Consider the following 52,090-nt stretch of genomic DNA (forward strand, 5'->3'; position numbering starts at 1 on the left):
TCGCTGTACGCGTACGTGAACGTCCCGACGACGGAGTGGGCGGGCCTCGTGAACGCCTCCAGCCACGGGAGCTACCACTACGACTCCATCCGACTGGAGTACCCCTACGTGGAGATCACGAACTTCCACGACCGACTGCCCGAGGGCCCGGCGCCGGACTCGGAGGACGTCCCGGACGACATTCCTGCATAGGTTTCATCAATGTAAAGACCTCGACCGTCTGGTGCCGACACGGGTCACCACAGTTCACTATTCTGGAGCTGTTCCCAGAGCAAGTTGATTGCTCGCAAGATCTGTTCAAAGGGTATCTCGGAGGATAAGAACTCCCAAATCAGGCGGATTACGATTTGTTGAACCAGATCCTCCAAGGATGGTAATACATCTAAGAATCTGCTAAAGGCATCAGCAGCTTCACTCGGTGTTGATATTCCGTAATTCGACCCGTAGTTCTGCCCATAACCCATATGAAGTGTAGCTATTCTGTAACCACTTAACATATCGCCCAACTGCCGATGATCCAGGGAGCGACCCGACTCCCCTGTGTGAGGTTCGACCGGGCTGAACTGACTTTTCGACCACCATGACGGAAAAAGACATAGCGCGCGGCGAGAAGCGCGGCGTCCTCTCGACCGGTCGAGCCCAAAAGCTCGGGAAGACCAAGGACGCCGACGCAGACGCCGACGACGAAGATGAGGAGGGCTGAAACATGCCCCCCGTGAATAAGTCCGACAAGTCGACCCTCCGGAAGGACGTCGACTTCGTCGCGAAGGACGACCAGGAGCAGATCGCCACCGGAATCGTGATGGTGCCCTGGGCGGTCGACCTCCAGGGCGACTGGGAGCGACCGGAGACGATCGCCCAGTTCGCCGAGCAGTTCGAGAACTTCGAGGCGGTCGGCGAAGCCGGCGGCGGCGTCATGCACGCCGTGTTCCCCGACGAACACGCCTCGCTCGAACGCAACGAGGTCCTCGACGAAGCCACGGACATCGGTGGCACGACCGCCCCCGAAGGTGCGTGGGTTCAGAGTTGGAAGTTCGAGGACGAGGAGCTCTGGAGCCTCGTCGACGACGGCATCCTCGAAGGCTACTCGATCGGCGCCATCAACGTCTCGTGGGATGGCCCGATGGAGCAGGACGAACTCCCCGACGAGGTCTCCCTCCCTGACGACGCTCCCGAGGACGCCCTCGTATGGGAGCTCGTCGACGGCATCATCCGCGAGGTCTCGGCCGTCGACATCCCGGCGGTACCAGACGCTCAGATTCTGGAGACGAAGGCCGACGCCGAGAAGCGACTCGCCGACCACCTCGGCAACCGCGACGGCTTCATCGAGGAAGCCCAGCAGCGCGGTCACTCCGATGACGAGGCCGAGCGCCTCTGGGAGTACCTCAACCGCGCGGTCGACGTCGAGGGCGCGGGCGAGCCCGGCTCGAAGGGCCTGCTCGCGTCTGCAGGAAAGGCGTTCCTCAGAGTACTCTCCGGGACCGATGACGACAAGGCGGTGTCCGAGGCCCCGGACCGCGGTCGCGAGAAAGACGCGGGCGGCTTCGAGGCGGACATCTTCCGCGTTGTCGCCCCAGAGGACAAGGCCGAGAACTACGAGGACGAGGTCCTCGGAATCGGGGTCGACTTCCCGAACAGCGACGTGTACGTCGACTGGCGAAACGAGGTGTTCCCGGACGAGCTGGACGAGCCGCACGTCAGCATCTACGGGAGTACCAGTGACCTCGAACAGGCGACCGGCAACACCACTGAGCAGATGGACACGCTGAACGCGAAGGCAGCGAAGACGCTGTTCGGCGCATCCGGCCTGCAGGTGGACCCGATCGACAAGGAGGGCCGCACGCTCTCGACGGCGAACCGCCACCGCCTGTATGCCACCATCGACGCCAGTCTGGATGTCCTCCAGGACGCCGGCGTCGACCACGGCATGACACGATTCACCGATCGCGAGGACACGACCTTCGATCTCTCCGAGCACAGCGCCCGGACGTGGGCCGACGACGGCGACGAAGACGAGGACGACGAGAACGAGGACGAGGAGGTAGAGAACGACAAGAACGCCGCCGGCGGCGACACGCCGGACGACGAGAGCGGCACGGAGACCGCTGACGACATGACCAACGAGAACGACACCGAGCCCCCCGAGTGGGCCAAGGAACTCCAGGAACAGCTCACCGAACAGTCCAAGCGCATCGACGACCTCGCCGACACCGACGGCGACGAGGGCGAGAAGGATGCCAGCGACGACGTCGACCCGATGGAGGACGCGCCCGAGTGGGCGAAGTCCCTAAAGTCGGACATCGACGAGCAGGCCGAGCGCATCGACACCATCAGCCAGCAGTCCGGCTACAGCGACCAGCTGGAAGCCTCGGCTGAAACGGACGAGAACGACGAAGACGGCCTCACCGCGATCGGGAAGGCGCTGTCCTAACGGAGCGATTTCTACATGGGAACGAACACCACTATCGACGCAGTACGGCAGCAGAACCAGCAGGCGACTCTCTCGCAGAAGGACATCGGGCTGACGGAACTCGACGGCTTCCAGCTTCCGAGCGCAGTCACCGAGGAGTTCCTCGACCGGATGCAGAAGGAGGTCAACATCCTCGGCATGGCGGACACCATGACGCTGGCTCGCCTCGAGCAGGAAGTCCCGCAGTTCGGTGTCCCGCGACTCTCCGGCCACGCTCGTGCCGAGGAGGCCTCTCGGACGACGAACTCCGCGGCGGAGTCGGGCGAAGTCAAGTTCAACGCGACGGACCAGTCGTACTACATCCTCGTCGAGCCCAAGCGCGACGCGCTGAAGAACACGCACTACGGGCCCGACCAGTTCGGCGACTACATCATCGACCAGTTCGTCCAGCGCTGGGGCAACGACATCGGCCTCATCGGCATCCGCGCCGGTGCATCTGGCGGCAACCTCCAGTCCATCGGCGGTGCGGCCGAACTCGACACCACGTGGAACGGCTGGCTCGCCATCGCAGAAGGAAGCGACTCGGCGTCGGACCGCATCGGCCTTGAGGACACGGCCGACGCGGAAACCAGCACGATGCCGCAGGTCGATATGGCTGGCGCGTCGGTCGACACGCAGATGTTCGACGACACAATCACGACGCTCGACTCGCGGTTCCGCGACCCCGACCGTGTCAAGTTCCTCTGCAACCCCGACCAGGTCCAGGCCTACACCATGAGCCTGACCGAGCGCGAAGACCCGCTCGGCTCGGCGGTCATCTTCGGCGACTCCGACATCACGCCGTTCAGCTACGACGTCGTTGGCGTGAACGGCTGGCCGACCAGCTACGCGATGCTCACGGACCCCGAGAACCTTGCGTTCGGGCTCTTCGAGCAGATGGAGCTCGACCAGACGACGGACACCGACAAGGTCCACGAGAACCGGCTGCACTCCCGGAATTGGCTGGAGGGCCAGTTCGACTTCCAGATCAAGCGGATGCAGGCCGGCGTGCTCGTGAAGAACATCGCGGACCCGGCGGCCTAACGGAGTAATCTGAGATGACACTCTACACCGAGACTGACGAGCACGGTACCGAGTACCTTGTCAGCACCAACGGAAACGCCGAGCACCGGCTCCGTCTCGACGACCACGAACGCCAGGAGATCCGTCGAATCGCAGACGACCTCGACGACGACGATGGACCTGAAAAGGGCGACCTCGGGACGTTCGTCGACACAGACGGGGCAGAGCACAATGCAGTCGTGACCAAGGTCTGGGACTCGAACACCGTCAACCTGGCCTACACCGTCGACGGTGGCGGAATGACCGAAGCGACCAGCGTCACGCTCGACTCGGAGACGTACGCGTTCGAACCCGGAGGCTGGTAACCGATGGCTGGACCAACCACCAACGCAGAGATCCGTGAGCGCTACGAGAACGGCAAGCATCTCGCCGATGGTGCGGTGGGCAACGTGGTCACCGACAGTCCGGCGAACGCCGCAGACACGGTGGTCGGCGCCGACACGGACGTTCACGTCGTCACTGCGGACGGGACGAACACGGTCGACCTCAGCGGCGCCGCGGAGGCTGGCCGTGTGGTCACCGTCGTCCACAACGGCGGCGCGGCTACGCCGACGCTGTCGTTCACCGATGCGGACTTCGTCGGGACGGGCCCGGCGAACATCACGAGCGCGGGCGCGACTGCGACCGTCTGCAACGTCGACGGAACCGCCAGCGGCTGGGTCGTCATCGCGACCGGGAGTGCCTGACCATGCCACGAGTTGAGAAAACCGACGGTGGCCTGGTGTACCTCCGGCCGCTCGACCGCCGATTCGAGATCGGAGATCAGGTGGACGTCGACGAGGAGATGGCCGCGTACCTCTGCGAGGAGCGCGGCGACTTCGAGTACGTCCGCGACATCGAGGCACGCGCCGCCGAGGTCAAGGAGTCGCTGGTTGATGAACCAGCGTCCGACGAGGAGGAGACCACCGAAGGCGAAGACGGATCCAACACCTGCGACGTCGTCAAGTCCGACGGAGAGGTGTGTGGTCGAGACCTTCCCTGCGCGTACCACTCCGACGAGGAGGCCTAATCCATGCCGGCGTGGGACGCCAGCACCGTCCTCGCGACCTCGAAGACGTTCGGTGCGTCCGAGACAGTGTCCGCCTCGGTCGACGGCTACCACACGCCCGCGGTCTGCGTCGCGCTGGAGGGACTCAACGGGAACGCCGACGACACGATCACCATCGAGATCGTCGGCGACGCGGGGACGTACGATGTCGACAGTCGGACGCTCAACGCGACCGGGTCCTACGTCGTCGACGTCCCACAAGCCGACACCGTCCAGCTGACGAGTGCGAACGGCACGACCATCAGCGCCGAAGTGCGGAACAACCCGAGGTAGTGAGTCATGCCAACTGGGTACTGTACCGTCGAGGATGTCCGCCGAGCGCTGCGAGAAGCATCACTCCCGGGTGACGTCGAGCAGGACCGCAACATCGTACTCGACGCGATCACGTCGCAGACCGAGTGGCTGGAAAAGACCATCAGCCGGCACTGGTACATCCCAGGTGGTATCAGCGAGGACTCGGACAACCTCATCCCGACAGGCCCGAACTCTCGCGACGACGAGCACGACATCCCCACGCACGGGGCGCTCGTCGACGGTGCGAGCGAGCGCGAACGCTTCCGGTACAGCCGGAACAGCGACGCACTACTCGAAGCCGGCCCTCGCCACGACCGCCAGCGCTGGCAAGACCTCCGCCGCGAGCCGAAACAAGAAATCCGGCTCTCGACCGGCAACATCTACGAGGAGGACATCCCGGCCTACACTCGGATTCGGCTCGCACGGAAGGACGTCAAGGCGATCACCGAACTCTCGGTCGTCAACAAGAAGGGCGGGTACGACGACTGGGTCGCCTCCAGCGACTACACCGGCGGTGTCGGCAACCAGCACCGAGGTAAGGACTACTGGGTGCGCATCAACAACGGCGGCGTCTCCGAGCTCTATCTGAACGTCCACTCGATAGACGACGATATCCCGTCGCTGTCGAACGCCGTGTACGCCGCGCTCGATTACGGCCACGAGGGCATCCCCCGGAACGTCCGGCGAGCGGTCGCATTCTTGGCCGGGTCTGATCTGGTCGAGGAGGCCGTCGTGGAGATTCCGCAGAACGCGACGGTGTACAACATCGAGACGAAGGCTGACGAGATGCGGTCGAAGGCCGAGGAACTGCTCGATGTCTACCACGAAGGCAACCTGGGAATCAACCAATGAAGCTCGACAGTAGCTTCGAGGACGATCTCCGCGAGGCCGTCTTGGACGAGGCTGAACACGAACTCATAGGGAAGCAAGGTAACCTCGTTCACGAAGCCGTCCAGTTCACCCACGACCGCCTCCGCGAGTACGGACGGGAGTTTGACTACCGAGTCGACTCCATCATCGACAGCTTCGGCGGTGTCGAGGTAGATCGGTCCGCCAACCGGCTCACCATTCGGTGGGGCTGGACGCACGAAGCGATGGTCTATCTCGAGTTCGGCACGAGCGACCACACCATCGAGGGTGACCCCGTGCTCTCGTTCGTCTGGGAAGAGCGCCACAATCCACCGGAGTGGGTTCGTGAAGAGTTCGACCAGGAGGGCAACGGCTACCGCGTGTTCCTGCCAGAGGTCGAGGTCGCTGGCGTGAAGGAGACGCGAGCAGCCCGGGACGCATTGAACTGGCTTCGTCGGGAGGTCCAGTCATGAGCGCTCCGGAAGTCGAGTGGGTACTCACCCAACTCGGTTCCGTCGTTGGCTCGCTCACCACGCCCCTGAAGCGAGTCGACCGCGACGAGAGCAAGATCCTCGATGGAAGTATTCGGTCGCGGACGGCCGAGTTGGAGAAGGCGAATTACGTCGGTGCGACGCTCTCGGATGTTACGAGTCAGCCGATCGGGACGGAGTACGACCACTCGCGGGAGGCCGTCGTCGGTGTTCGCATTGAAGGCCTCACGCACCGCGAGTTCGGGTACGTCGACCCGAACGGCAGTAGCGGCATTCCGTTCGACAACGACGGCGGGCTCGTCTCCCGTGTCCGGGATGCACTGCTCGTCGAACGGACGTATCCGAACGCGGGCGGGGCGAACGTGACGTACACCGACTTACGGATTACGAACGAGGCGCCGCAGTCGAGCAACTACGCGGATTACTATCGCACCGACTTCGACGTCGTGTTCAACGGTTACGAAGACCTACCATGACCAGAACCAGCAGTACCCCACCTGACGGAGGCACAGCACGATGACCGGCGCCGGAACCAGCACGGTCGCGTACGGCATCGAATCGAGTTTCATGGGGTCGGTGGTGGACGACGACACCGACTCCTCGCCGGACTACTACCTGCCAGGCAAGAACGTCACCATCGAGGAGATCGAGCTGTCGAACCAGCTCCAGCGCATCCGCGACCCCGATAGCGTCGAGTCGGTCGAGAGCATCGAGGGCAACCTCGAAGGCGCGTTCTCGGCGTCGTGGATCGCGAAACACTGGAACCATCACAACTTCATCTTTAACGACGCCGGAACCGGGTTTGCACCGGGGCTCGCCGCGTCGTCACGGTGGTATCTCGGTATCGACTACCTCACCGGGACCGCGGAGCGCGAACTCATCGGTGTCGTACCCACGCAGTACCAGATTCGGTACGAGCAGGGTGGTCCGGTACGCGTCAGCGTGACCTGCATCTACGCCGACGAGAAGCTCGCGACGAGCATCACCCCGTCGACCATCGAGGACCCCGGAACGGTCTACCAGTGGCACGGCACGTCGCTCGACGTGAATACGACGACGCAGGCGAAGCTTCAGTCCTCGACGCTCCAAATTAGCAATATCGCCCGCTTCCAGCGTGGGTCCGGCCGAAAGCCCATCGACGCGGTCATCGCGGCGCCGGAGGCATCGCTGTCGGCGGACACGACCATGACCGAGACGGACCAACTCGCGCTCGCGTACGGTGCGGCCGGCTCGACCGCGCCCCAGGACTCCGTCGGCGGTGTGTCCGCTTCGTTCGCGGTGACGAACGGCGGCGGGACGACGAAGACGTTCAACCTCTCGGAGGTCACGCCAGACACGTACAACTGGAGCGACCTCGTCAGCGCGGAGAACGACATGAACGAGAATCTCGACTACCAGGTCAACGGGGTGACGGTCGCGTAATGCCGCTTCGAACTGAAACCATCGAGTTCGCCGAGGAGATCCAGCGACTCGAAGACGAACGCGAAGAACTCGCCGAGCAGCTCGCCGACCTCGACGACGACAACCCAGTCGTTCCCGAGCTCGCGCAGCGCGGCCACGAAATCGACACTCACCTGAAGGGGCTTCGATGGGCGCGCGACGAAGCACACACCGACACCGTCATCTCGAACTGGACGACGCCTGCAGAGCACGTGACTCTCGCTGGCCTCACCGGCGGTGAGTTCGGCGCCGTCGAGGACACGCTCGTCTCGGAGGCCGCTGCTCGCGGGCAGAGTAGCCCCGGAGATGGTGCGACGCGCGTCCATCTCGTCGCCAAGGGCACGGTGGACGCCCCATACCTCCCGGACGAGGATGACGAGAAGAAGACGGTCGCGGCGGTTGCGCAACTCCCGATTCCGTTCTTGAAGTGGGCGGAGGCTCGCGTCGACGAGCTCACGTCGGTCGGGGAAGAGGAGGGAAACTCCTTCGGGCGATTAGTAGCGGAGAAGCGAGCGAAGAAGACGTCGACCGACAAGTAGCTCTCGACTACGTGAAGGCGCTGGCCTTTCATCGTGGTCTTGATCCGCGCATCGTCGAGGAGCTTCCGTGGCGAACCATCGAGTGTTACCTCGTCGTCCACGACCTCCTTAACGCTCAGGAGGTGTTCGCGGCGTTCGGAGAGGGTAAATGATTAAACCATCGGGAAATCAAACACGTCCCAATGGATATAGAAACCGCTCGCTCGGTTAAATTAGACCCTCGCGTTTCGAAGGCACTGGAGTACGCATCCTACGGTTTCCTCCTTCTGGCGATTCTTCCAGTTATTGACGGGAACTACGTGAATGCGGCCATGCACGCGGGAGGTGCCCTCTTACTGTACCAGACCAGTCAGTATCGGCTGGTAATCCATACTCTCCAGTCTGAATAGCTCCCCGAACGGTTCGGGTGAAGTAACGGCCGTTTTTCAATCATGACAAGCTTCAGCACTAAGAGCCTCCTGCAAGTCGAGGTAGAGAAATCCTCGCTTCGAGATGCTCGAAAAGAGATTCAGAGCGGAATCGGAGACGTCACCGTCCAGGTGGACGCATCGTCGGCGTCGTCCCAGCTGGCGAACGCGGGCGGCGGTGACGCGGTCGAACGAGCATCCCGGGAGCGAGCGATGTCGCGGCAGTTGCTCGACGCCCAGACGGACGTCCTCTCGGGGCTCCGTGAGGACCTCCAGGAGCGTCCCGTCCTCGACGAATGGGAGATCGAGCATGACCTTAGCCGGACCCGGAACGATCTCCTTCGGGAGCTCCTGGAGGTAACCGAGAAGGGGAACCTTCGCGGTCGTGCTGGGGGTGGAGGTCTTGGCGGGATGCTCGGTGGAACGCTCTCGATTGCGAGCCTGATCGGGAAGGTAGGCGCGTCGGCGCTTATCACTGGCACGGTCGGTATCAGTGGCCTCATCTCGGGAAGCATCGGCGCCTACGAAATCGTCTCTGGGACCGTCAAGTCGGTAGACCTCATTTCAGGGACCGTCAGCGCGACGGACCTTATCACTGGGATCGTTCCTGCAGCGGACATCTTGAACGGGACCGTAGGTATCGCGTCATTCATCACAGGGACTATCACCATCTCCGAGTTCATCAAGAAGGATAGCAACGGAGACGACGGCGGTGATGCGGCCCCACCGCCAACACCGAACGAGTGGCCTGGACCTGGACCCCATCCTGGCCTCGGCCGGCCGGACAGATCCCCGGCGGTCACTCGTCCGAACGATGGCGGGCGCAGTAATCCGAGCCTCGTCGACCAGCTCCTCGGGACAGGGGCAGCGACTGCCTCCGTCTTGTGGAATACTCTTCCTGGAAACAATGCCGTCGAAGGAGCAGGACGGTGGGCAATGGACAATCCAGGGAAGGCAGCAGGCGCCGCCGGCCTGGGACTCGCTGCTGGCGGCCTCGCGCTTGCTGACGGTCCTCTTCCGTTCGGTGAAATGGCCGGAGGAGCTCTCCTCAGAGGTAGCGGTCTCCTCGCCTTGAGCGGCAGTGCAGGCGCGAAGAACGGGAGAGATACGAGAAGAAACAAAGCACGAGAACGGAAGCAGCAGCGCCCGAAGGTCGAATACTCGCCAACCTACAACGTCGACCTCTCGGAGCTGAAGCGGAAGCAGCGGCGGGAGACACGGAAATTGGAGCGCCGTGTGAAGAAGCTCGAAAAGGAGTTCGACGGGAACGGATCCTGGAGGAGATAGCATGGTCGAATCGAACGTAGCTCTCGAAATCGATGCCGACGTCGACGGAGACGGAACGAAAGAAACCGGGAGGTTCGAGTTCAAATCGGTGGACGTCGAGGAGTCCATTCGAACGGGCTACCTGATAGACAGCGCTGGCGATAACCTGTACGCGTTCTTCGTCGGTCTCCTCGACGATGGCGCATCAAAGCGAAAAGGAATCAGTCTCGACCAGGGCGGCGGTCAGCACGTCTTCGAGATCGACTTCATGGGCTGGACCGGTGAAACCGGCCAGTGGGGATCCAGCCCGGACCCCGCTAAGGGGCCGAACAAACGCACGGCAACGGGAGCGGATCGTATCACCCGAATGAACGTGTTCATGAACTACCTCCGGGTCGGCCAGACGGACAGTATCACGCCTGCCCGCTTCGAGTATGGCCAGTACACCCCAAACGGATTTCTCGACGATCATCTCGACGTCGCGGTCGAGAGTCCGAACATGGTCCCTCCAAAAGACGAGTCGAGCATCTTCGATGGAAGCCTCACGGTCGTCGAAATCGCGGACCTGAACGACGTGTTCGACGGAATGCAACAGACCGAATCATAACATGACCGACCTGCTTTTGTACGCGCTCGCTCTCCCAAGGGCGGGCCAAACCCAGACCGAACAGCAGCAGCGCCAGAACCTGAGCAAACACGGCCTCCTCGACAACGACTCCGGCGTGGTCCAGCATGTGAGTTCTGAACCCGGAACGCGGGCGCTGTCCGGCGTCTACCGGGGGAAGTACGCGGAGAAGATGGCGTCGGAACTCGAAGAGCTCGCAACCGCAGCGGGCGACAGCTCACTCCCGCTTGCGGGACGTGGGACGTCGACGCCGATGGACGGCTACTACTCGGTCGAGGAAGCAGACGTCCGACCGGCAGATCCGAAGGCTCAGAACCTCTATCGGTATCGGTTGTCGCTCGCGAAGGACGGGACCCGAGCATCGCGACGGCGCGCGATCTCGACGACGGTGGTTCAGGTCGAGAACGACCTCGGGAACGACCAGACCGCGCTCGTCGGCGTGCCGACCGCAGCGGAGGACGTCCGATGGAGTGACTCGGAGTCCAAGCAGACCGAGGCGGTCGCGGTTGTCGAGACCCGGAGCGCAGAGCTCGGTGATGTAGACGTCGTCGACGCGAAAGCGAGTTCGTTCACGAACCCGACGCTCGTCTACGACGTTGACTACACCGCGGAGGCGGATGTCGACGTTCGGGTCTGGGATACCCAGGGTCACGGCTCGAAACTTGACGGAGACGGCTATCTGCAGTGGAAGAAGGTGTTCTCGACGAGTCACGATTTCTCCGGAAATCCGGTGTGCGATAACGGCCTCGTCCGCCTCACGTTCGACACCGCGGCGAACTCACTCGCGGTCGAGGAGTGGGACTCGTCGACGAGCACCTGGTCGGCGGTCGCGCTCGGCACGTCGAACTGGGAGCTCGCCGGTCTGGACGTCACGGAGATCGGGCTCGCGAGCATCGAGGCGCAGGTCCGATTCGAGGATCCGAGTCAGTCGCCGACCGCAGAGTACTATCTGAACATGAGTCTGAAGCGGGGTTGGGAGTGGCCGCTCTGGACGGTGCCGGAGAACGAGACGCCGCCGACGCCGTCGGGGCTCCAGGATCTCCTCGCGCCGGTCGCGTCCGGTTCGGATTATGATCCGCAGGAGGTTCAGACGCTGGTGGATCGATCGGAGGTGCGAAAGTAGATGGTCGTCATCGACAACTTCGAAGACGGGGACACCTCAGCATACACGCAACACTGGAACGACGAAAAATTCAACGCCAGCACGAGTCGTGTCTACAGCGGGACGTACTCCGGCCACGTAAACGCCGACACAGACGGCGGGGGCATCTACTATTCGTCCAGAGGACTTCCCAATTACCCGCCCAAAGGCTCCACCTTCTCGGGATACTTCAACCACGCCGGGCAATATAACCGCCTGGGGGTACTGTTCGGCGGCTCCTCTGTCAACGGCTGTTACGAGGTCCACGTCACCCCGCAGTATGACAACATCTACATCTTCGACCGCACAGGGAGTTCGGTCAACAGTCGCACCATGCTTGCTTCTGCAAACGCGACCATCCCGGATACGCATGGATGGTTCAAGATAGAAGTCGACTGGCAGGACACGATAACGGCCCGAGTCTACAACCAGTCCGGTGCGCTCGCTGGGGAAGTCTCCGTCACAGACAGCAGGTATTCGACCGGCGGGTTCGGGTTTTACTTCGAAGGAGGGTCCAGCAACGTCAATTTCTATACGGACTACTGGACGTATTCTGCGCCACCGGCCGCACCGTCGAACCTCGCCGCTTCCGCGACCGCGGACGACGTGTCGCTCTCGTGGGACGACAACAGCAACAACGAAGACGGGTTCCGGATAGAGCGTGCCCACGACGGGTCGGGATTCAGCGAAATCGCCACCGTCAACGCGGGGGTGACGACATACGATGATCCGAACGTCCTCGACGGCGAACTGTACACCTACAGAGTCAGGGCGTACAACGCCTCCGGCACCTCATCGTATTCGAACGAGGATTCGGCGACGACCAGTCTGTCCGCTCCGTCCGGGGCGTCCCAGACCGTCGACACCCCGACCGCTATCACGCTCAGCTTCACGGATAACACCGACAACGAAACCAGCTTCCGAGTCGAGAAGTCCGTCGATGGCGGTGCATGGACCCACGTTACGGACCTCTCGGCGAACACGACAAGCCAACAGTTCACCGTCTCGAAGAGCGCAGACACCTTCCAGTGGCGGATTCGTGCGGAAACCGAACACACCACCAGCGGATGGGCGACGACCGGGACGGCCGCGACGGACGGCTCCGGGCTGACCGCGACGGTCGCGAGCGGCACCAAAATCGACCTCGGGTGGGATGCGAAACCCGACGCCGACGAGTACCACCTCTACCGGGCGCAAGCATCCAGTTCGTCTCTCGCTGACTACACCCAGATAGCGACTATTGCGGCTGGAACCACAACACACTCGGATACCGGATTGGAGTCCGGCGAGGAGTACCACTACCGCCTCGCACCGGTCTACGGCACCACGGAAGACAACCCGTCGGTCAACGTCGCTGCGACCACCTCGCTCCCAGCGGCGTCGGGGGTCACGCTCGACACGTCGACCCAGAATGAGATCGGTGTCAGTTGGACGCGGAACGACAACTCCAGCGACGGCGTCTGGGAGATCTATCGGTCGACCGATGGCAGTCTGGGGACGCTCCAGACGACGATCTCGACGCTGAGCACCACCTCGTGGACGGACACTCCCGTCCCCGACGGTGAGAAATACTACTACACGATTCGGCGTGTCACCGACCATGCGTCGGCGGACTCCTCACAGGTATCGGCGACGACCATCCTCCCCGCGCCGGTCATCGACTCACTCACGGTTTCCGGGGACCAGTTCGAAGTCGCATTCCAGGACCGGAGTGACAACGAGGACGAGTTCCGCGTCTACCTCCGACCGACAGGGACGGCCTCGTGGACGTTCGACGGGACGGCCGCAGCAGACGCGACGTCCTACACGACTACGAGCCAGCGCGACGGTGAGGAGTACGAGCTGAAGGTCGCCGCCTATACCGAGGATGCTGAATCGGATTCGGGCGTGGTGACCGCGACGACCGACCTCCCCGACGCCCAGACGCCAAGCCTGGACAACGGGATCGAGGACGAGATCACCGCGACATGGCCGGACGTCATCGACTACGGGAACTATCGGTTGAGGTACCGTCAGACTGACGTGTCGACGTGGACGGACTGGGGGACCGTCGGTGAGGCGATGACGTCGGCGACGATTCGGGGGCTCCCGGACGGCGAAGAGTTTGAGGTCCAGCTTCGGACGGAAACTGAGCACACCCCGGGACGTGGACGGCGAGTGCGACGGTTGTCACGGCATTCCCCACGCCGACGAATCCGGCCGCGACCATCACGGCAGCGCTCACGGCCGAGGTCACCTGGAGCGAACAGTCCGACAACGAGAACGGCTTCCGCATCTACCGAGCTCGAAAGTACGACTACGGCTGGGGGCCGTGGATGGAGGTCGGCGAGGTCGACCCGAACATCACGTCGTTCACCGACGACACGCTAAGTCCAGGGAACGACTACAGGTACAAGATCGAGGCGTTCACCGAGGACGCCACGAACGAGTCGGCGGCGACGAACACGGTTTCGACCGCGTCGAGCGGCGTCCCCCGTGAGCGAACGGGCTCGAAGGGCTATGAGGTGAAGGTCGAGCATCCCTCTGGGCAGGCGCTTCGGCCGCAACTCCTCGACGATCCACAGTTCACGCCGGCGCTCAACGACTACCCCCGCATCGAGATCCCCGTTCCCCGAGACGAGAAGTGGCAAGGCGAGGCGTTCGAGGAAGCTCCGCTGTCGGTCTGGAAGGACGGCAGGATTCTCCCGATCGACCAGCTCATCAACGTCCGGATGGAGCCCGGTCGAACCGTCTTGGAGGGGCGTGGCGGGAAGGAACTCGATGACCGCGTGCAAGCAGAGTTCGACAACCACGAAGCGCATCTGGCGGCGAAGGAGCTCGGCCAGAATAACACGAGCTACGCGATGCATGTCGACGACCCTTCGACGTCGACGCGGTCGGATACGGTGATTCAGGAGGCGTCGACGCAGTCGGAGTTTGAGAACTTCGTCACGATTCCGTCGGACCAGCCGGCCGAAATCGTCGACGGTGGCGTCCAGACGAAGCAAACCGCTTGGCACCTGGAGGCGTGGGGCGACTCGACGGAGTTCGATGGGACCGCGCACACAGACGTCGACTGGAACGTCACCAGCGACCTGTCAGATACGGCCGGCAACGCCATTGAACTCTCCAACGACGGGAATTACGTCGAAGCCCAGTTCACGCCGGCCTACGACATCCCTGCCGGACAGGCCAGCGGATGGGTCCGGTTCGGGAACCCAAACGGGATTAGCAACGGCCCGCCCCTCAAGGCGACCATCAACGGTGAGCAATTCGCTGGCACCTCCGAGGGGTTCAGCATCGGCGAGAACTGGACGAACCAGACCGGGACCATCTCATCGCCACTGAACGCCGGGGAGACATGCACGATTCGCGTCAAGATTGAAGACAGCACGCCGTCAAGCCAAGACTGGAGCGAATCGGCGTTCGTTGATATCTTCGGCGGGTTCGACGGCAGGTACAACTACTTCTTCGACAACGACGCCCTCCCCAACCATAGCCTGAACGGGCCGGAGAGTCATCCAGACGCCCTCCCGATCGAGTTCGAGACGACGACCACCGCGTTCAACGTGACGGGCGGCCGGGTCGAGGTGTCGATGGACGATACCTCGAACGGCCAGGCACTCGCGTTAAGTAACGACGAGGGAACGACCTGGGAGACGGCGAGCAACACATCGAGCTTCGAGACGAGCTTCCCGAACACGGGGACATCGCTGACCTTCCGGGTGACGCTCAGTCGGTACGGCACTCGGAATAGCCCGACGCCGATGGAGGGATTCAACACCCAGCGCATCGAGAGCTTCACCGTCTACGGCGACCTCGAGGATACGCCGATTTTGGACGGCCAGAAGTACGACGACTCGCTGAAGTCGGTGTTCAACCAAATCGCCAACTACGGCAACTTCATCTGGGAGCTTCAGCGCGACCAGAACGGGTGGTCGGTCGAGTGGACCGAACCTGGACTGAGGACTGCCGACAGCGACACCGCGCTCGTCGATTACTCGGTGCAGAAGAACGTCGAGTCGAAGTACCTCAAAGCCGTCATCAAGGGCGCGGCTCGCCCTGTCCGCGGGGATGACTTTACGTCGAGTTATGATAATTGGTTGCCGCTGAACCATTCGAACTTGGTGCCGACCACGGAGATCGTCCGGGACTTCTCCACTGGGGGGACGTTCACCTACGGGACGGACTACGAGCTCGACCGCATCAACGGCCGTATCAAGGTACTGAGTACTGGGAGCATGTCCGACTCGACGGACTACGAGATTGACTACCAGTACAAGGTGGAAGGGTCGTATACGGCGGAGACTGCGGGGAGTGACCCGCCGGAAGTTATCCGGACGATCCCAGAGTTGGCGACGGAGCGGGCGTGCCAGCATGCGGCGCTCTATCTAATTCAGCGAGTTCAGGAGCCGCTCTGGAGTGCGACGGTCACCATCCCGAAGGATGATGCAGGCCTGAGTCTCGTCGACGACCTCTCCCTCGACGGACTGCCTACCCAAGGGGAGCGGATGGTCGTGCGAGAAGTTGAGCAGTCGCCCGAGCAGGTCGTGCTACGGCTTGGTTCGCGGCAGTCGGTCGGCGAGGTCATCAACGATATCCAGTCACGGATTTCGTCGGTGAGCAAGCGGGTGTAGCCCCCGAGGACAACCCCTGCCTCAGGCTTTTGTGATGGATTCGACCGAGGCGTCGTGGGAGACGAGTGTCTCGTACTTCGAAAGTGCCGGCGTGCCGAGACGCTCTTCCAGGGTATCGTACGCACCGACGGTGTACGTCTCAATCCTCGTTGGTGTATCTCCATTCCCCCACTCCCACTCGCCTTTGACCGTCACTCGGACCGCAAAGTCGTTGTCGTTGTTCAGGTCGACACCGTAAATTGTTCCCGGCACGGCTGTGCTCTGAACGACCCAGAAGGAGACTTCGACCTGGCTCTCCGGGTCAGGAGTCGTCGTCGGAGTGGGAGTTGGTTCCTCAGTAGTCGTTTCCGTGGTAGTTGGTTCCGGCGTTGTGGCCGTCTTCTCCGTAGTCGTCTCGGTCGTCGTCGTTGTGGCTTCGGTGGTCGTCTCAGTAGTCGATGTCTCGGTCGTCGAGGTTTCGGTGGTCGTCTCGGTGGACGTCGGCGTGGTCGCGGTCGGTTCTGCTGTCGTCGCTGTCTCCGTCTGTGCAGAGGCGGCTTGCAGGCCACTCTCGCCCGCGATCGTCGTTTGGGGTTGCGATGCAGATTTGGACTGCTGAAAGTACTGGTTACCGACTACGATGCCGCTGCCGCCGAGGGTGCCGGCGGCGAGAGCGGCGATGACGTTCCGTCGATTCTCGTCCATGTTTCATTTCAGAATCCCGTAATTATAATGCTTCCCCCACTATCGAAGGTTGAGAAAAACCGCGTACGAGTTCGTCGCCCCTCCACGTCGCCCTTTCTCTGAGGACTGCTTCACCGACGGGATACGGCGTCACGACGAGAGCGCGCTCCCGTAGGACTTGTGAAGTAGTAGCCCCCCACGGAGTAGCGCTCTCAGCGCTCCCTACGCGGCCACGAACACTATTTCTTTCGCTAGCTTGGGCCGGTTAGTTGTTGATTCGGTGGATGCATTCAGCGAGGAAGGAGTTGAGCTGGCGGGCAACTTCGGGCTCGAGGGTGACGACGATGCCGCGTTCCTGCGTCTGAGGGAAGTGCATCACCATCGCATCGTCGAACGACCGGACGATGCCGTTGAGGCCACCGAAGGGGAAGCTCCGCTGTTCGCGTCCAAGTGATTCTTGGCGGAGTCGATCGACCATTCCGTACGTTGAACCGGTTTCTTGACGAACGTCTTCGTCTGAATTCATCGCTGGCCACCCGTGTTCAGCAACCGCTCTAAATCCCTCTCCAACTGTTCCACCGTATAGCCATCTTGATGGAGGTACCGTGCCCTCGCGTCTTCTACCGACTGCCCTCGTTCGTACCGCGGGTCATAGGGGGTGGTCTTACAGACTTTCGCGCGTTCAGTTCCGTCACTCGTCATCGGTCACACCCCGATAAGCCCCCGCAGGTAGTGAACGAACGAACCGCGAAAAAGCAACTACTCGTCGGCTGTCAGGTCGATGTCGATGTCCGGATCGTCGTAGTCTTCGAGTTCGGGAGCGTGCCGACCGTCGGTTGGTCGGCGTTCGATCAGGCTGCTGAAGTCCTTCCGAACGAGCGCGGTTTGGACTTCCCGGTCTTGAGGCTCTCGTAGTGCTTCGAAGGCCTCTTCTCGGGATTCTGCCTGCACTGTCACCGTCTCGTGAGTGACCTGTTCGACGCTGATCTCGAAGATTTTCTCTTCGCTGTCCGTCTCGTCGCTGCTGTCGGTTTGGCTTGTTGCCATAGTTTCTAATCGTTGTCAAGCAACCTAGTTTTTTCGATAGTTCATTCAGTTTGGAGTGGGTTGGTCGTGGTGGGTCTGTCGTCAGGGAAGATTTATCAATCATTCCGTGCGTTGAACCGGTTTTTTGACGAACGTCGTCGTCCGAATTCATTGTCCATCCTCCGGCTTCAGCGAATAGTCCATCGAGACGAACGCCTCCAGGCACTCCACGGAACAGAACCTCCGGCTTGTGGTGTTCGGATGCTTCCCGCCAGAGTCGGTCACTTCGATGTGGTCGTCATCGTCCGACGCCGGCTTCCACAGGACCATTATCTCTTCATCCCACGGCTGGTAGGCGGAGTTGTGCGGGCGCATTTCGGCACCGCATTTGAAGCACTCTTTCACGCCGACCCACCTCCATCTTTGTGAGGTGGGGTTGCTGGCGCATCGAAATCCAGTTCGGGACTGGCGGGTTCTTCGAAACGCTCGATTGATGTGCTGCCTTTCTCCGCTACTGCCGGCTCCAAGTTCAGCTCGTCAGGATAGTCAAATCGAAGGGGGAAGCCACCCACCTCATTAGCCATCATCGCAAGCGCTTCGCTCATCCCGCTCCCCCTTGCGACGATCACTTCGTCGTTCACAGTCCGATACACTACGGCGGTTTTGGGGCCGTCCTTGTGTACAGACAGTTCCGCTATTCCATTATGGTTTTTAATCATCGGTCAGACACCTCGCTAAGCCGGTCCTCTGCCATTTCCAGCGCAACGAGCGCCTTCAGCACGTCACCCTTCGCTGTCTGTATTTCCTGTTCGGTACACGGCATATCGTGAATCCACGAAGCCGCTGACTCAGACTCGTGCTGTGCGACGGACCACAGATCCTCGATGGACGGCGGCCCCTCACCTTCGAATGCCTCTAATTCTGATCTGATCTGACTTTTCCAGTCACCGTATCGCTCGGATTCTTGTGTCATGCTATCACCTCACCAGTCGCTGAAGTCGTGGAATTCGGGACATTGGACGGGGAAGATTTATCAATCGTTCTCGGACTTTTACGTGTATGACCGGCGACACCCGCGCGGCGGCCGAGCCCGCTCTTGGCGAGCAGGCCATCGCGCAGGCTGTCGCTGACGAACCCGGCCCCCTCACGACGGACCGTGAGGACGGACTCGATGGCGGTGGACGTGAGCACCCGCAGTCCGTCGCTCAGGCCCACATCTACCGGATTCTCACCGGACGCTCGTTCTTCGAACTGGAGCGCCACTTCGACCGCTACCCGACGATTCGGGAGTCGCTCGGCCTCGAAGACAACCTCGACCACTCCTCGTTCTCCTACTCGATGCGCGAGCAGTTCGAGGACATGGACGTCTTCTTCGAGAGCTACGCCGACTACATCCGCGACCGAATCGAAGCCGGGCTCCCGAACAGCCTCACCGAGCCGTACCTCGACACTCCCGACCCCGAGGACGACTCCGAGCCGTTGCCGGAGATCCCCGAAGCTGCGAAGGACGAGAAGATTCGTCACGTCCGGGCGATCATGCTCGAAGAGACCGACTTCGACCGCGCCAGTAACGCTACCTACGAGGCCGGAAGCATTCTCACGCCGTTCCTCGAAGCCGCGCAGGAAGGCGACGCGCCGGCCAACGTCATCAGCGACAACAAGCACGACTTCGCCATCAAGACGGCGTTCAACGCCGTCAAACAGCGCGACGCCGACGGATGGCACGAGGAGTTCAAGCGCGTCAACGGCCGCGTCCTCCGTGCCGCGACCGGCTCGGGGATGCTCCAGGGCGACCTGGACGCCTACATCGACATCACGGTCATCCCGTACTGGCCGCAGACCGACAACCCGGCCGAGGGCCACCGGCAGGGCGAACCCAAGAAGGGAACGACCTACGGCTTCCACTTCGCCACACTCGTCGCGCACGACCAGGAGCACGACAAGGACGTCGCGGTCGCGGTCGAACCCTACACGCAGGACATCGGCCCCTATGACCTCGTTGAGCGGCTCCTCGATGAAGCCAAGGAGTACGTCTCCATCGATAGCCTGCGACTGGATTCGGGCTTCGAATCGGCGCGCATCCTGAAGCTTTGCCGGGAGCGAGACATCATGCCGACGGTCCGGCTGAAGCGCCGGGGAGACGAACTCAAGGGCGCGCTCGCGGCGATGGACGGCCGCTTCGACGACTACGAGAACTATCCCGTCACGTCCTCCGAGCACAACCTCTCCGAGAAGGTCCGCGTCGTCTCGGAGCCCGACTGGAACAACGCCAAGAAGGACGACTTCGAGACCGTCATCAGCACCAGCCAGCAGACGTTCGGGGACTACGGCGACGGTGACGAACCGGACGTCCTTGACGTCGATGAGGTGCCGAAGATCCTCTGGCAGGCCCGTCGGCCGTACGGGACGTTCAACACCGAGGACAGCCCCGAGGAGATCATCCGCCGGCACAAACTCCGGTGGCGTGTTGAGAACTCCTACGCGGAGAAGAAGACGAAGCTGATGGCGCGCACCGGGTCGCGCGACCACGGCGTCCGCGTCTTCCTCTTCTGGCTCAGCACGCTCCTCTACAACGGCTGGATGCTCACCCGGAAGTTCCTCCGAGAGGACTTCCCGAACCACCGTCCACAGGACCGGGGCGCGGTGGAACTCACCACGTTCGTGAAGAAGATCCTCCGGTTGGACTACGGGTAGCGCCTGAAGTTCCTCTCCGAGCTCGCAACTCGTGAGAGACATCACCGGCTGACGCGGGCGTTTCTGCTCTTCTTTTCGACACTTTCGCCGCTCTCCGACCACCGAGCGATGTGACCGGGACGGGATCGACCGGGATTCGCGGTGGATCGGTGCGAATCCGCGTCCTCTCCCGTTCGAACTTCAACGTACGTCATCGCGTCCTCCGTCCTCTCGCGGATCTTCGACGAGTTCGTACACTCCTGTCCCAAGAAGGTTCCCGATATGCTCGTGCTCGGCGAGGCGCTTCAGCCGCCGATTGATGTACTGGCGGGATACGTCGGCGAGCCCTCGTTCGTCGAGCTGCTTTCGCGCGAGGGTAGGAGTGAGCCGCCCCTCGACGAGTAGATCGAGGAGCGCCCGGTCGAGGTCGTTGAGTTGGTCCGGCGAGAGAGTCACTGCCGGAGAGTTGCTTTTCGACATTTACAACAGTAACGATTCGCGCCATCAACAAGTAACTTACGACAGAACTTACCATCGAAACGTTGCATGAGTAGTTTACAATAGCAACCTTTATGGTGTTGGCAAATAGACTATAGAGTAAGAAGCGCGGGACACCGGCCAGAAGTTGGCCGGGGCGTGCGACAACACGCCCGACCGTGCTTCACCCACGGTGAAGCAACATGAACGACGACATGGACGAAAAAGAAAGCATCGACACCCCGCTCGAAATCTTCCTCGACGGCTACACGTACATCGGGGAAGACGGCGAGGGATACCACCACCACGCGGACCGAAGCACCTCGCGCATCATCGTCTGCGACGACGAGGGCGAGCGCGTCGGCGAGCGCGGCTGGCACGTCCGTCTCACCGGCGAGGTCGACCACGTCGAGCACGGCCTGAAGTACGCCGCCGACCTTGAACGCTGGGCCAACTACGTCGACACCAAGCGCGGTTGGGAAGACCGCGCGCTCAAAACCCACCCTGGCCTCCTCGGCCAGATGGACAACGCCTTTCAGACCGGAGGGCAGGCCTGATGTCGACCACTGACAGCGCGAGCGGCACCCCGCCGCTCACCGAGCGCGACGTCCGCGCCGCCGGCGAGCTCCTACTCGTCGTCGAGCATGCGCCCGATCTCTACCACGTCTACTCGGAGGACGGAACGGAGTACACCGTCGACGCCCGCGGCGGCGTCTGCGACTGCGACGACTACCACTACCGAGCGCCCGACGACGGGTGTAAACACCTGCGGAGAGTGCGGTTCGCGACCGGGCAGCGAGAACTCCCCGACGGAGTCCGGCTCGACCCGTTGCTCGTCCAGGCGGCCGAGGAGGTCGAGAACTGATGACGTGTGACTGCGACAGCGAGACGGACGTCTCCCAGACGGTCTACCGCGACCCGCGGACTGGTCGCGACCACGTCCAGTACATCTGCGAGGAGTGCGGTGACGTCGTCAAGAATCCGGCCAACGGGAGGATGGTCTGATGGCGGGCGAGTGCCGACAGCACGGTTGCACGAACCCCCGTCGGGAGGATGGCCGGGATGCGTTCGCCAACCAGTTCTGCAGCCCACAGTGCGAGGTCACGTACGACAAACGCCGGATGGACGCCCGCGAGGCCGCCCTGGAGGCCGGTGATGATGATGAGTGACATCGTCGAGGCGCGCCGCGCGTTCATCCAGGAACTCACGAAACGACCGCTCGTCGAGGACGTCGACTTCAGTCGAGACGGCTATCGGACCGTTGTCCTCACCCTCGGTGAACCCGGCACGGAACTCACCGAGTGCCCCTGCTGTGGTGCGGTCGGACTCCCCGAGCGGATCGAGGATCATGACTGCCAGGAGTTCCGCGAGTGGAGGGCCGACCAGTGAACGCCCAGACGGCCAGTGAGTTACGGCGGCTCGCCCGCGGTCGCTCCTACGCCGCGTTCAAGAGCGCCGCGCTGGCGTGCGGCATGCAGGAGGCGGAGGCCGAACTCGTCTGGCACCACGACGGCCAGCCCTCGAGGGGAGAGCCCGTGCTCGCTGTTCGTGAGTCGGGCGCGGAACTCCGTGGGGAGGGAGCGGCGTGGCTGACGTCGACTGCGGTCGCGAGGGTCGAACGATGAGCGTTCTCGACCACTTCCGCAGGACCGACGAGCCCCACGCGATTCCGGGCGACGACGTCTGGGACGCCCTCCGGAACGAGCGTCGCCGCAGAATCATCCAGTACGCCGCCCAAATGGACTCAGGGGAGGCGGTTTCGCTGGGCGTGCTCGCCGACGACCTCTCCGCAGCCGAGTACGGCCCGGAGTATACGTCGGGTGAGCGGAAGGCAGTCTATGTGGCGCTCTATCAGCGGCATCTCGACAACCTCGACCAGGTCGACGTCGTCGACTACGACCCCGACCGGGGCGTGGTTCGGCGCGGATCTCGCGCGGGTGAACTCGCGGGTGCACTGCGGGCGGTCGCGGAGGCGATTCACGGATGAGCCGTCGGCCGCACCACTGGATGGAGATGACAACACACTTTGAGTTATTGACGCGGGAGTCAGGCGACCAGTACGGGGTTGCAACAGGCGAGATCTCCTGCGACCGCTGCCACGCCGTGTCCCTTCACGTGGAGCACATCGATCACGAGGTCTGGTGCCCAAATAGCGAGCACTACGACGAGCGACCGCCCGCACGGACGCCGATGGGGTGGATCGTGCCCGAGCGCCCCGAGCGTTCCGGCCACGACCCCCGGATCGAGACGTGCATGGTCGCCGCGCGGACGCGAACGCTCAACCCGATGGACTACGCCGACTGCTCCGCGGCCAGTGTCGAGGAGTCCCTGGATTTCTTCGGACAATTCCTCCGCCGAGCCGACGAGTATCACCTCCGGCGCCACCAGCACGACTACAACGACTTGGACTGGCGGCTCGACGAGCTGCGGCCGGAGGAAGTGAACGCGCCCGAACACCGACTGTCGCAGGGACGCGTAGAAGCCGGCGACTGAACTGGCGTGGGGGTCTGTTCTCCCAGGGTTAACCAACACACAGTGGTCGATGCGCCAGATGTTGGTTAAAACTAATGTCGTGGATGCCGCTCGGGCGGAGTCGAAAGGGGTTGCCGGCAGGTTCGTTCAGGTTCTACGCAGGAATAGGTTGATCGAGGCTTCGTTAGAGTTCGCTAGTTTCGCTGGACTCTGCGAGCTGCATATCTACAATCGTCACTCCGGGAACGGTCCGTTGAGCACCTTGGACGGTCTCGTACGTGTAGGGGCCTTGAACAACCGCCCAGAGTTCGACAGTATCTCCTTCTAAGAAACGGTCACCCTCTCAGCCGCCGAAGATATCGCTGTAGCTGTTGCCGTCCGGCACGAACAACCGGAAGAGGAACTGGCCGTCTTGCTCTATGACTTGGTTGATGCCCGCCTGTTCGTAGTAGATGTAGTCTCCGACGTGGTTCTCGATATCCCGGAACAGATCTTCGTAGGAGATTACTTTGGCGTTTGATTTCACCTCTGAGACATCGTAGTCACTGACGGTGGCGGTCGTAGTTTCGATCGTTGTTGGGTCTGCGGTCGTGGTTTCGACAGTAGTCTCGGGTACCGTACTCGTCTGTGGATTCGTTGTCGAGCCGCTCGTGTTTTCGTCGCTGCTACCTGTGCAGCCTGCGAGCGGGAGAGCCGTTGCGGCTGTAAGACTGATGTACTTACGTCTATTCATACGTAAGCGAACACATATTTGGTTTAAAAACTTACTGATTGAGTGATATACAGTGATCCGCTAGGTACTCGTTCTTGACGTCGGTGATTAGTTAGCTGTCGGAACCGTCGCCTTCTTTGGATTTCCCTCCATGTCATGGCCCTCTTGTTCGAGACGCTGTCTGACTGCCTCCCGAATCCACGCTGCACGACTGTCCCCGTAGCCTAGCTGCCCGTCGATTTTTTCGACCATGTCTCCAGGCATCGGTACCGTGACGTCCTTTCGGTTCTCCATACCTGCCCCAATCCACCGTGGTTATTTAATAACTAGGCCACGTGGTAACGTGGTTAATAACCACAACAACTATATCAGGTTAGTGGGAACGTGGTAACGTGGCAACAATGAGGCGTATCAGTGTCGGGGTGTCCATGCCCCAAGAACTCATCGACAAAATCGACGCCCACCGCGACGCCTCCAGCGAAAGCCGGTCGGAGTACATTCGCGACGCGGTCAAACAGCGGATGGCAGAGGAGGATGCGGAAAACGGAGCGTGACGCCTGAGACGATAGGATAGGCTACTGAGTAATCGAATTGCCCGGCGTGTCACCAGCACGACCGGGCACAACACCGAGAATGCATGTTCACTTTCACCCGCAGTCGGTATAGTTACCCGGCGGCTAACCGCCAGTATTGGCGGCTTATACCGTCCATAAGCGCTGCTTTCTCCCCCGGACTGAGCGCGTTCACTTTCATTCCGGGGGAGAAAGACGTTTTTTGTAGAGTATGCCGTCAGACATGGATAACATGTCTCAAACAAAGACGGTCACCATCAGTCGAACAGGCCCCGGCCGCTACCGGTACGTCTGCCCGAACGGGCACTCGGACTGGGATCGCACCAACAACCACATCTGGTGCCGCGGCTGCAGGCGACAAGCCGAGAACGGCGTCGACGTCAACGCCGAACACTGGGAGATCCACGACAAGAAAACCGGCCGCACCATCCCCTGGAGCGCAATCCAGATCGAATAGTACCGCCTCGACTGCGACTCACCACGCCCAGACGCCGACCAGTCTGCCAGGACACTCGGCGCCCGGGCGCAGGTCGCGGTCCCGTACTACCCAGCTGAAAGCAGACTAGACGGAACCATGATAGACTCAGACGCAGACGCGCTTAAAGACGACGCCACCGCATCGACCACCGACCAGACCCCGATCGACGACTACACGCGCTTCCAGATCGACCTGCTCACGGTTATCGCCGGCTACGAAACCGGCCAGTATCAGAACAACCGCCACAGTGGAGAGTGCCCGCACGGCCTCGCCATCAAGGACGAGCTCGACGACCGCTACCAGGACACCGAGATTCATCACGGCCGGCTCTACCCGAACCTCGATACGCTGGTCAACCGCGGGCTCGTCGAGAAGGCCGAGCACGACCGCCGCACCAACCAGTACCAGCTGACCAACGCCGGCTGGAAGTTCCTCCAGCAGCGCGCCGAGTGGATGGTCGCGTGCCTTGACGGCGGTGACCGATGATGACGGACACCGACGAGGGCGGGTTCGTGAAGCACCAGAAGGGCTACTACGGGGCAGCCGCGCTAAACGCGCCAGCGTTCACCATCTACCAGAGCGGGAGCGGCCGGTTCAACGCGGCCGCCTGCGAAGAGTTCCTCGACGACGTCGACGCGATCACGTACTACACGAACACGGCGACGGGCGAACTCGGCATCGGCTTCGGTGGCAGCGACGACGCCTACAAGCTCACCCACCAGTCGAGCGGCGGCGCGGAGTGCTCGATGCGCTCCGTCCTCAACACCTACGGCGTCCGCGTCGACGACCTCGTCCAGGAGGTGGACGCCTGATGCCGACGGTCACCGTCGAAAGCTACGGCGACCTCCTCGCCGACCGGGAGCTCGACCTCGTCGCTGCGGACACCCTCGCCAGCGTCCTCCCGACGAGCGACGGGCAGGTCGCGTTCTGGCTTCCCGGCTGGCTCGCCGAAGAGAAGGTCCTCGAACACGCGGGCAAGAGCGACCACGTCTTCGTCGCCGAGCGAGTCGTCGAGCGCGAGACCGAGAACGCCATCTACGCCCGCCAAGGAAGGGCCGGCGACTGGATTCCGAAGAGCGTCGCCCGCATCTACCACGCCCCCGATGGCGCGGAGATCGTCTCCGCGCAGGCGAGTCTTGCGGACTCGACGGAGGGATCTGCGTGACGCGATGCGAGCGCTGCGGCACCGACGCCCAGGAGACCAAGCGCATCATCTGCAACGGCCGAGTCTGGGGCGTCTTCTGTTTCGGCTGCCACGACGTGCTAGCCGACATCCTGCTCGCGGAGTGGCCGGTCGCCCCCGGAGCAGTCCTCTATGAAGATCGCCCCGACACGCCCGATTTCCAGCGACGACTCCACCACGTTGTTGCCCGCCGCATCGACCCCGATACCGGCGAGCAGTACGTCGTGATCGAGGATGGGACCCACACTACTCGGATGCACTACCATATCGAGGACGTGTTCGGGGACTTCGCTCCCGCTGGCTGGCAGTGGGCAACCTCGGAAAAGCCGACGTACCACCTCACTCGCGAGTGCGGCGTGTACGACGAGACCGATCCGATGATGGACGTCATCGAGAACGCGCGAGCGAACGGTGATTCGACATGAGCAAAGCACCGAGTATCTCCCCCACTGACGACCCCCAAGACACCGACGAGAACTGGATCGAAGAGCACCGCGAAGAAATCGAACGAGAGGCAAACAGCGACGCTCCCGACGCCTGGGTGTTCGAGCGCCTCCTTCAGTCCGTCGAGGACTCCGAGGACGGTGATTCCTCGTGAGCGCCGAGCGCGCTCGGGTCCGCGTCGAGGCGCCGGAGGACGAACGCCCGGAACTCTCGGCGAGACATGTCTTCGATGCTCGCCATCCCCTCCGCGAGGTCGCTGACCGCGTCGCCCTTGAGCTCGCGTGTCTCGGGACTCGCAGCTTCCCCACAGCGTGGACAGTAGCCATGGTGCGGGGCGAGGAGCTCTCGGCAGTTCCCGCACGGGCGTCGTTCCTGCTCGAGCGCGTTGGCGTCGTCCGTCTCGACGATGCCGGCCTTCGCGAAGATGGAGTCGTTGTGCTGCTCGCCGGAGATGTGCTCGTAGACCTCCCACATGTCGGTGTCAATCTTCCAGTGGACGCGATGCTCGATCTCCGACCGGCTGTAGCCCTCCCGACTCATGCGAGTGATCGCGGAGTGCCGGAAGTTGTGGGGGTTCGTCGGCTTCTCGACGCCGGCCTCTCGGGAGACCTTCGAGAGCATGTACTGGATGGTGCGCGGTGTGATGGCGCCGTCGTCTTCCTCGTCGTAGTTGCCGGGGAGAGCGTGGAAGAACGCGACGTCGTCGCGGTCCGAGCGCGGATGGGTTTGCTGGAGGTAGGTGCGGAGGATGGCCTTCGAATCGATGATGGGGTACGGCATGATCTCCGCGCCCTTCAGCCCCCGCGCGTTCGGGTTCGGCGTGTAGGTCGCCTGCTCACCATCGAGGTTGACGTCGCCGACTCGGAGCGACCCGATGAGCGAGAGTCGGGCGCCGGTGTCGGCGAAGAACTCGATCATCGCGATGTTCCGGAGGTACTCGGCGGCGGAGGTGAGGGCGTTGATGTCGCTCGCGAGGAGCATGTCCTCGGGTTGGACGTTGTTCTTCGAGGCGACGATGAGGTCGTAGTCTTCGGCCCAGTCGGCGCCGTCGACGTCGACGGTGGTGAGGAACTTGCGGACGGCGAACTGGACCGTGCGGACGGTGTGGTCGCTGAGTCCAGGGTCGGGGCCGCGGCCGTACTCGGGGCTGTGGCGGAGGTCGTAGACGTGGTCGTCGAAGTCCAGTTCGGTGAGGGAGACGAGCGACTGATCGATGCGTTCGCTCGTCATCCGGATGTTTTTCAGGTACTCCGAGAGCGTCGAGTCCTTGACGCGGCCGTCGAGTTTGCGGACGAATCGCTTGACGTAGGGCTGGTCGTCGGGGTGATGGTGGCCGAGTTTGTCGAGTTCGCGTTGGAGTTGCTGTTGGAAGCCGTGAAAGTCATCCAGATCGCCCATACCCCCACCTCGAAGGGTGGTGTTATGAAACCCGGTTTCGGAAAAATAGGCTTTTTGCTCGCTCGTCCGACCGGACGCCGTGATTCGCCCGCGTCGCGCCGACTGCCAGCGCGGTTTCGCGACCCACGCTAGCTCGGCCGGGCGATGTCGGAACTATCTTTTGCCCGACCCGACTATCTTCGGACGTAATGGTAGACGTTGGAGACGACGCACCCGATTTCACCGCACCGCTCGCGAACGGCGACGTCGAGGAGTTCACGCTCTCGGAGAACCTCGACGACGGACCCGTCGTTCTCGCGTTCTTCCCCGGCGCGTTCACGGGCGTCTGCACCGACGAGATGTGTACCTTCGAGTCCGAACTCGCCTCGTTCGAGGACGTGGGCGCGACCGTCTACGGTGTCAGTGTCGACGCCCCGTTCTCGCTCAACGAGTTCCGCGACCAGGAGGACCTGAGCTTCAGACTGGTCAGCGACTCGAACAAGGAGATCATCGACGACTACGACGTCGAGATGGACTTCGCCGACATGGGCTACTACGGGGTCGCCAAGCGCGCGGTCTTCGTCGTCGACGAGAACGGCGACGTGACGTACTCGTGGGTCAGCGACGACCCCGGCGTCGAACCCGACTACGCGGAAGTCGAGCAGGCCGCCGCGGAAGCCGCCGACTAGAGCGAACGCCACCGCACGACGGCGGTCGATCGATCGCCCGGCGAAGGACGACGGTCGAACCGCCACTGCGTGAATCGTCACCGTGTGAACCGCCGCCGCGCGAATCGCCGTAGCCGAGTCTTTTTTCCTCTGGCGACCGAGGGAAGACGTATGAGCGAGATAGAAGAGTCAGACGGCGAACCGAAGGGCTACCGCGGCTACGACCCCGAGGAGGACCACGCCTTCCCCGACGAGCGGCTGAACGCGGTCCTCGAGTTCATTGAGGAGGACGAAGTCATCCAGGCGTACCTCGACTCCCAGAACGTCAACCCCGTGGTCCGCAAGGGGTACAACGACCACGGTCGGAAACACATCGAGATCGTCCGCAACCGGGCGCTCGCGCTCTACAACCTGCTGAAGGCCGGCGGCGTCGACTTCAACGGCGCGTCCGAACAGGGGCTGGAGGAGTCCGACGAGAGCGTCATCGTGGCGTTCGCGTCGACGATCCACGACATCGGCCACGTTGTCCACCGCGACGAGCACGCCTACTGGTCGATTCCGCTCGCGGCCGACCTGCTGGACCGGGTCCTCCCCGAACTCGGCTTCTACGACGAGGCCGAGTGCGTCCGGATGAAAGGCGAGATCCTCCACGCCATCCTCTGTCACCACACCGAGGAGGACCCGCTGACCACCGAGGCGGGCGTGGTCCGGGTCGCCGACGCACTCGACATGGAGAAGGGTCGCTCGCGCATCCCCTACGAGAAGGGCGGACGCGGCATCAACACCGTCTCCAGCCAGGCCATCCAGCGCGTCTCGCTGATGCAGGGCGACACCGTCCCCGTCCTCGTGGAGATCGAGATGCTGAACGCCGCGGGCGTCTACCAGGTCGACAACCTGCTGAAGGCGAAGTTGCAGGACTCCGGCCTCGAAGACGACATCCGCATCGTCGCGGTCAACATCCGCGAGGACGAGAACCAGTTGGTCGAGCGCGTCGAACTGTAGAACCGAAGTCTATTCTCGCCGGCGAGGACGCGGAACCGTCGTGGGCCGGCCTACGCGACGCGCGCGTACACGTCCCGGAGTCGCTCGACGGCGTGTTCGACGCTCATCTCCTCGCGACGGTCGAGACACGTCTCGGCGAGTCGGCCGCGTTCGGCGAGCGCCCGGCGAATCGCGTCCCGGAAGTCGTCAACGTCGCCGCTCTCGTAGTGGTACCCCGTCTCGCCGTCGACGATGGTGTTTTCGAGCGCGCCGGCGTTCGCGCCGACCACGGGCGTCCCGCAGGCGTTGGCCTCCATCGCGACCAGACCCTGGGTTTCGACCGGACTCGGAAACGCGAAGACGTCGAGCGCCGAGTAGAACGCCGCCATCTCCTCGCGGTCGAGGAACCCGAGGAAGCGGGCGTCGGCGCCCAGTTCGTCGGCCTGCCGCTCGAGGGTCTTCCGGGCGGGGCCGTCACCGCCGAAGACGACGGTCACGTCCATCTCGGCGGCGGCCTCGACCAGTTCGGAGAGTCGCTTCTCGTAGCCGTGTCGGCCGGTGTAGCCGATTAGCGGTCGGTCGCCGTCGAGGTCGTGGCGGGCCAGGAAGTCGCCGGTTTCGACCGGACGGAACCGGTCGGTGTCGACGCCGTTGGAGACCACCTCGACCGGCGCGTCCACCCCGACCACGTCCCGGACGTGGTCGCGGGTCGCCTCGCTCGGGGTGAGCACGGCGTCGGCGCGGCCGAAGAACCACCGCTCGTAGGCCTCGCAGGTCCGGCCGACGAGCGCCGCGACCGAGTCGGTCGGCGAGACGTACTCGGCGTACTCGCTGGTCGGCGTGTGGTAGGACGCCACGAACGGTACGTCGCGCTTGCGCGCGAGTCGCAGGCCGCCGAGGCCGATGTTGAACGGCGTGTGGGCGTGGACGACCTCCGCATCCTGGACCGCCTCGGGGACGCTCGGCGCCCCGAGGCGGTAGCCGTCGTAGAACGGGAACGGCAGGCTTCGGATGGGGTGTTCGCCCTCCTCGGGGCGGTGGCCGTCCGACCCGGGATAGACCACGTCCATCCGGCAGTCGTCGCCCTCCCACCAGTCTCGCCACGACTTGATGGTGTAGGTGACGCCGTTGACCGTCGGCAGGTAGGTGTCGGTGAACGCGGCGACCCGATAGCTCATCGTTTCGACCTTTAGAGAGTGGGTCTTAAGGGTTTACGTCTTCGGCCGCTCCGCTGAGTCGTCGTCCGACCCGAGCAATTCGCGGTACGTCTCGGCGAGGCGTTCGCCGACGCGGTCCAAAGTGTGTTCGGCCGCCGTCTCGCGGGCGTTCTCGGCGAGGCGCTCCCGGAGGTCGGGGTCGCGTTCGAGGAGTTCGAGCGCGCGCTCGAACTCCTCGAGCGTCTCGCACTTCAGGCAGTCCTCGCCGTGGGTGAAGAACTCCTCGAAGACGGGGATGTCCCGGAGGACGACCGCCTTCCCGCAGGCCATCGCTTCGAGGACGACGATGCCCTGGTTCTCGACCTTCGCGGGGAAGCAGAAGATGTCGCCGGCCGCGAACGCGCCGCGCTTGTCCTCAACCCACCCGGAGAAGGTGACGTTGTCGGGGGGATTCTGGGTCCAGCGCCGGACGGTGGCGCTGGCCTGCGGGCCGGTGTCGTAGGTGCCGAACCATGCGAAGTCGTAGTCGGTCCGCTTCGCGAGTTCGCAGAAGGTGGTCACGCCTTTGCGCTCGAAGACGTTGCCGAGCGCGAACACGACCATCCCCTCCAGGTCGTAGCGGTCGCGGTACTCGTCGCGGAACGTCCGAAAGCCCGAGAGCGAGTCGTGGTTGACGCCGTTGGACATCGGCCGAATCGGCGCGTCGACGGGGTAGGATTCGAGCACGCCCCTGGTGTACTCGCTCGGGCAGAGCACGAGGTCGGCCTGCGAGTAGAACCACCGGAGGTAGCGTTCGAGCGCGGGCGCGACGAAGTTCGACCCGCGAAAGCTGTCCTCGAAGTCCTCGCGCGTGACGTGGGCGTGGAGGACGAGCGGGATGTCGTTGTGCTTGGCGTGGCGCGCCACCGCGACCGACCCCGGACCGATGACGTTGCAGTGGGCGACGTCGTAGTCGCGGAAGAGCGACCCCGACAGCGCCTCGCGGGGGCCGGTCCACGGCGAGGTGACGACCTCCACGTCTGTTGAGGCGAGCGCCCTGCGCTGCTGGTCGGCCGCGGTGCCGATGCCGGCCCGGTCGAACTGCGACTTGAGTTCGAGGTAGTTGAGCGCGCGCACGGTTTCGTCCGGTCGAAAACGGGGGTCGAACAAAACTGTACCGGTATCGTGGTGTTTCGCGAAGGACAGATTCGGCGGAGTTCCGCATTGAACCAAAAGTTATTTTAGGGATTCGCCGAATGCCCCCCATGGGGCAACACAGGATTCCTTCTATCCTTGTCCTGTCTCGCCCCGGAAACCCCCACCCCCCATTCCCACATGACCATAGCCGAAGAGCGCATCGAGCGCCTCGCCGCGCTCGCCCGGCGAGCCGCGGCCGAGTGCGACGACGAGCGCGCCCGTGAATACGTCAGGCTCGCCCGCCGCCTCGGAGAGCGCAACCGCCTCTCGCTTCCCCGCCAGTTCAAGCGGTTCACCTGCGACGCCTGTGACGTCTACATGCGCCCCGGCAAGAACGCGCGGGTCCGCCTGCAGGACGGACACGTCGTCATCACCTGCGACTGCGGTTCGCAGTCGCGGTATCCCTATCGGGACTGAGGTTCGCCGCTGAACGGTCACCCGCGGAACTCCCCTTTCACGCCGAGAAACGCCGCGCGAGGAGCGCGCCGGTCGCCATCTCCACGACGCCGAACAGGACCGCCGGGAGCGCCGCGGCCGGCGGAAACCCGGCGGCCGTTACGAGCGCCGCGGCCACGGCGAAGTCCCGCGTCCCGACCGAGAGCGCGCTGGCGATGCGGACCGACGTCGGTGCGCCCCGCGAGACGTACCAGCCGAGCGCATAGCCGACGAGGTTCAGCGCGAGCGCACCCGCGCCGACCCGCGCCAGCAGGTCGGCGTTCGCCCGGACGAGTTCGGCGTTCGCCGCGGTCACGCCCCCGATTATGACGACCACCGCGACCGCCGACACCGACGAGTAGTACTCATCGTAGCGTGCGACCCGAGCGCCGCCACGGGTGCGAACGGCGACCGCGGCGACCATCGGGACCACGACGGCGACGAGGAGCGATTCGGCGATTCGCCACCCTTCGACATCCACGGTCGGTCCGAGGAGGACGGCGACGGCGGCCGGAGCGAAGAGCGTACTGCCGATACCGATGACGACGAGCGCGGTCGCCGCGAGCGCCGTGTCTCCGTCGGCGAGGTGGGTCATCGTCGGCGCGACCAGTTCGGGCGTCACGGCGCCGAGGAGGACGAACCCGGCGGTCGGGCCGGGCGGCAGTCCGAAACCGCGCGCGAGCGCGAACCCGACCAGCGGGACCGCGACGTGGGCCGCGAGGATTCGCGCGAGCGACGACCGGTCGACCGCCCGGAACTGCGAGGTCGACAGCGTCAGCGAGACGCTGCCGACCATCACCGCGAGTATGGGCGTCGAGAACCGGGTAATGACGCCGAACCCCGGGAACAACGCTCCTGCGACGACCGAGAGCACGACCCACGCGAACAGGTAATCGTCGACGACACGGGTCGCTCGCATCGAGTCGTCGTTCTCGTCGGTGACCCTTGAATGGTCACCGTTCGGCGCGTGCTCCGCGCCGGATACCGCGAACCACGAGCGTTCGGCCCGCGGGCTACAACCCGCGGGCCGAACGCTCGCATCCGTCTTCAAGCGACTTAAGGGGTTTCGCTGCCGAAGATGGGACATGACCGACCAGGACCTGCGGAAGAAGGCCCACGACCTCGACGTGACCGTCTGGGTCGGCAAGGCCGGAATCGCCTCGGTGACCGACGAACTGCGCGACCAACTGAAGGACAACGAACTCGTGAAGGTGAAGTTCCTCCGGGCGGCCCGCGGCGGCACGACCACCGACGAACTGGCCGAGGACCTCGCCGAGGAAGTCGACGCCGAACTCGTCGAGACGCGCGGGAACACCGCCGTCCTGCACTGATGGTCGACCCGCTCCCGTTCCTGGAGAACCTCGTTCCGGAGTACGCCGGCGCCATCACGCAGGCCATCTACTTCGTGGTGGCGTTCGCCGTCATCTACGTTCTGGGGCGGGCCACGGTGGTCCCGCTGTTCGGCCGGTTCCTCGACCGCCGCGACATCGACGAGCACGCGAAGAGGCCGCTACTACGGCTGACGAAGTTCGGCATCGTCTTCGTCGCCGTCTCGGTGGCGTTCGGCTTCGCCGAGTACGGCAACTTCCTCACCTCGCTGGCGACCATCGCGGCCGCCGCCACGCTCGCCATCGGGTTCGCGATGCAGGACGTCATCGCCAACTTCGTCGCCGGCGTGTTCATCTACACCGACAAGCCGTTCCGCATCGGCGACTGGATCGAGTGGGACGGCGGTAACTACTCGGGCATCGTCGAGGACATCAGCCTGCGGGTGACCCGGGTGCGGACCTTCGACAACGAACTGCTGACGGTGCCAAACTCGACGCTCACCGACGGCGTCATCAAGAACCCGGTGGCCAAGGACAAACTCCGCCTGCAGGTCCTCTTCGGCATCGGCTACGACGACGACATCCACCAGGCGACCGACGTCATCGTCGAGGAGGCCGAGCGCCACCCCGACATCCTCGACGACCCCGCTCCCTCGGTCCGACTGACCGAACTTGGCGACTCCTCGGTCGGACTGAAGTCCCGGGTCTGGATAGCGAACCCCTCCCGGGGAGACTTCGTGAAGACGAAGGGCGAGTACGTCACCGCGGTCAAGGAGCGCTTCGACGCCGAGGGCATCGACATCCCGTATCCGAACCGGACGCTCTCGGGCGGTCTGGAGCTGACGAACGTCGAGGACGCGGTGGAGGCGGCCGACGACTGACGACCGGCCGACGCGTCGACCGGCGGTCGAGCGTCGCGGACCGACCGTCGAACACCGCCAGCCGACCGCCGAACACCGCAAGCCGACCGCGGACGACCTGACTTCTCCCCGTCCGACCGTTTCGACGTGTGAGCCGTCGCCCTCGCACCGCGCGGCGCTCCCTCGATCACGACGTCGCCGGAATCGCGGGACTCCCGACGGAGAATCCGCGCCGATGCGCGAGGCGAAGTCCGTGGCCGCGCGGAATCCGACCTTCGCGAGAGAACGCGAAGATATAAACGACCGATTCGAGATGCCCCCACTGGCATGGCACGCGAGCGGTCGGAGGTTTCCCCTCCACGGACAGCGAGTAGCGACGCCCGACACGGCACCGAGACGAACCCGGCGCCCGCGGGCGCCGGTCGGTTCCGATGAAGCGGGTCGTAGTCGTCGCGGTCCTCGTCCTCGTCGCGTTTGCGAGCGCCGGTACGCTCGGCGTCGCGGGTGACGGGGACGGCGACGGCGTCTCGACGGCAGAGGAACTGCTGCGGCCGACCGACCCGTTCGACGCGGACACGGACGGCGACGGCCTCGACGACCGCGCGGAACGCGCGACGTACGGAACCGACCCGACCGACCCCGACACCGACGCCGACGGCCTTTCCGACGCGCCGGAGGTCCGGTTCCACGGTACCAACCCCGCTCGGGCCGACAGCGACGGCGACGGTCTCGGAGACGGTGCGGAGGTACGCGACCACCCGACGAGTCCCGTGCGGAGCGACACAGACGCCGACGGTCTCGGAGACGGTGCCGAGGTCGCCGGCACGTCCGACCCCGCGGTGGCCGACACCGACGGGGACCGACTCCGCGACGGTCGCGAGGCATCGCTCGGAACCGACCCGACCGACTCCGACACCGACGCCGACGGCCTCGCCGACGACGTCGAGGTCCGCGCCGGCGGGGCGCTGGCCGACGCCGACCCCCTGCGCAAGGACGTCTTCCTCGAACTCGACTACATGCGCGGGACGGCCGTCCCGACCGGGAAACTCCGGAAGGTCGAGCGGGCGTTCGCGACGGCGCCGGTCGAGAACCCCGACGGGTCGCGCGGCATCGCGCTCCACGTCGCGGTGAGCGACGCGCCGGTTTCCGCAGAGACGAAGACGTCGCTGTTGGAGTACTCGAACTCCTACTACCAGTCGGCGTTCGACAACCGGGGGTACGGCTACTTCCACGCGCTGGTCGTCCGGACGGTGGCCGACGGCGACACCCGCGGCAACCTGGTCGGCGCGACCTCCTCGACCATCGACGGGATGATCGTCGAGCACCGACCCAACCGCGTCAAGGTCGCCAAGACGGTGATGCACGAACTCGGCCACGGTCTCGGACTCTACCACAACGACCACCGCGGCATCGACTCCTACGACCTGAAACCCGACCAGTACCACAGCGTGATGAACTACCACCTGCTCGGTCCGTGCAACTGCAACTACGACTACTCCGACGGGAGTCGCGGCCCGAACGACTTCGACGACTGGGCCGCCATCGCGGCGTCGCTCGCCCAGAAGGCGCCCGATTCGAGCGAGGCCGCGGAGGAGGTCGAGCGCTCTCGCCAACTCGCTCTCCCACCGGTTGTACCGCGAGCGAACGCAGTGAGCGAGCGGGCCAAGGAACACCCTGCGAAGTGGCCAAAGGCCACTTCGCAGGGGGTGACGCAGTGCTTTTCGTCGACGTTTTACCAGCGAAGCACTGTCCGAGCCGACGGCTCGGGCAGTGCTGAGTGCAGTAAAAGGTCGTGTGATATGAATGGCGGACGGCCGGATTTGCCCGGCGTTCCGCACCGGGGAATCCCGGTCGCGTCCTCCACCCCGCAACCCTGCGAGCGACAGGTGTCCAGTGGTCCGCTGCTCACTTCCGTGCCTGACGGATTACCACCGGCCAACTCCGACTGCGACACTCCTGCGAGTGTCCGCCGGAGACCGCTGTCCCCGCAGGACGAGGCTTCGAAGTCGGCTTCCGGGGCCCGGAGCGGTCTGACCGGACGCCTCCGGGGTTCGGTCCCCGCTGAAGACCGTAGTGCGGGTGACGAGCAGGGCCTAACTGCCCGACCTAGTCCATCTCGTACTAAGCGGCCGTTCACTTAAGGGCTTTTCGCCTCGATTCGGCGCGCCCTCTGGGAGTTCGAGAACCGCGAATTCCGGAGCGCAGTGCGCGACCGACTCACGCCGCGCCGAGGATGGCGGCCAGGTTCGTGACGACCACGACCAGGCCGACGGCGACGAACGCCGCACAGCCCGCCCGGAACGTCTGGCGGGCGTCGTCGGTCACGCCGGGGAGCGCGACCAGCAGTATCGCGGCCATCGCCTTCAGCAGCACCAGTCCGGCGAGGCCGACCTCCCCCATCACGGCCGCGACGAGCGGATTGCCCTCTTCGAGTCCCATCGCCATCCCGACACCCGTGGTTATCACGTCGCCGACCATCACGGCGACGACGACGCCGAACAGGGCGGGCGAGACGTACTCGCGCCACGACCCCTCCTCGCGGAGGACGTACTCGCGGTCCTCCTCCAGCAGAAACTCGTCGTCGCGGAGCATCCAGTCCTTCGAACCGCCGACCGACCACTCGTCGAGGTCCCGGTCGTCGCGCTCGACCGTCTCGCCGCGCTCGAACGCGCCGTCCCCGTCGAACCAGTCGCGGCCGGCGTCTCGCGTCTCGCCGTTCGCGTCACTTCGCGCCACGTCTGACCGGAGAGACGGTCCGGACGGGCTTTGTTATGGAGCCGCTGATAGGTCAGTAATCGGTGTCTAAACCCGGCTACAGCACCCGGTCGGCGTACCAGGCGGCGCACGCGGCCACCGCGACCGTCGTTGCGAGCAACACCCAGCGGTGGTAGTCGAACGCGGCCTCCGCGGTGAGACTGCCCACGAGGTCGCCGACCGCGACGGCCCACCACAGCGAGAGGACGACCATGAACCCGCCCAGTACGACCGCCGCGCCGGCCGCGGTGGGCGGGTCGGTGCGCCCGTTCCGGCCCGCCGCGAAGACGATGACGGCGACCAGCGAGAACAGTCCGACGACGAGGTGGACCGGCACGAACGTCGGCGACCCGTAGTACACCGCGACGTTCGTCGCCGAGATGAGGAAGTACGGCGCGACGACCGCCGCGAGCACGGCGACGGCGGCGAGGATGCCCGCGGTCGGCGCTCGGGTCTCCCGCGTGACCTGCGACATGTCCGATAGTTTCCGGCGGGACTCAAAAAGGGCGACGGTTCGGCCGCTCGACCGACCGCCGCGGGCAGAGCGGTCGTCGCGCCGGCTTGCCGGCGCGACGACCGGGGCCGCGAGTCCGAGATTCACTGCGAGTCGGAGACGTGACTACGAGTCGGAAACGTCACGTGTCGGGCGACACAATGTCCGGGTATGGGACTCGGAAGCACGGCGAAGAAGCTCCAGACGCTGGCCGACACCGCCGAGAAACTGTACAAGAAGCTCAACGAACTCCGCGAGCAGGTCGTCGCGATGCGCGACAGCCTCGACGCGACGAACGAGCGCGTCGAGCGCCTCGAAGCCGAGAACGCGAAACAGCAGGCGCTCCTCGAAGCGCTGGCGCGCGAGGAAGGAATCGACGTCGACGCGGTCCTCGCCGACGCGGCGGAAACCGAGAGCGAGTCGCCCGAGGGCGACGAGACCGAATCGGAAGCCGACGCCGCCGACGCATAAAAAAGACTAACCGACCCCGCAACTTTTGCCTACGCGATGACGGACTATCGGAAGCCCCTCGATTCGGTGCTCGACGCTATCGGGGAGACCCCGCTCGTCGAGGTCCGTGCGGCGCCCGAGGACGTGCCGGTGTACGCGAAGGTCGAGACGTTCAACCCCGGCGCGAGCGTCAAGGACCGCATCGGACTCTACATCGTCGAACGGATGCTCGAACGCGGCGAACTCGAACCCGGCGGGACGGTCGTCGAACCGACCGCCGGCAACACGGGCATCGGCTTCGCCGTCGCCGCGGGCCAACTCGACGTGAACGCCGTCTTCGTCGTGCCCGAGCGCTTCAGCGTCGAGAAACAGCAGTTGATGGACGCCCTCGGCGCGCGCGTCGTCAACACCCCCACCGAGGACGGCATGGGCGGGGCCATCGACCGCGCCCACGAACTCGCCGAGGAGATAGACGGCGCGGTGGTCCCCCAGCAGTTCTCGAACCCGCTGAACGTCGAGGCCCACTACGAGACGACGGGGCCGGAAATCTACGAGGCGCTCGACGGCGAGGTCGGCGCGGTCGTGGCCGGCTGTGGCACCGCGGGCACGCTGATGGGCGTCGCCGAGTACGCCCTGGAGCAGGACCCCGACACCCACGTCGTCGCGGTCGAACCCGAAGGGTCGCTGTACGCCGAAACCAAGGGCGGCCACCCCGACGAGGAGGCGTACAAGACCGAGGGCATCGGCACCCACGACCCGACGACCAACGAACTGTTCGACCCGGACCTCGTCGACGAGATAATCCAGGTGCCCGACGAGCGCGCCCACGAGGAACTCAAGCGCCTCGCGAGCGAGGAGGGCCACCTGGTGGCCTCCAGTTCGGGCGCGGCCAGCGTCGCGGCCCGGGACGTCGCCGAGCGCATCCGCGACGACGAGATAGACGTCCCCTACGACAGCGTCGCGACCGTCTTCCCCGACTCCAGCGAGCGCTACCTCTCGAAGGGCATCTACCGGTCGTTCGCGGAGTGGGAAGGGTAGCTTCGCGTTCCCCCGGAACGTGCCGGAACCGGGAGCGATAATTGTCCGGCGGGCCTCCGTCGAGTCGTGAACGACCGCTTCGTCACCGTCGGACTGTTCGTCCTCCTCGCAACGCTGTGGGGGTTCTCGTTCCTGGCGATATCCGTCGGCCTCGAATCGCTGGCCCCGGTCCTCTTCGCGGCCTTCCGTTACGACGTCGCCGCGGTCCTACTGCTGGGCTACGCGCTCGCCGGCGACACAGCGTGGCGACCGACCGGCCGTGAGAACGTCGGCGCCGTCCTGGCCGGCGGGGTGTTCCTGGTCGCGGCGAACGCGTTCCTCTTCCTCGGCCAGCAGACGGTCCCCAGCGGGGTCGCCGCCATCATGCAGAGTCTCGTCCCCATCGCGACCTCGCTGTGGGCGCTGGCGCTTCTGCCGGAGGAGCGGGTTTCGGCGCGCGGGGCCGTCGGCATCCTGCTCGGGTTCGTCGGCGTCGGCCTCATCGTCCGCCCGGACCCCGCGAACCTGCTCGGGGCCGACGTCGTCGGTCGACTCCTGATTCTCGTTCAGGTTACGGGCGTCGCGCTCGGGGGCGTCCTGATTCAACGGTCCCGCCCGACGCTCGACAGCGCCGCCCTCTCCGGGTGGTCGATGCTGGTCGGCGGCGTCGTGCTCCACTCCGTCAGCAGCGCCATCGGCGAACGGTTCGCCCTCCCGACGACCCTCGAAGCGGGACTCGCGGTCGCGTATCTCGGCGTCTTCGCCACCGCGCTCGCCTTCTTCATCTACTTCACCCTCCTGGAGGTCCGGGGGGCGCTGGAGACGTCGCTGGTCGCGTACCTCGTACCGGTCGTCGCCACCGTCGTCGGGGTCGTGGTCCTGAACGAGTCCATCACGCCCACGACCGTCGTCGGACTCCTCGTGGTCTTCGCCGGGTTCGTCGTCCTCAAGCGCCGGGCCATCGCCGACCTCGTCCACGAGGTCGCGGGGTCCGAAGAGACGCCCGGGGCCTGAGCCTTCGGTCTTCGGACCTCGCTACGACCGGCGGGACCGGGCGACCGAATCGGCGGTCGCGTCGACCGACGGTTCCGGCGCACGGCGGGGCCCCGTCACGCCCACGGCGGCGTGGTGAGTTCGTGCATCGACTCGATGGTGTGGTCGGGCGTCACGTCGACCGTCGCGTCGGCGCGCGCCAGCCACACCGAGGCGATGCCCGCGGCGTGTGCGCCCGTCACGTCGCTCCGGAGCGAGTTGCCGACGTGGACTGCCTCCTCGGGCGCGGCGTCGAGCGCCGACAGGGTGCGATGGAAGTGGTCGGGGTCGGGCTTGACCGGCCCGCCGGGTTCCGTGTACGTCGCCGTCTCGAAGCGGTCGGCGATGCCGAGCGCGGCCAACTTCTCCCGCTGGGTTTCGCGACCGCCGTTGGTCACGAGCGCGAGGGCGTGGTCCTCGGAGAGCGCGTCGAGGGCCACCTCCGCACCCGGGAGGAACTCGACCGCTGTCGGGTCGGGGTCCTCGTAGGAGCGGGCGACCGCCAGCGCGTCGGCAGTTGCGCGGTCGTAGTCGTCGGCGATGCCCGCGAAGCACTTCTCTCGGAGTTCCAACTCGGATTCGGCGACGACCTTCGGGAGCCAGCGCCGGAAGTCGGCCACGTCGAAGAAGCGGTCGACGCCGCTGGCCTCGAAGGCGTCTTCGAGGCGGTCGGCGGTCGAGCGCGGATGCTCGCAGATGGTTTCGTCCAGGTCGAGGAGGACCGTCGTCACGTCGGGGACTGCCGCCATGGTTGGCTTCTCTACGGGGCGGGAGGAGAAAAGTCGCTCGTCGGCGGCGACGGTTCGATGTCGGGACGGCTACCGGCTTCGGTCGAGCGGGTCAGGCGACCAGTCGCTGGTGGACGACCTTGATGCACTCGTCCTGGACGACGCGCTTGCCGGCCGTCTCGGCGCGCTCGGCGGCCTCGTCGTCGCGGATGCCCAACTGGGTCCAGACGACCTTGATGTCCTCGCGGTCGACGGCCTGGTCGACGATGCCCGCGACCTCCTCGCTCGGCCGGAACACGTCGACGATGTCGACGTCCTCCTCGACGTCGGCCAGCGAGTCGTAGGCCCGCCGGTCGAATATCTCCTCGGCGTAGGGGTTGACCGGAATCACCTCGTAGCCGCGGTCGAGGAGGTACTTGGGAATCTCGTGGGCGTCCTTGCCCTCGGTGGTCGAACAGCCGACGACGGCGACCGTCTCCATCCCGAGAATCTCCCGCAGTTCGGCGTCGCTCTCGACTGGCATGGCCGAATCGACGCCTTCGAGGCGCAAAAGCCTGCGGGTGGCGGCATCTCGGGCGGTCGAAACGCGGCGCGTGGTTCGAGTGAGTTCCGTCGGTTACTGCGCCACCGGCCGCCAGTCGGCGTCGTCGCCGACGCCCGTCAGCCTGAGTTCCCTCTCGCGGTTCTCGCCCTCGCGGACTTCTATCTGACCGTCGAATAACTGCTTGAGCGTGCTCATCGTCTGGTCGTCGTGGGCCGTCGAATCGATGACGAATACGCCCAGGGCGTCGGCGCTCTGGACTCGGCCGGTGAACACGTGGAGGAACCGGAAGACGGTCTGGAGGTTCGAGTACATCAACAGCGTCGACAGCGAGTACAGCAGGATTCGATTTTGCCGGACGCCCCGGTCCTCGTAGAACTCTTGGAGGAACTCCGAGAGCTGAATTCCGATGCCGGTCATGTCCACCGGCGAGGAGGCGTAGCGAATTACGTCGTCGGGCGCGGGGTTGCGCCCCTGCTGTTTCGACACGCAGTCGACGATCGCGAGCGGTCCCGTCGGGTCGTCGCCTTGGCCGCGAAACTGCTCTTCGAACGCCTCGCGCACGTCGCCGCCGCTGTCCTTGGTGGTGACGACGATACTGCCGTCCCCTCGGCGACTGCCGTGCGCCAGAATCCCCATCGCGAGAGTTCGCTTGCCCGTCATCGGTGGCCCGGCGATCAGGAGGTTGGTCCCCGGTTCGACCTCGACCTCCGGACGGGCCTCACCCAGTCCGTACATGGCAGTTCATTGCGGCGGAGTATCAACGCGGGACGCGCCGTGCGAGCCCCGTCCCCGGTATCGTCTGGCAGTAAGATATTGTGTGGCACTTATATTCTTTTTGATTGTTTGACGGCACGTCGCCGTCACTGTGCCGTCGCGCTCGGCCGCCTCACGCGGTTTCGCGGAGGGCGTCTATCCTGTCGAGCGACTGCTGGCGGACGTACTCGACCGCGATGCGGGTCAGGTGGTCGTCGACCGACGCGTCGGCCCGGTCGAGGTACGTCTCGACGATTCGGCGCAGGCGGTCGACCCCGGTTTCGCGGTCCTCGGCGATGTTGAGTTCGGCGGTGACGGGCGTCAACTGGGTCCCGCGGTCTTCGGGGTAGTCGTCGGTGTCGTCGAGTCCGATCTGGGCGGCGACCACCATCAGCACGATGGCGCGCTTGAAGCCGTCGCCGAGGTCCAGTCCCAGGTCGGCCTCGTACATCTCGAGCATGTCCTCGTAGAGGATGCCGACCCGGGCGTACTGGGTGGCGAAGTACGGCAGGTCGAACTCCCCGGCGAGGCGGTCGGCGGCGCCATCGGCGGCGGCGAACTTGTACCGCTCGCGGATGGCGTCGGCCGCCGCTTCGCGCTGGTCGGGGTCGTCGGCCGTCGCGGCCTCGCGGTAGTCGTCCAGCAGTTCCCGGTAGGTTCGGTCCTCCTCTTGGTGACGCTCGGAGAGTTCGACCGCGTGTTCGTAGGCGTTCCGGACGGCGTCGGGGGTCTCCTCGCGGTCGAACCACGACTCGACGCCCGACTGGAGGCTCTGCTGGGCGAGTTCGGCCACCTTCGGGCGCGGCCGGAGGTTGGTGCGGAAGTCCTCGTACTCCTCGTCGTTGATGGCGTCGCGCATGTCGCCGTCGAGCAGCGCGCGGACCACCTCGCGGGTCGTCTCGCGGCCCCGCGCGACCAGGTCGCGGTCGACGTCCCCGCCGATCCGCGAAATCGGCACGTCGCCGGCTAGCACGTGGACGTGCCCGAGGGTCAACAGCGCGGGCAGCACCAGTCTGGTGTCGTAGTGGAAGCGCGCGCCGTCGTCGGGCGCGCCGGGCGCGAGTTCGAGTTCGCCCCGCTCGTGGGCGCGCTGGAGGTCCCGCCGAACGCTCAGGAACAGTCGCTCGGTTATCGAGTCTATCTCGGCCTCGACCTCGTTTCGGAGCAGTACCATCGAGACGACTCTCGGGTCGCGCGTCTCCGCGAGGTGCGCTCCGAGCGCCCTCACCGTCGCCGGAATCCGGGACCGAACGCTACCCATAGTTCGATCGGAGAGTGGCCCGCCGCGATATATGAGGGTTGTGAAAGGGTTCTCCGAGTCGAGAAGCGCTCTCGGGGCGGGCGGGGCGACCGGCGCGGGCTATCTACTCGCCCGAACGACGACGGAAGCGGGGTATTTATCCCGATTCCGCGGGCTGTAGCGCGTATGAGTAACGCCGACGCCGCCGCGCGGGCGCGCCGCGCGCTCGCTCGCGCCGAGGACGTCGCGGAGTCGCTCGCCCGACTGGGTCGCGGGGCGAAACTCGCCGCGCGGACGCTGTCGCCGCTGGACCCGAATCCGGTGCCCGCCGAGTGGACCCACGTCACCAAGGTCGACCCGGAGGAGGCGAAGAAGCTCCCGCTGTTGTACCCCCTCTACCTCCGCCACACGAGCGCGGTGTCGGTCGGCGGGTCGGCCGACGTGACCGCGACGAACACCGAGCAGACGTTCGAGTTGCTCGAAGCGGCGTCGGTGCCGACGTTCCACGAGCCGAGCGGTCCGACCCACGTCACCCGGAAGTCCCGGGAGATGGCGGCGTTCCTGGCCATCCCCGAGGTGCTGAACGGCGACTCGGAGTCGCTCGTGGGTCAGCTCGGCGCGGGCGTCGAACACATCCGCGAGGAACTGGTCCCGGAACTGCTCGCCGCGGAGTGGCCGTGGCTCCCGCGGCCGGTCGAGTCGCGGCTCGCCGACTTCCTCACCTCCTGGCTCCTCTCGGAGGCGGTGTTCGAGGCCTACATCATCCAGAATCCCGACAGCGCGGCCGCCCGCGAGGCCAACGTCGGCCCCGACGACCTGCTGACGCCGCGGGAGGCCAAGCACCGCGCGATGGCGGCCGACCGCCACCTCGAAAGCGAACTCGTCTACGTCGAGTACTCGGGCACTTTCGGCGGCGAGGAGGCTGAGGCCATCCTCGACGCGGTGTCGCCGAACCTTACCTGGGCGCGACTCTGGTACGGCGGCGGCATCGACAGCCGGGAAGCGGCCGAGCGGATGCTCGCGGCGGGCGCAGACGCCGTCGTCGTCGGCGACGCGTTCCACCGCGTCGCCGACGAGGAGGCAGACCTCTGCGCCCGCGCGACCGACGACCTCGACGCGACCGCGACCGCGGCCGACGTTCGGGCGTGGGTCGACGACCGCGTCGAGGTCGCCGACTCGGCGGCCGCGGCTTACCTGTCGACGATTCCGGCCGTCTCGGACCCCGAGGCGCTGGCCGAGGAGTACCTCGTCGCCACCGTCCGGACGTGGCTCGGACTGCGGGAACTCGCCGCGGAGTCGGTGAGCGTCGGGGACGCGACGGACGAAGCCGACCTCCGGCGCGCGCTCGACGCGGCGGCCCCCGAGTGGTTCGCGGACGCGACCGACGGTGCCGACGACGGCGACGCCGAACTCGTTCGACGGGGCGTCCTCGCGCTCCTCGCCGAGCGCGGGGGCGTCGAGGCGTTCGACGCCGCGAGGACGCACCTCGGACTCTCCCGGGAGGACTGAGCCGACCCTCGCCGGTTCCCGCGACACGACGGCGTCGAACGCCGTCGCGTCGCGGTTCGGATTCGACGTTTCGTCTCGGCGACGTATCCGCCCAGTGAAACGGACTTAACCCGGGCGTAAATCGCCGTTCGAAGCGGCGAAGCTCCGTCATCTGAGATGTCAGCCCGCTCCGACCGCGCCCCCGAATCGAAACGCAATTTACGGGGTCTATAGTAAACCGGGACAGTCCCCTCGTACGGGACGGTGATCGATACGTGACTCTCGCCGACAAACTCGCACGCGTAGTCGGAGGCGACGACCCGGAGGAGCGCTACGAGTGCAAACGCTGCGAGGAGCGATTCCTCCTCGACCGCCAGACCTGTCCCGCCTGCGGCGGCTGCACCATCGACCGCATCGAGTGGCGGTCGAGCCTCTCGGAGTGACCGGTGTCGGAGACGGCGGCCGCGTGACGGCGACCCACGCCGAGAGCGAAACCACACTGTTTAAATCGGACGCGGGACTACGGATGGATACGGGCGCTTAGCTCAGTCTGGACAGAGTGCTTGGCTTCGGACCAAGTTGCCACGGGTTCAAATCCTGTAGCGCCCATGTTTTCGCGACGAACCAATGTGTGGAGCCGAGACTTCGCCCGCAGATTCCGGAACAATCGTTCCGAACGCGACCTGGAGGGCGCTCGAAATTTTCCAGGGAGCATTTTCAGAAACCTCGCGTCGAACTTGAAAAACCGACTCCGGTGGGATTTCCTGACAACGGTGTTTATGAACGTCGGTGGCGCATCGCATCGAGATGTCGAACACCCAACCCGACGACCGACGCGCCGACGAACTCGACCCCGATGCGAAGGCGCTGGTGGACAAACTCGCCGAGGAAGAGGCGCCCGACCTCAGCCACCTCTCGCCCGAGCAGGCCCGAGCGCTGTTGGGCGGTCTGTTCACCCCGGACGTCGAACCGGAATCAGTCGCCTCGGTGGAGGAGCGTAAGCTACGAGCGTACGCCCGGGACATCCGGGTGCGAATCTACGACCCGAACCCGGACGAGCGACTCCCCGCGACGGTCTACTTCCACGGCGGCGGGTGGGTCGTCGGCAATCTCGACACCCACGACGGGGTCGCGCGCTCGCTGGCGAACGAGGGCGAGTGCGTCGTCGTCTCGGTCGACTACCGGAAGGGGCCGGAACACCGGTTCCCGGGCGCGGTCGAGGACGCCTACGCCGCGACCAAGTGGGTCGTCGACAACGCCGAGGAAATCGGGGCCGGCGGCGGACTGGCCGTCGCCGGCGAGAGCGCGGGCGGTAACCTCGCCACCGTCGTCGCCCAGATGGCCGTCGAGAAGGACGTCGGCGCGCCCGAGATCGACCACCAGGTGCTGTTCTACCCGGTGACCGACCACTCGTTCGACACCCGGTCCTACGAGGAGAACGCCGACGGCTACTTCCTGACGACCCGGGGGATGGTGTGGTTCTGGAACCACTACCTCCGCGACGACGTCGACGGGGACAACGTGCGGGCCTCGCCGCTTCGCGCACGCGAGCGAACCCTCGCCGAACTCCCGCCGGTGACGATGTACACCTGCGGGTACGACCCGCTCCGCGACGAGCAGTTCGCGTACAGTGACGCGCTCGAGGAGGCGGGCGTCGCCGTCGAACACGCCCACTACCCGGGGATGATTCACGACTTCGCCAACATGCGCCGACTCGCCGACCCGTTCCCCGGCATCGACGCGGCCCAGGACGTCCGCGAGCGCGCCGGCGAGGCGCTCCGCCAGGCGTTCGAGTGATGGGGCCAGGCCACTGAAAAGAGACCGAGAAGGAGTCGGGGTCGGCGAGCGCGTTCAGTCGTCGTCCGCGGGCGAACTCCGCCGACCCTCCGGTCGGCGGAGTTCGCCGTCCCAGCGCTCGTAGCCGCCGGCCATACTCGCGACCGCGGCGTCGTCGGCGTAGGCGTCGATGAGACGAGCGGCCTGCTTGGACGTCTGTCCGACGTAGCACGCCACGACCACCTCGTCGCCCCACTCGCGGTCGTCGACCACGTCTTCGAGGTCGTCGAGCGGCACGTTCTCGGCCTCCGGGATGTGGCCCTCGGCGAAATCGTCGGCGTCCCGGATGTCAATCACGTCGGCCGTGCTCGGGTCCACCTCCTCGGGTTCGACTTCGCCGGCGGTCATCGTTTCTCCAGGTAGATGCGATAGAGGCCGTCGCCGCTGCGCCACACCTTCGCGTCCGCGTCATCGCCGACCGCCCGCGGGACGTTCTCGGTCGAGGGGACGTGGTCGGTCTCCTGGACCAGCAGCTCGCCCGTGTCGAGTCGCTGGACGGCTTTCTTGGCTTCGACCTGGGGGTACGGACAGACCTCACCGGTCATGTCCTGTACCTCCTCGGCCTCCTCGACCAGCTTCCCCGCTGTTTCGTCGTCCAGTTCGTCCGGGGTGTCGGTTACGTCGTCGAGTGATGGTCCGCTCATGGTTTCGGTTTCGTGTTCGTTGAGTTCGATGGAGGGTGCGTCTGTCGCGCGATGCTACACCGCACAGCCGACGTCGCGGTAGATCCAGTGGGTCATCACGTAGACGCCGGCGACGATGCCGACGGTCGCGACGAACGAGTGGACCGACAGCTCCGCGAGGCCGGAGTAGATGTTCCCGATGTTGCAGCCCGGGGCGAGCCGCGACCCCGCACCCATCAGGAACCCGCCCCCGATTGCGTTGGGGAGGCGCCGGCGCTTGGGCACGCGAATCGAGAAGTCGCCGCTCCAGTACGCAGCGAGGAACGCGCCGAAGATGACGGCGACGATCATCACCATGTCGACGGTGAGTCGGACGCCGTTCCCCTTGAACAGCACCGAGCCCCAGTAGGCGAACGACCCGCTGTCGACGCCGACCTGCTGGAGCAGGTAGCCGGTCCACCGGGCTTCGGGGCCGGTGATGCCGACGATGGAGACCTGCGTGAACCACACCACCGCGATGGCGGTGATGCCAAGCGCGGCGGTTATCGGGTTCCAGGGGCGCTTCGAGGCGGCGACCCAGTCGTCTATCTCCCGGAAGCCGGCGAGGTACCGTCTCGTCCCGCCGACCAGCGACCGGAAGCCCGCGACCGGCGCGGGGGACGGTCGTCCGCCGTCGGCCGCGACCGCCCGGTCGGCGTCGCCCTCCTCGGCGCGCCGGCGCTCGCGGCCGACCACCGTCGCGTAGACGAACACGACGCCGACGGTGACGAGCAGCGCCAGCACCGGCGCCGGCACCGGCGAGACGGTGAACAGCGACAGCCCCTCGCCGAACGTCAACGGTTCGAAGTAGACCGCCTTCAGCGTCGGGAACAGCACCGTGAAGACGGCGTAGCCGACGCCCATCGCGGCCAGCGTGAGCCAGAAGTGCAGGTAGCCCTGGCCTGCGCGGTAGAGCGTCCCGCTGGCGCAGCCCCCGGCGTACGTCATTCCAATGCCGAAGACGAATCCGCCGACGAGGCCGGTCAGGCCCCAGCCGGGGGTCCAGAAGCCCTGGTAGTAACCCAGTTCGTACGCGATGCTCCAGAACAGCATCGTGAGCGTCGTCGCGGCGAGGACGCCCTTCGTCACGCGCGAGTCCTTGAACGCGAACAGGTCGCGGAACGCGTGGACGAAACAGAACCGGCCTTTCTGGAGAAAGACGCCGAGGCCGATTCCGACGACGGCCGCCAGCAGTAGTTGTGACACCATTCGATTACACGGTGGTCTGCCGGGCTTTAACCAGTCACTCTACCTTCAGCTACTGCCGTGGGCTATGACGACCGCCGCCACGGCGGTCGCGGGGCGCGTCGGCGCACACGCCGTTCCTACGGGGCGATCTCGACTCCGAAGCGCGGCGACCCGACCGAGGTAACCGCAGAAATTGCCGCGGCCGAGTCACGACGGCGAGTCGATGACCGCGTCGGTTTCGACCGACTGGACTCCGTCGAGGTCGCGCACGTCGGCGAGGTCGGTCTGCGCGACCTCAACCAGGAGCCTGTCGAAGGGGAGTTCCCGGAGTACCTCGCCGCCGAGCGCGTCGATTCGGTCGCCGACGTCCGCGGCGACGCCCTCTGCGCCCGACGCCGAGTCGGCGTCCGGCGCGCCCTCGGAATCGGCCAGCGTCAGGACGAGACGGACCGTCTCGCCCGGAACCGGGTCGCGCCGGAGCGACCGGACGGTGTGGCTCTCGTAGGTCATTCGCGGTTTCGCTCCGTTCGGCTCATCGCCGGGCGTCGCCGATGACGCGCGTCGGTTCGTCGTCGGTCCCACGGCCGACTTCGACCGCGTGGCGGGTGTGGCGCTCGTGGGTTTCGGCCCAGCGGACGGCGGCGTCCTCGGCGAGGCGCTCGACCGCCTCGGGGCACCGCCGGCAGGTCGCGCGCCAAGTCGCCACGCCGTCGGGGAAGTGGCCGGTGTGGCGCTTGTGGTCGAGCGCGAACTGTTCGAGCGCCTGGTTGCCGACGCCGAGTTGGTCGAGTTCGTAGCCGACGTCCCACTCGCGGTCGCACCGCTCGCAGGTTATCGTCGGCGTGTCGTCGATCTCGCCGTCGCCGGGCGGCGAACTGGCCGGTCGGTCGTCGACACCCTCCGGGTCGACGTCGTCGTTTCGGTCGGACACGGTGTACGGTAACGGACGCGGCCATTTCAGTGTAGCTCTCGACTCTCCCGGCGGTACGGGTTATTGTCATATCAAATCCAGCATATTTTATCACCTTCTGGTGATACATTCGGCGCGAAACCGATGGAAACCGACGATCGCTCGCTCAGTCCGGTCGTCGGCGTCGCGCTACTGGTCGGCATCGTCGTCGCGCTCACCGTCGTCTTCTTCGTCGCGGTCAGCGGTATCCAAGTACCGACGCGCGTGCCCACCGCCGCGACGACCATCTCGTTTCAGGCGACGTACGACGAGAACGCCGACCGGACCTCCCAGTACCTGATCTTGAAACACCGCGGCGGCGAGCGGATACACCCCGACGACCTCAAGGTCGTCGTTACGGCCGGCGATAAACGCGTCGTCGACCCCGCCATCGAGGGAAGCGGGACGCTGTCTGTCGGGGGCAACGTCACCTACAACCTCACGGCGGCCGACCTCTGTAGTTCCGACGCCGACGAGGTGTCCGTCGAGATATACCACGAACCGAGCCAGAAACCCGTCGCGAAACAGGAGGTCGCGGTCCGCCGCAACGCGTCGTTCGACGTGGTCGACAACGCGGTGAAGTCCGACACGCCGTACACCGCGACGGTCACGATACCCGGTAGCGGGTACGCGACGCTCGAAGGCGACTACTACCTCTACTGGCCCTTCGAATCCCGCATCGTCGTCACCGGCGACGGCGGTTTCCGGACGCTGACGCCGTTCCCCGACGGCGACCCCGACGACGCGCTGACCGACACGATGGCGGACGACATCAACAACCCGGCGTACTCGTTCCCGATGTCCTACGAAACCGACCGCCTGAGTCCGGACGAGGAGGTGACCGTCGAGATGAAGTCCTACGTGTACGGCGGCGACTACTCGTCCATCGTCGGTGAAGGCTCGACGCGCTCGTACGACGGAACTACCTACGAGGAGGCCCACATCCCGCTCTCGAACTACGAGCGGACCATCGACAGCAGCGACCCGAGCGAGGAGAACATCGAGATCTTCCGGGACGGCGATCAAGTCCCCTCGTACGGAGACTCGAGCCCTCACCAGGACTCGCTCGAAGACCTCCTCCAGCACCGAATCGGCGACGACGGGACGCTGAACCTCGAGGAGAACGAGTTCGTCGCGGTCTTCGAGTTGAACGAGGACCCCGACCACGGCGACTTCAACGACGTGGCGGCCGTCATCGAACTCGACCCGAAACCGACCTACGAGGAGACGAAAGAGGGCCAGCGACTCGTCTGCGGTTGAGCCGACTCACTCGCCGATGTCGGGCGCAGTTTCGTCGGCGTTCGGCGCGACCTCCTCGCCGGTCCGCCGGTCGACGATTCGGATGACGCCCGCGCCCTTCTTCGCCGGGCAGACCTCGGCGGCCCGGACGTTCTCGGGGAGGTCGTCTTCGGACAGGAAGTAGCTCCGGGGCGTCGCGAGGCCGGTCGAGAAGTCCATCTCCCAGTTGTCGGCGACCTCGGCGCACTTGCCCGCGCCGAAGCAGGCCGCGCCCTCGAAGACCACCTTGTAGGGCTTCTCCTCGACCGGGGGAGAACTGGTCACGCCTCGAACTCCCGGAGGGCCGCGAGCGCCTCGGCGGCGTCGCCGTCGGCGACCGCCGCCCGCGCCGCCTCCAGACCCTCCTCCAGCGAGTCGGCGTCGCCGCCGGCGTAGATTCGGAACGCGGCGTTGAGCGCCACGGCGTCGGCGAACGCGCCGGCGTCGCCGGCGCGTTCGCCGACGGTGTCGAAGGGTTCGCTCTCGCTGTCGCCCGACAGCACCGCCTCGGTGATTCGCGCGGAGTCGGCGGGCACGTCGTCGACCGCGAGGTCCTCGCGCTCGAAGTCCATGCCGTACGCGGCGGTTTCTATCTCGAAGTCGGTCAACTCGCCGTCCCAGTCGGCGACCTTGGTGTAGCCCGGCCGGACGTCGTCGTAGCCCTCCAGGCCCTGGAACATGACTACGCGCGCGGGGTCGGACGTTCGGCTCTCGCCGAGCGTGTCGATCACCTTCTTCGCGAACGAGA

Annotated in this window: 73 protein-coding genes, 1 tRNA gene, 1 other RNA gene and 1 pseudogene (1 of these 76 cut by a window edge); 49 read left to right on the forward strand and 27 right to left on the reverse strand. The window is 65.0% G+C overall.

Features of this window, described 5'->3' with window-relative positions:
* Nucleotides 1-3: 3 nt before the first annotated feature.
* The 19 genes from NGM07_RS00005 (at nt 4) to NGM07_RS00090 (ending at nt 16,248) form a co-directional block, all read left to right on the forward strand.
* The gene (locus NGM07_RS00005; RefSeq protein ID WP_256525356.1) at nt 4-192 is read left to right on the forward strand and encodes a KTSC domain-containing protein; all 189 of its coding nucleotides are present in this window, start codon (nt 4-6) and stop codon (nt 190-192) included.
* Nucleotides 193-580: 388 nt separating this feature from the next.
* A complete protein-coding gene (locus NGM07_RS25265) occupies nt 581-703 on the forward strand; it encodes a hypothetical protein (protein ID WP_256524396.1) in 123 nt (40 codons plus the stop codon).
* Nucleotides 704-706: 3 nt separating this feature from the next.
* Complete coding sequence (locus NGM07_RS00010; RefSeq protein WP_253514931.1) at nt 707-2,431, forward strand: XkdF-like putative serine protease domain-containing protein; 1,725 nt, start codon at nt 707-709, stop codon at nt 2,429-2,431.
* 15 nt (nt 2,432-2,446) lie between these two features.
* Entirely contained in the window at nt 2,447-3,493 is a 1,047-nt protein-coding gene (locus NGM07_RS00015; protein ID WP_253514933.1) for a hypothetical protein, read from the forward strand.
* A gap of 14 nt (nt 3,494-3,507) precedes the next feature.
* On the forward strand, nt 3,508-3,837 hold the full coding sequence (locus tag NGM07_RS00020; protein WP_253514865.1) for a hypothetical protein: 330 nt from the start codon (nt 3,508-3,510) through the stop codon (nt 3,835-3,837).
* Nucleotides 3,838-3,840: 3 nt separating this feature from the next.
* Nucleotides 3,841-4,218 (forward strand): hypothetical protein, encoded by a 378-nt coding sequence (locus NGM07_RS00025; protein WP_253514866.1) that lies wholly within the window; start codon nt 3,841-3,843, stop codon nt 4,216-4,218.
* Nucleotides 4,219-4,220: 2 nt separating this feature from the next.
* Nucleotides 4,221-4,541, forward strand: a complete 321-nt coding sequence (locus NGM07_RS00030) for a hypothetical protein (protein ID WP_253514867.1) — start codon at nt 4,221-4,223, stop codon at nt 4,539-4,541.
* 3 nt (nt 4,542-4,544) lie between these two features.
* Nucleotides 4,545-4,853 (forward strand): hypothetical protein, encoded by a 309-nt coding sequence (locus NGM07_RS00035; RefSeq protein WP_253514868.1) that lies wholly within the window; start codon nt 4,545-4,547, stop codon nt 4,851-4,853.
* Between the two features lie 6 nt (nt 4,854-4,859).
* Nucleotides 4,860-5,726 carry a hypothetical protein gene (locus NGM07_RS00040; RefSeq protein ID WP_253514869.1) on the forward strand — a complete coding sequence of 289 codons (867 nt, stop codon included), beginning with the start codon at nt 4,860-4,862 and terminating at the stop codon, nt 5,724-5,726.
* Entirely contained in the window at nt 5,723-6,196 is a 474-nt protein-coding gene (locus NGM07_RS00045) for a hypothetical protein (protein ID WP_253514870.1), read from the forward strand. The genes NGM07_RS00040 and NGM07_RS00045 overlap by 4 nt, the downstream gene beginning before the upstream one ends.
* Nucleotides 6,193-6,690, forward strand: coding sequence for a hypothetical protein (locus NGM07_RS00050; protein ID WP_253514871.1), 498 nt, complete (start codon nt 6,193-6,195; stop codon nt 6,688-6,690). Before NGM07_RS00045 ends, NGM07_RS00050 begins: the two co-directional genes overlap by 4 nt.
* 40 nt (nt 6,691-6,730) lie before the next feature.
* Nucleotides 6,731-7,636: a phage tail tube protein gene (locus NGM07_RS00055; RefSeq protein WP_253514872.1), complete on the forward strand. Its 906-nt coding sequence runs from the start codon at nt 6,731-6,733 to the stop codon at nt 7,634-7,636.
* Nucleotides 7,636-8,193: a hypothetical protein gene (locus NGM07_RS00060; RefSeq protein WP_253514873.1), complete on the forward strand. Its 558-nt coding sequence runs from the start codon at nt 7,636-7,638 to the stop codon at nt 8,191-8,193. Before NGM07_RS00055 ends, NGM07_RS00060 begins: the two co-directional genes overlap by 1 nt.
* 11 nt (nt 8,194-8,204) lie before the next feature.
* Nucleotides 8,205-8,345 (forward strand): hypothetical protein, encoded by a 141-nt coding sequence (locus NGM07_RS00065; RefSeq protein WP_253514874.1) that lies wholly within the window; start codon nt 8,205-8,207, stop codon nt 8,343-8,345.
* 279 nt (nt 8,346-8,624) lie between these two features.
* Entirely contained in the window at nt 8,625-9,887 is a 1,263-nt protein-coding gene (locus NGM07_RS00070; protein WP_253514875.1) for a hypothetical protein, read from the forward strand.
* An 88-nt stretch (nt 9,888-9,975) separates the two neighbouring features.
* Entirely contained in the window at nt 9,976-10,473 is a 498-nt protein-coding gene (locus tag NGM07_RS00075; protein WP_253514876.1) for a hypothetical protein, read from the forward strand.
* A gap of 1 nt (nt 10,474) precedes the next feature.
* Complete coding sequence (locus tag NGM07_RS00080; protein WP_253514877.1) at nt 10,475-11,614, forward strand: hypothetical protein; 1,140 nt, start codon at nt 10,475-10,477, stop codon at nt 11,612-11,614.
* Nucleotides 11,615-14,002 (forward strand): fibronectin type III domain-containing protein, encoded by a 2,388-nt coding sequence (locus NGM07_RS00085; protein WP_253514935.1) that lies wholly within the window; start codon nt 11,615-11,617, stop codon nt 14,000-14,002. It abuts the gene before it with no gap.
* Complete coding sequence (locus NGM07_RS00090; protein WP_253514937.1) at nt 13,948-16,248, forward strand: hypothetical protein; 2,301 nt, start codon at nt 13,948-13,950, stop codon at nt 16,246-16,248. Before NGM07_RS00085 ends, NGM07_RS00090 begins: the two co-directional genes overlap by 55 nt.
* Before the next feature lie 21 nt (nt 16,249-16,269).
* On the opposite strand, the gene NGM07_RS00095 is transcribed toward NGM07_RS00090, so the two are convergent.
* The 6 genes from NGM07_RS00095 to NGM07_RS00120 all read right to left on the reverse strand — a co-directional run bounded on the left by NGM07_RS00095 (nt 16,270) and on the right by NGM07_RS00120 (nt 18,910).
* Nucleotides 16,270-16,932 carry a hypothetical protein gene (locus NGM07_RS00095; RefSeq protein WP_253514879.1) on the reverse strand — a complete coding sequence of 221 codons (663 nt, stop codon included), beginning with the start codon at nt 16,930-16,932 and terminating at the stop codon, nt 16,270-16,272.
* Between the two features lie 244 nt (nt 16,933-17,176).
* On the reverse strand, nt 17,177-17,437 hold the full coding sequence (locus NGM07_RS00100) for a DUF7522 family protein (RefSeq protein WP_497007266.1): 261 nt from the start codon (nt 17,435-17,437) through the stop codon (nt 17,177-17,179).
* 233 nt (nt 17,438-17,670) lie between these two features.
* Nucleotides 17,671-17,958, reverse strand: a complete 288-nt coding sequence (locus NGM07_RS00105) for a hypothetical protein (protein ID WP_253514882.1) — start codon at nt 17,956-17,958, stop codon at nt 17,671-17,673.
* A 147-nt stretch (nt 17,959-18,105) separates the two neighbouring features.
* On the reverse strand, nt 18,106-18,342 hold the full coding sequence (locus NGM07_RS00110; RefSeq protein WP_253514884.1) for a hypothetical protein: 237 nt from the start codon (nt 18,340-18,342) through the stop codon (nt 18,106-18,108).
* Nucleotides 18,339-18,656 carry a hypothetical protein gene (locus NGM07_RS00115; RefSeq protein ID WP_253514939.1) on the reverse strand — a complete coding sequence of 106 codons (318 nt, stop codon included), beginning with the start codon at nt 18,654-18,656 and terminating at the stop codon, nt 18,339-18,341. Before NGM07_RS00115 ends, NGM07_RS00110 begins: the two co-directional genes overlap by 4 nt.
* Nucleotides 18,653-18,910 (reverse strand): hypothetical protein, encoded by a 258-nt coding sequence (locus NGM07_RS00120; RefSeq protein ID WP_253514886.1) that lies wholly within the window; start codon nt 18,908-18,910, stop codon nt 18,653-18,655. Before NGM07_RS00120 ends, NGM07_RS00115 begins: the two co-directional genes overlap by 4 nt.
* An 86-nt stretch (nt 18,911-18,996) precedes the next feature.
* Here NGM07_RS00120 and NGM07_RS00125 point away from each other — a divergent pair, with 86 nt between their 5' ends.
* A complete protein-coding gene (locus tag NGM07_RS00125) occupies nt 18,997-20,631 on the forward strand; it encodes a transposase (RefSeq protein WP_253514893.1) in 1,635 nt (544 codons plus the stop codon).
* Between the two features lie 180 nt (nt 20,632-20,811).
* On the opposite strand, the gene NGM07_RS00130 is transcribed toward NGM07_RS00125, so the two are convergent.
* Nucleotides 20,812-21,090, reverse strand: coding sequence for a hypothetical protein (locus NGM07_RS00130; RefSeq protein ID WP_253514895.1), 279 nt, complete (start codon nt 21,088-21,090; stop codon nt 20,812-20,814).
* Between the two features lie 200 nt (nt 21,091-21,290).
* Here NGM07_RS00130 and NGM07_RS00135 point away from each other — a divergent pair, with 200 nt between their 5' ends.
* From NGM07_RS00135 to NGM07_RS00170, 8 genes are read left to right on the forward strand one after another with little or no spacing between them, the layout of a single operon-like run.
* Complete coding sequence (locus tag NGM07_RS00135) at nt 21,291-21,644, forward strand: hypothetical protein (RefSeq protein ID WP_253514897.1); 354 nt, start codon at nt 21,291-21,293, stop codon at nt 21,642-21,644.
* On the forward strand, nt 21,644-21,952 hold the full coding sequence (locus tag NGM07_RS00140; RefSeq protein ID WP_253514898.1) for a hypothetical protein: 309 nt from the start codon (nt 21,644-21,646) through the stop codon (nt 21,950-21,952). Before NGM07_RS00135 ends, NGM07_RS00140 begins: the two co-directional genes overlap by 1 nt.
* Nucleotides 21,952-22,092 (forward strand): hypothetical protein, encoded by a 141-nt coding sequence (locus tag NGM07_RS00145; protein ID WP_253514899.1) that lies wholly within the window; start codon nt 21,952-21,954, stop codon nt 22,090-22,092. Before NGM07_RS00140 ends, NGM07_RS00145 begins: the two co-directional genes overlap by 1 nt.
* Nucleotides 22,092-22,256, forward strand: coding sequence for a hypothetical protein (locus tag NGM07_RS00150; protein ID WP_253514900.1), 165 nt, complete (start codon nt 22,092-22,094; stop codon nt 22,254-22,256). Before NGM07_RS00145 ends, NGM07_RS00150 begins: the two co-directional genes overlap by 1 nt.
* Nucleotides 22,243-22,476, forward strand: coding sequence for a hypothetical protein (locus NGM07_RS00155; protein ID WP_253514901.1), 234 nt, complete (start codon nt 22,243-22,245; stop codon nt 22,474-22,476). The genes NGM07_RS00150 and NGM07_RS00155 overlap by 14 nt, the downstream gene beginning before the upstream one ends.
* Entirely contained in the window at nt 22,458-22,712 is a 255-nt protein-coding gene (locus tag NGM07_RS00160; protein WP_253514902.1) for a hypothetical protein, read from the forward strand. The genes NGM07_RS00155 and NGM07_RS00160 overlap by 19 nt, the downstream gene beginning before the upstream one ends.
* Nucleotides 22,709-23,074: a DUF7344 domain-containing protein gene (locus tag NGM07_RS00165; RefSeq protein ID WP_253514903.1), complete on the forward strand. Its 366-nt coding sequence runs from the start codon at nt 22,709-22,711 to the stop codon at nt 23,072-23,074. The genes NGM07_RS00160 and NGM07_RS00165 overlap by 4 nt, the downstream gene beginning before the upstream one ends.
* Nucleotides 23,075-23,094: 20 nt before the next feature.
* Entirely contained in the window at nt 23,095-23,580 is a 486-nt protein-coding gene (locus NGM07_RS00170) for a hypothetical protein (protein ID WP_253514904.1), read from the forward strand.
* A 322-nt stretch (nt 23,581-23,902) separates the two neighbouring features.
* Here the strand turns inward: NGM07_RS00170 and NGM07_RS00175 are convergent, their stop codons facing one another.
* Nucleotides 23,903-24,292, reverse strand: coding sequence for a hypothetical protein (locus tag NGM07_RS00175; protein WP_253514905.1), 390 nt, complete (start codon nt 24,290-24,292; stop codon nt 23,903-23,905).
* Nucleotides 24,293-24,379: 87 nt separating this feature from the next.
* Nucleotides 24,380-24,565, reverse strand: coding sequence for a ribbon-helix-helix domain-containing protein (locus NGM07_RS00180; protein ID WP_253514906.1), 186 nt, complete (start codon nt 24,563-24,565; stop codon nt 24,380-24,382).
* A 107-nt stretch (nt 24,566-24,672) separates the two neighbouring features.
* Between NGM07_RS00180 and NGM07_RS00185 the strand changes: the two genes are divergently transcribed.
* From NGM07_RS00185 to NGM07_RS00215, 7 genes are all read left to right on the forward strand, one after another.
* Entirely contained in the window at nt 24,673-24,825 is a 153-nt protein-coding gene (locus tag NGM07_RS00185) for a CopG family ribbon-helix-helix protein (RefSeq protein WP_382193875.1), read from the forward strand.
* A 250-nt stretch (nt 24,826-25,075) separates the two neighbouring features.
* A complete protein-coding gene (locus NGM07_RS00190) occupies nt 25,076-25,300 on the forward strand; it encodes a hypothetical protein (protein WP_253514908.1) in 225 nt (74 codons plus the stop codon).
* Nucleotides 25,301-25,483: 183 nt separating this feature from the next.
* Nucleotides 25,484-25,807, forward strand: a complete 324-nt coding sequence (locus NGM07_RS00195) for a PadR family transcriptional regulator (RefSeq protein WP_253520255.1) — start codon at nt 25,484-25,486, stop codon at nt 25,805-25,807.
* Nucleotides 25,804-26,133, forward strand: a complete 330-nt coding sequence (locus NGM07_RS00200) for a hypothetical protein (protein WP_253514909.1) — start codon at nt 25,804-25,806, stop codon at nt 26,131-26,133. The genes NGM07_RS00195 and NGM07_RS00200 overlap by 4 nt, the downstream gene beginning before the upstream one ends.
* Nucleotides 26,133-26,486 (forward strand): hypothetical protein, encoded by a 354-nt coding sequence (locus NGM07_RS00205; RefSeq protein WP_253514910.1) that lies wholly within the window; start codon nt 26,133-26,135, stop codon nt 26,484-26,486. The genes NGM07_RS00200 and NGM07_RS00205 overlap by 1 nt, the downstream gene beginning before the upstream one ends.
* A complete protein-coding gene (locus tag NGM07_RS00210; RefSeq protein ID WP_253514911.1) occupies nt 26,483-26,929 on the forward strand; it encodes a DUF3261 domain-containing protein in 447 nt (148 codons plus the stop codon). Before NGM07_RS00205 ends, NGM07_RS00210 begins: the two co-directional genes overlap by 4 nt.
* Nucleotides 26,926-27,102 (forward strand): hypothetical protein, encoded by a 177-nt coding sequence (locus NGM07_RS00215; protein ID WP_253514912.1) that lies wholly within the window; start codon nt 26,926-26,928, stop codon nt 27,100-27,102. Before NGM07_RS00210 ends, NGM07_RS00215 begins: the two co-directional genes overlap by 4 nt.
* Here the strand turns inward: NGM07_RS00215 and NGM07_RS00220 are convergent.
* Nucleotides 27,063-28,346 (reverse strand): tyrosine-type recombinase/integrase, encoded by a 1,284-nt coding sequence (locus NGM07_RS00220; RefSeq protein ID WP_253514913.1) that lies wholly within the window; start codon nt 28,344-28,346, stop codon nt 27,063-27,065. The genes NGM07_RS00215 and NGM07_RS00220 overlap by 40 nt on opposite strands.
* 188 nt (nt 28,347-28,534) lie before the next feature.
* Between NGM07_RS00220 and NGM07_RS00225 the strand changes: the two genes are divergently transcribed.
* Both NGM07_RS00225 and NGM07_RS00230 read left to right on the forward strand, forming a co-directional pair.
* Nucleotides 28,535-29,014, forward strand: a complete 480-nt coding sequence (locus NGM07_RS00225) for a redoxin domain-containing protein (protein ID WP_253514941.1) — start codon at nt 28,535-28,537, stop codon at nt 29,012-29,014.
* Between the two features lie 150 nt (nt 29,015-29,164).
* Entirely contained in the window at nt 29,165-29,995 is an 831-nt protein-coding gene (locus NGM07_RS00230) for an HD domain-containing protein (RefSeq protein WP_253514942.1), read from the forward strand.
* A gap of 50 nt (nt 29,996-30,045) precedes the next feature.
* Here NGM07_RS00230 and NGM07_RS00235 read toward each other — a convergent pair whose 3' ends face one another.
* A complete protein-coding gene (locus tag NGM07_RS00235) occupies nt 30,046-31,152 on the reverse strand; it encodes a glycosyltransferase (RefSeq protein ID WP_253514944.1) in 1,107 nt (368 codons plus the stop codon).
* Between the two features lie 33 nt (nt 31,153-31,185).
* Nucleotides 31,186-32,247, reverse strand: coding sequence for a glycosyltransferase family 4 protein (locus NGM07_RS00240; RefSeq protein WP_253514946.1), 1,062 nt, complete (start codon nt 32,245-32,247; stop codon nt 31,186-31,188).
* A gap of 198 nt (nt 32,248-32,445) precedes the next feature.
* Between NGM07_RS00240 and NGM07_RS00245 the strand changes: the two genes are divergently transcribed.
* Entirely contained in the window at nt 32,446-32,724 is a 279-nt protein-coding gene (locus tag NGM07_RS00245) for a ribonuclease P protein component 4 (RefSeq protein WP_253514948.1), read from the forward strand.
* Nucleotides 32,725-32,761: 37 nt separating this feature from the next.
* Here NGM07_RS00245 and NGM07_RS00250 read toward each other — a convergent pair whose 3' ends face one another.
* Entirely contained in the window at nt 32,762-33,661 is a 900-nt protein-coding gene (locus NGM07_RS00250) for a bile acid:sodium symporter family protein (protein ID WP_253514950.1), read from the reverse strand.
* Nucleotides 33,662-33,827: 166 nt separating this feature from the next.
* On the opposite strand from NGM07_RS00250, the gene NGM07_RS00255 reads away from it, so the two are divergent.
* From NGM07_RS00255 to NGM07_RS25425, 3 genes and pseudogenes are all read left to right on the forward strand, one after another.
* Nucleotides 33,828-34,073: a YhbY family RNA-binding protein gene (locus tag NGM07_RS00255; protein ID WP_253514958.1), complete on the forward strand. Its 246-nt coding sequence runs from the start codon at nt 33,828-33,830 to the stop codon at nt 34,071-34,073.
* Nucleotides 34,070-34,951, forward strand: a complete 882-nt coding sequence (locus NGM07_RS00260) for a mechanosensitive ion channel family protein (protein WP_382193870.1) — start codon at nt 34,070-34,072, stop codon at nt 34,949-34,951. The genes NGM07_RS00255 and NGM07_RS00260 overlap by 4 nt, the downstream gene beginning before the upstream one ends.
* Nucleotides 34,952-35,361: 410 nt before the next feature.
* A pseudogene (locus NGM07_RS25425) lies at nt 35,362-35,835 on the forward strand (zinc metalloprotease); the annotation flags it as partial.
* Between the two features lie 899 nt (nt 35,836-36,734).
* Here the strand turns inward: NGM07_RS25425 and ffs are convergent.
* From ffs to NGM07_RS00280, 3 genes are all read right to left on the reverse strand, one after another.
* An RNA gene (ffs, locus tag NGM07_RS00270) (signal recognition particle sRNA) lies at nt 36,735-37,047 on the reverse strand.
* Nucleotides 37,048-37,147: 100 nt separating this feature from the next.
* A complete protein-coding gene (locus NGM07_RS00275; protein WP_253514962.1) occupies nt 37,148-37,666 on the reverse strand; it encodes a DUF5658 family protein in 519 nt (172 codons plus the stop codon).
* 76 nt (nt 37,667-37,742) lie between these two features.
* Entirely contained in the window at nt 37,743-38,159 is a 417-nt protein-coding gene (locus NGM07_RS00280; RefSeq protein WP_253514963.1) for a DUF7548 family protein, read from the reverse strand.
* 189 nt (nt 38,160-38,348) lie between these two features.
* Here NGM07_RS00280 and NGM07_RS00285 point away from each other — a divergent pair, with 189 nt between their 5' ends.
* The 3 genes from NGM07_RS00285 to NGM07_RS00295 all read left to right on the forward strand — a co-directional run bounded on the left by NGM07_RS00285 (nt 38,349) and on the right by NGM07_RS00295 (nt 40,658).
* Nucleotides 38,349-38,648, forward strand: a complete 300-nt coding sequence (locus NGM07_RS00285) for a DUF5798 family protein (protein WP_253514965.1) — start codon at nt 38,349-38,351, stop codon at nt 38,646-38,648.
* Between the two features lie 36 nt (nt 38,649-38,684).
* Complete coding sequence (locus NGM07_RS00290; protein WP_253514967.1) at nt 38,685-39,665, forward strand: PLP-dependent cysteine synthase family protein; 981 nt, start codon at nt 38,685-38,687, stop codon at nt 39,663-39,665.
* A 66-nt stretch (nt 39,666-39,731) separates the two neighbouring features.
* Nucleotides 39,732-40,658: a DMT family transporter gene (locus NGM07_RS00295; protein WP_253514969.1), complete on the forward strand. Its 927-nt coding sequence runs from the start codon at nt 39,732-39,734 to the stop codon at nt 40,656-40,658.
* A gap of 95 nt (nt 40,659-40,753) precedes the next feature.
* Here the strand turns inward: NGM07_RS00295 and NGM07_RS00300 are convergent, their stop codons facing one another.
* From NGM07_RS00300 to NGM07_RS00315, 4 genes are all read right to left on the reverse strand, one after another.
* Complete coding sequence (locus NGM07_RS00300) at nt 40,754-41,425, reverse strand: HAD family hydrolase (protein ID WP_253514977.1); 672 nt, start codon at nt 41,423-41,425, stop codon at nt 40,754-40,756.
* Between the two features lie 91 nt (nt 41,426-41,516).
* On the reverse strand, nt 41,517-41,927 hold the full coding sequence (locus NGM07_RS00305; RefSeq protein WP_253514979.1) for a CoA-binding protein: 411 nt from the start codon (nt 41,925-41,927) through the stop codon (nt 41,517-41,519).
* Nucleotides 41,928-42,020: 93 nt separating this feature from the next.
* Nucleotides 42,021-42,683 (reverse strand): RAD55 family ATPase, encoded by a 663-nt coding sequence (locus tag NGM07_RS00310; protein WP_253514981.1) that lies wholly within the window; start codon nt 42,681-42,683, stop codon nt 42,021-42,023.
* 151 nt (nt 42,684-42,834) lie between these two features.
* Nucleotides 42,835-43,962, reverse strand: a complete 1,128-nt coding sequence (locus NGM07_RS00315) for a hypothetical protein (RefSeq protein WP_253514983.1) — start codon at nt 43,960-43,962, stop codon at nt 42,835-42,837.
* 165 nt (nt 43,963-44,127) lie between these two features.
* Here NGM07_RS00315 and NGM07_RS00320 point away from each other — a divergent pair, with 165 nt between their 5' ends.
* The 4 genes from NGM07_RS00320 (at nt 44,128) to lipP1 (ending at nt 47,226) form a co-directional block, all read left to right on the forward strand.
* Entirely contained in the window at nt 44,128-45,450 is a 1,323-nt protein-coding gene (locus NGM07_RS00320) for a geranylgeranylglyceryl/heptaprenylglyceryl phosphate synthase (RefSeq protein ID WP_253514985.1), read from the forward strand.
* Nucleotides 45,451-45,704: 254 nt separating this feature from the next.
* The gene (locus tag NGM07_RS00325) at nt 45,705-45,872 is read left to right on the forward strand and encodes a hypothetical protein (protein ID WP_253514987.1); all 168 of its coding nucleotides are present in this window, start codon (nt 45,705-45,707) and stop codon (nt 45,870-45,872) included.
* 91 nt (nt 45,873-45,963) lie between these two features.
* Nucleotides 45,964-46,038 (forward strand) — tRNA-Arg (locus NGM07_RS00330).
* A 198-nt stretch (nt 46,039-46,236) separates the two neighbouring features.
* Nucleotides 46,237-47,226, forward strand: a complete 990-nt coding sequence (lipP1, locus tag NGM07_RS00335; protein ID WP_253514988.1) for a LipP1 family hormone-sensitive lipase — start codon at nt 46,237-46,239, stop codon at nt 47,224-47,226.
* 54 nt (nt 47,227-47,280) lie between these two features.
* Here lipP1 and NGM07_RS00340 read toward each other — a convergent pair whose 3' ends face one another.
* From NGM07_RS00340 to NGM07_RS00360, 5 genes are all read right to left on the reverse strand, one after another.
* The gene (locus tag NGM07_RS00340) at nt 47,281-47,613 is read right to left on the reverse strand and encodes a rhodanese-like domain-containing protein (protein WP_253514990.1); all 333 of its coding nucleotides are present in this window, start codon (nt 47,611-47,613) and stop codon (nt 47,281-47,283) included.
* Nucleotides 47,610-47,909, reverse strand: coding sequence for a sulfurtransferase TusA family protein (locus tag NGM07_RS00345; RefSeq protein WP_253514992.1), 300 nt, complete (start codon nt 47,907-47,909; stop codon nt 47,610-47,612). Before NGM07_RS00345 ends, NGM07_RS00340 begins: the two co-directional genes overlap by 4 nt.
* 54 nt (nt 47,910-47,963) lie before the next feature.
* The gene (locus NGM07_RS00350) at nt 47,964-49,136 is read right to left on the reverse strand and encodes a YeeE/YedE family protein (RefSeq protein ID WP_253514994.1); all 1,173 of its coding nucleotides are present in this window, start codon (nt 49,134-49,136) and stop codon (nt 47,964-47,966) included.
* 186 nt (nt 49,137-49,322) lie between these two features.
* A complete protein-coding gene (locus NGM07_RS00355) occupies nt 49,323-49,625 on the reverse strand; it encodes a hypothetical protein (RefSeq protein WP_253514996.1) in 303 nt (100 codons plus the stop codon).
* Between the two features lie 22 nt (nt 49,626-49,647).
* Nucleotides 49,648-50,046 carry a DUF8062 family protein gene (locus NGM07_RS00360; RefSeq protein ID WP_382193779.1) on the reverse strand — a complete coding sequence of 133 codons (399 nt, stop codon included), beginning with the start codon at nt 50,044-50,046 and terminating at the stop codon, nt 49,648-49,650.
* Nucleotides 50,047-50,169: 123 nt separating this feature from the next.
* Between NGM07_RS00360 and NGM07_RS00365 the strand changes: the two genes are divergently transcribed.
* Nucleotides 50,170-51,324 (forward strand): type IV pilin N-terminal domain-containing protein, encoded by a 1,155-nt coding sequence (locus tag NGM07_RS00365; RefSeq protein ID WP_253514998.1) that lies wholly within the window; start codon nt 50,170-50,172, stop codon nt 51,322-51,324.
* A gap of 6 nt (nt 51,325-51,330) precedes the next feature.
* On the opposite strand, the gene NGM07_RS00370 is transcribed toward NGM07_RS00365, so the two are convergent.
* Both NGM07_RS00370 and NGM07_RS00375 read right to left on the reverse strand, forming a co-directional pair.
* The gene (locus NGM07_RS00370; protein ID WP_253515000.1) at nt 51,331-51,627 is read right to left on the reverse strand and encodes a ferredoxin; all 297 of its coding nucleotides are present in this window, start codon (nt 51,625-51,627) and stop codon (nt 51,331-51,333) included.
* Nucleotides 51,624-52,090, reverse strand: partial view of an anthranilate phosphoribosyltransferase gene (locus NGM07_RS00375; RefSeq protein ID WP_253515009.1) — the end only. The gene runs 652 nt beyond the window's last position; only the last 467 of its 1,119 coding nucleotides appear in the window; the start codon falls outside the window, past its right edge; the stop codon is at nt 51,624-51,626. The genes NGM07_RS00370 and NGM07_RS00375 overlap by 4 nt, the downstream gene beginning before the upstream one ends.

The sequence above is a fragment of the Halorussus vallis genome, assembly GCF_024138165.1.
In the GTDB taxonomy this organism is placed as follows: domain Archaea; phylum Halobacteriota; class Halobacteria; order Halobacteriales; family Haladaptataceae; genus Halorussus; species Halorussus vallis.

What these genes read in the sequence shown, in the direction of transcription:
- NGM07_RS25265 (WP_256524396.1), top strand. Translation starts at nt 581, where the DNA reads ATGACGGAAAAAGACATAGCGCGCGGCGAGAAGCGCGGCGTCCTCTCG.
- NGM07_RS00010 (WP_253514931.1), top strand. Translation starts at nt 707, where the DNA reads ATGCCCCCCGTGAATAAGTCCGACAAGTCGACCCTCCGGAAGGACGTC.
- NGM07_RS00015 (WP_253514933.1), top strand. Translation starts at nt 2,447, where the DNA reads ATGGGAACGAACACCACTATCGACGCAGTACGGCAGCAGAACCAGCAG.
- NGM07_RS00020 (WP_253514865.1), top strand. Translation starts at nt 3,508, where the DNA reads ATGACACTCTACACCGAGACTGACGAGCACGGTACCGAGTACCTTGTC.
- NGM07_RS00025 (WP_253514866.1), top strand. Translation starts at nt 3,841, where the DNA reads ATGGCTGGACCAACCACCAACGCAGAGATCCGTGAGCGCTACGAGAAC.
- NGM07_RS00030 (WP_253514867.1), top strand. Translation starts at nt 4,221, where the DNA reads ATGCCACGAGTTGAGAAAACCGACGGTGGCCTGGTGTACCTCCGGCCG.
- NGM07_RS00035 (WP_253514868.1), top strand. Translation starts at nt 4,545, where the DNA reads ATGCCGGCGTGGGACGCCAGCACCGTCCTCGCGACCTCGAAGACGTTC.
- NGM07_RS00040 (WP_253514869.1), top strand. Translation starts at nt 4,860, where the DNA reads ATGCCAACTGGGTACTGTACCGTCGAGGATGTCCGCCGAGCGCTGCGA.
- NGM07_RS00045 (WP_253514870.1), top strand. Translation starts at nt 5,723, where the DNA reads ATGAAGCTCGACAGTAGCTTCGAGGACGATCTCCGCGAGGCCGTCTTG.
- NGM07_RS00050 (WP_253514871.1), top strand. Translation starts at nt 6,193, where the DNA reads ATGAGCGCTCCGGAAGTCGAGTGGGTACTCACCCAACTCGGTTCCGTC.
- NGM07_RS00055 (WP_253514872.1), top strand. Translation starts at nt 6,731, where the DNA reads ATGACCGGCGCCGGAACCAGCACGGTCGCGTACGGCATCGAATCGAGT.
- NGM07_RS00060 (WP_253514873.1), top strand. Translation starts at nt 7,636, where the DNA reads ATGCCGCTTCGAACTGAAACCATCGAGTTCGCCGAGGAGATCCAGCGA.
- NGM07_RS00070 (WP_253514875.1), top strand. Translation starts at nt 8,625, where the DNA reads ATGACAAGCTTCAGCACTAAGAGCCTCCTGCAAGTCGAGGTAGAGAAA.
- NGM07_RS00080 (WP_253514877.1), top strand. Translation starts at nt 10,475, where the DNA reads ATGACCGACCTGCTTTTGTACGCGCTCGCTCTCCCAAGGGCGGGCCAA.
- NGM07_RS00085 (WP_253514935.1), top strand. Translation starts at nt 11,615, where the DNA reads ATGGTCGTCATCGACAACTTCGAAGACGGGGACACCTCAGCATACACG.
- NGM07_RS00090 (WP_253514937.1), top strand. Translation starts at nt 13,948, where the DNA reads ATGGAGGTCGGCGAGGTCGACCCGAACATCACGTCGTTCACCGACGAC.
- NGM07_RS00095 (WP_253514879.1), bottom strand. Translation starts at nt 16,932, where the DNA reads ATGGACGAGAATCGACGGAACGTCATCGCCGCTCTCGCCGCCGGCACC.
- NGM07_RS00100 (WP_497007266.1), bottom strand. Translation starts at nt 17,437, where the DNA reads ATGAATTCAGACGAAGACGTTCGTCAAGAAACCGGTTCAACGTACGGA.
- NGM07_RS00105 (WP_253514882.1), bottom strand. Translation starts at nt 17,958, where the DNA reads ATGGCAACAAGCCAAACCGACAGCAGCGACGAGACGGACAGCGAAGAG.
- NGM07_RS00115 (WP_253514939.1), bottom strand. Translation starts at nt 18,656, where the DNA reads ATGATTAAAAACCATAATGGAATAGCGGAACTGTCTGTACACAAGGAC.
- NGM07_RS00120 (WP_253514886.1), bottom strand. Translation starts at nt 18,910, where the DNA reads ATGACACAAGAATCCGAGCGATACGGTGACTGGAAAAGTCAGATCAGA.
- NGM07_RS00125 (WP_253514893.1), top strand. Translation starts at nt 18,997, where the DNA reads ATGACCGGCGACACCCGCGCGGCGGCCGAGCCCGCTCTTGGCGAGCAG.
- NGM07_RS00130 (WP_253514895.1), bottom strand. Translation starts at nt 21,090, where the DNA reads ATGTCGAAAAGCAACTCTCCGGCAGTGACTCTCTCGCCGGACCAACTC.
- NGM07_RS00135 (WP_253514897.1), top strand. Translation starts at nt 21,291, where the DNA reads ATGAACGACGACATGGACGAAAAAGAAAGCATCGACACCCCGCTCGAA.
- NGM07_RS00140 (WP_253514898.1), top strand. Translation starts at nt 21,644, where the DNA reads ATGTCGACCACTGACAGCGCGAGCGGCACCCCGCCGCTCACCGAGCGC.
- NGM07_RS00145 (WP_253514899.1), top strand. Translation starts at nt 21,952, where the DNA reads ATGACGTGTGACTGCGACAGCGAGACGGACGTCTCCCAGACGGTCTAC.
- NGM07_RS00150 (WP_253514900.1), top strand. Translation starts at nt 22,092, where the DNA reads ATGGCGGGCGAGTGCCGACAGCACGGTTGCACGAACCCCCGTCGGGAG.
- NGM07_RS00155 (WP_253514901.1), top strand. Translation starts at nt 22,243, where the DNA reads ATGATGATGAGTGACATCGTCGAGGCGCGCCGCGCGTTCATCCAGGAA.
- NGM07_RS00165 (WP_253514903.1), top strand. Translation starts at nt 22,709, where the DNA reads ATGAGCGTTCTCGACCACTTCCGCAGGACCGACGAGCCCCACGCGATT.
- NGM07_RS00170 (WP_253514904.1), top strand. Translation starts at nt 23,095, where the DNA reads ATGGAGATGACAACACACTTTGAGTTATTGACGCGGGAGTCAGGCGAC.
- NGM07_RS00175 (WP_253514905.1), bottom strand. Translation starts at nt 24,292, where the DNA reads ATGAATAGACGTAAGTACATCAGTCTTACAGCCGCAACGGCTCTCCCG.
- NGM07_RS00180 (WP_253514906.1), bottom strand. Translation starts at nt 24,565, where the DNA reads ATGGAGAACCGAAAGGACGTCACGGTACCGATGCCTGGAGACATGGTC.
- NGM07_RS00185 (WP_382193875.1), top strand. Translation starts at nt 24,673, where the DNA reads ATGAGGCGTATCAGTGTCGGGGTGTCCATGCCCCAAGAACTCATCGAC.
- NGM07_RS00190 (WP_253514908.1), top strand. Translation starts at nt 25,076, where the DNA reads ATGTCTCAAACAAAGACGGTCACCATCAGTCGAACAGGCCCCGGCCGC.
- NGM07_RS00200 (WP_253514909.1), top strand. Translation starts at nt 25,804, where the DNA reads ATGATGACGGACACCGACGAGGGCGGGTTCGTGAAGCACCAGAAGGGC.
- NGM07_RS00205 (WP_253514910.1), top strand. Translation starts at nt 26,133, where the DNA reads ATGCCGACGGTCACCGTCGAAAGCTACGGCGACCTCCTCGCCGACCGG.
- NGM07_RS00215 (WP_253514912.1), top strand. Translation starts at nt 26,926, where the DNA reads ATGAGCAAAGCACCGAGTATCTCCCCCACTGACGACCCCCAAGACACC.
- NGM07_RS00220 (WP_253514913.1), bottom strand. Translation starts at nt 28,346, where the DNA reads ATGGGCGATCTGGATGACTTTCACGGCTTCCAACAGCAACTCCAACGC.
- NGM07_RS00225 (WP_253514941.1), top strand. Translation starts at nt 28,535, where the DNA reads ATGGTAGACGTTGGAGACGACGCACCCGATTTCACCGCACCGCTCGCG.
- NGM07_RS00230 (WP_253514942.1), top strand. Translation starts at nt 29,165, where the DNA reads ATGAGCGAGATAGAAGAGTCAGACGGCGAACCGAAGGGCTACCGCGGC.
- NGM07_RS00235 (WP_253514944.1), bottom strand. Translation starts at nt 31,152, where the DNA reads ATGAGCTATCGGGTCGCCGCGTTCACCGACACCTACCTGCCGACGGTC.
- NGM07_RS00245 (WP_253514948.1), top strand. Translation starts at nt 32,446, where the DNA reads ATGACCATAGCCGAAGAGCGCATCGAGCGCCTCGCCGCGCTCGCCCGG.
- NGM07_RS00250 (WP_253514950.1), bottom strand. Translation starts at nt 33,661, where the DNA reads ATGCGAGCGACCCGTGTCGTCGACGATTACCTGTTCGCGTGGGTCGTG.
- NGM07_RS00255 (WP_253514958.1), top strand. Translation starts at nt 33,828, where the DNA reads ATGACCGACCAGGACCTGCGGAAGAAGGCCCACGACCTCGACGTGACC.
- NGM07_RS00280 (WP_253514963.1), bottom strand. Translation starts at nt 38,159, where the DNA reads ATGTCGCAGGTCACGCGGGAGACCCGAGCGCCGACCGCGGGCATCCTC.
- NGM07_RS00285 (WP_253514965.1), top strand. Translation starts at nt 38,349, where the DNA reads ATGGGACTCGGAAGCACGGCGAAGAAGCTCCAGACGCTGGCCGACACC.
- NGM07_RS00290 (WP_253514967.1), top strand. Translation starts at nt 38,685, where the DNA reads ATGACGGACTATCGGAAGCCCCTCGATTCGGTGCTCGACGCTATCGGG.
- NGM07_RS00300 (WP_253514977.1), bottom strand. Translation starts at nt 41,425, where the DNA reads ATGGCGGCAGTCCCCGACGTGACGACGGTCCTCCTCGACCTGGACGAA.
- NGM07_RS00305 (WP_253514979.1), bottom strand. Translation starts at nt 41,927, where the DNA reads ATGCCAGTCGAGAGCGACGCCGAACTGCGGGAGATTCTCGGGATGGAG.
- NGM07_RS00310 (WP_253514981.1), bottom strand. Translation starts at nt 42,683, where the DNA reads ATGTACGGACTGGGTGAGGCCCGTCCGGAGGTCGAGGTCGAACCGGGG.
- NGM07_RS00315 (WP_253514983.1), bottom strand. Translation starts at nt 43,962, where the DNA reads ATGGGTAGCGTTCGGTCCCGGATTCCGGCGACGGTGAGGGCGCTCGGA.
- NGM07_RS00320 (WP_253514985.1), top strand. Translation starts at nt 44,128, where the DNA reads ATGAGTAACGCCGACGCCGCCGCGCGGGCGCGCCGCGCGCTCGCTCGC.
- lipP1 (WP_253514988.1), top strand. Translation starts at nt 46,237, where the DNA reads ATGTCGAACACCCAACCCGACGACCGACGCGCCGACGAACTCGACCCC.
- NGM07_RS00340 (WP_253514990.1), bottom strand. Translation starts at nt 47,613, where the DNA reads ATGACCGCCGGCGAAGTCGAACCCGAGGAGGTGGACCCGAGCACGGCC.
- NGM07_RS00345 (WP_253514992.1), bottom strand. Translation starts at nt 47,909, where the DNA reads ATGAGCGGACCATCACTCGACGACGTAACCGACACCCCGGACGAACTG.
- NGM07_RS00350 (WP_253514994.1), bottom strand. Translation starts at nt 49,136, where the DNA reads ATGGTGTCACAACTACTGCTGGCGGCCGTCGTCGGAATCGGCCTCGGC.
- NGM07_RS00355 (WP_253514996.1), bottom strand. Translation starts at nt 49,625, where the DNA reads ATGACCTACGAGAGCCACACCGTCCGGTCGCTCCGGCGCGACCCGGTT.
- NGM07_RS00365 (WP_253514998.1), top strand. Translation starts at nt 50,170, where the DNA reads ATGGAAACCGACGATCGCTCGCTCAGTCCGGTCGTCGGCGTCGCGCTA.